Origin of the sequence: Kitasatospora sp. NPDC085895, from assembly GCF_040702125.1 — a bacterium.
GTDB classification, from domain to species: domain Bacteria; phylum Actinomycetota; class Actinomycetes; order Streptomycetales; family Streptomycetaceae; genus Kitasatospora; species Kitasatospora arboriphila.
In genome coordinates this window covers 1-56,678 of record NZ_JBFBJY010000055.1, presented here as the reverse complement: position 1 = coordinate 56,678, position 56,678 = coordinate 1, and the positions used below count along the sequence as shown (strand labels likewise).

The window sequence follows — 56,678 nt, the reverse complement described above, 5'->3', positions numbered from 1 at the left end:
CGCGGTTGGTCCCGCCCCCCCCCCCGCCCCCGGGGGGGGGGGGGGGGGGCCCCCCCCCCCCCCCCCCCCCGGGGGGGGGGGGGGGGCCCCCCCCCCCCCCCCCGCTCGTTGCGGCAGACGTGACCGACGCCCGTGCCCGTCCCGACGAGCGGCCCGCCGACGACGGGTCCCGTGGGCCGTGCCGGGTCCGGGCCCTCGCGGAGCTGGCCCGTGCCGAGGTGCGCCGCGACCTCGCGGCGTTCCTCGCCGTGCTGGCGCGGGGCGGACCGGACGGGGAGGACCTGGAGCAGGAGGTCTGGCTGCAGGCGGCCGAGCGGGCGGCCGGGCCCGGGCTGCCCCGGGACCTGCGCGGCTGGCTGCGGGCCCGCGCCGTCCGGGCCGTGCTGACGGCCCGCCGGACGGCCGCCCCGGAGGTCCCGGTGCCGCGGCCGCCGGTGGCCCGCCGCGGGCCGCACGAGGAGCTGCTGGCCGCGGAGCTCGGCCGGGCCGTCCGCCGGGCGCTGGGCCGGCTCTCCGGCCGCTGCCCCGAACTGCTGCTCTCGCTCGCCGAGTCGCCGGAGCTCAGCTACACCGAACTGGCCGCCCGGACGGGCATCCCGCGGGGCTCGATCGGCCCGACCCGGTCGCGCTGCCTGGCCTGCCTGCGGTCGCTGCTGGCGGCGCGCCGCGCGGACCTGACGGGGGAGTGACCGCGTACGGTGGAGGACGTGACGCTCGCCACGTCCGGCGGCCGGAAGGTTGAGACCCGGCGAAGCCGGGGTAGAGCGCTGGCGAACGTCCCTCCCGGCGTCGGGTCCGGCCCGCGTGTGCGCGGACCGGCCGCAGCGCCGTGCCGTCGCCCGGGAGCCGTTCGACCCTCTTCCCGGCCGGGCCGATCCCCGTCCGGGACCTCAGGCCGGGCACCGGTGCACACCCTCGGCAGCGCACCGGGCACTAACGATGGGGAGACCCCGCACATGGGCATGAGTGTGATCATCTCGCCGGCGACGCAGGACGACGCGGAGCAGATCCTCAAACTGCAGTACCTCGGCTACCAGGACGAGGCCGCGCTCTACGGGGACTGGGCCATCGAGCCCCTCACCCAGACCCTGGAGAGCCTGCGTGCCGAGCTGGGCGAGCAGGAGTTCTTCGTCGCCCGCCTCGGCGACGAGGTGGTCGGCACCGTCCGCGGCCGGCTGGACGCCGACGGCACCGCCCGGATCGGCCGCCTGGTGGTCCACCCGCGGATGCAGCGCCACGGCCTCGGCGGGCGCCTGCTGGACGCCGTCGAGCAGCGCCTGCAGGCCGTCGGCACGGTCTACGCCTTCGAGCTCTTCACCGGCCACCGCAGCCTCGGCAACCTGCGGCTGTACGCCCGGCACGGCTACCGGCAGACCGGCGTCCGCGAGGTGTCCGGCCGGCTGTCGCTGGTGACGCTCAGCAAGACCGTGCCGGTGCCGCTGGCGGCCTCCGCCTGACGCCCCCACCCGACGCCCCGTTCTGCCCGACGGCGCCCTCCCCACTCGGGGACGGGCGCCGTCGGGCTTGCGGCACAAGGGTCGTGTCCGCATTCCGGACCGGATCTCCTGTTTATTGGGATCGTGTCCGAAGGTCTGCTTAACTGTCTTCATGACTGCGGCCACAACATGCACCCCCACCGGCACCGCGCCGGGCGGCGCGCGCCGCATGTGCTGTCGCATGTGTCACCGCTGAGGGCCCTCGTCCCCCTCCTCGCGCCCCGAAGCGAGTACCCGCGCCGCCCGTCCGGCGCCCGCTGAGCCAACCGCGTCGCCGATGCCCCGCCAGGGCCCTGCCCGCGCGCACGCACCCGGCCCGGCGGCCACGGCCGACGTACGGCCCCACCCCACACCCCCCTCCCTCCGGCGTGCCCCCGTACGCCTGCGAACGCCCGGTGCGCCGGCCCACGAGGCCGCGCCCCCGACCAACGGAAAGCAGCCGTGATCACCACCCAGGGCCTCACCAAGGTCTACCGCTCGCGCGGCCGAGAGGTCACCGCCCTCGACGGCGTCGACCTGCACGTCCGCGAGGGCGAGGTCTACGGAGTCGTCGGCACCAGCGGCGCCGGCAAGTCCACCCTCATCCGCTGCGTGAACATGCTGGAGCGGCCCACCGCCGGCACCGTCACGGTGGACGGCGTCGACCTGACCGCGCTGCCCGGCGGCGAGAACCGCGCCGGCCGTGAACTGCGCGAGGCCCGGCGCCGGATCGGCATGGTCTTCCAGCACTTCAACCTGCTCTCCTCGCGGACCGTCCAGCAGAACGTCGAACTGCCGCTGGAGATCATCGGACTCGACCGCACCGCCCGCCGCCGCAAGGCCGCCGAGCTGCTCGACCTGGTCGGCCTCGCCGACAAGGCCCGCAGCTACCCCGCCCAGCTCTCCGGCGGCCAGAAGCAGCGCGTCGGCATCGCCCGGGCGCTGGCCGGCGACCCCAAGGTGCTGCTCTCCGACGAGGCCACCAGCGCCCTCGACCCGGAGACCACCCGGTCGATCCTCGCCCTGCTGCGCGACCTCAACCGGCAGCTCGGCCTGACCGTCCTGCTCATCACGCACGAGATGGACGTCATCAAGTCCGTCTGCGACTCGGCCGCCCTGATGCGCGGCGGACGGATCGTCGAGTCCGGCGCGCTGACCGACCTGCTCGCCGACGGCGACTCCCGGATCGCCCGCGACCTCTTCCCGCTCGGCGAGTTCGCCTCCGGCCACAGCGGCCGCACCGTCGTCGAGATCACCTTCCAGGGCGACACCCCGGCGCAGCCGTTCGTCTCCCAGCTCGCCCGCACCTACCAGATCGACATCAACATCCTCGGCGCCGCGGTGGAGACCATCGGCGGCCGGATGGTCGGCCGGATGCGGGTCGAACTGCCCGGCGGCCACCAGGACAACGTCGTCCCGATCGGGTTCCTGCGCGAGCAGGGCCTGCAGGTCGACCTGCTGACCCCCGAGGGGGTGGCGGCATGACCTGGGACCAGATGCAGGAACTCCTGTGGCCCGCCACCTGGGAGACGCTCCAGATGGTCGGCGTCTCCTCGGTCGCCACCGTGCTGCTCGGACTGCCGCTCGGCGTCCTGCTGGTGCTCACCGACAAGGGCGGCCTGCTGCAGCACCCCGGCTTCAACCGGGTGCTCGGCGCGATCGTCAACATCGGCCGCTCGCTGCCGTTCATCATCCTCATGGTGGCGCTGCAGGGCGTCACCAAGGCGATCGCCGGCACCACCATCGGCTGGCAGGCGGCCACCGTGCCGCTCACCATCGGCGCCGTCCCGTTCTTCGCCCGGCTCGTCGAGACGGCCGTCCGCGAGGTGGACGGCGGCCTGGTCGAGGCCGTCCAGTCGATGGGCGGCTCCACCGCCACCATCGTCCGCAAGACCCTGCTGCCCGAGTCGCTGCCCGCCCTGGTGGCCTCCGCCACCACCACGGTCATCGCACTGATCGGCTACTCGGCGATGGCCGGCGTGGTCGGCGGCGGCGGCCTCGGCGACCTCGCCGTCCGCTACGGCTACCTGCGCTTCGAGACCGGCTTCATGTGGGTGATCATCGCCGAGCTCGTGGTCATCGTCACCGCGCTCCAGCTGATCGGCGACTTCCTCGTCCGCCGGCTGAGCCACCGCGGCGCCACCCCGAGGCGGTTCCGCCCCGAGGCCGTCGACCTCCCCGGCGAGGCGGAGGCGGAACCCGCCTCCGCCCGCTGACCCGGACCCGCGGCCGGAGACCCCGGCCCGCACCCCGGCGGCCGTCCCCGACGGCCCGCCGACCACCGCACCACCGGAGAAAGGCACTTTTCGTGCGTAACGTCCTGAAGTTCACCAGCGTCCTCGCCACCGCCGGCGTCGCCCTCACCCTCGCCGCCTGCGGCAGCGACGGCTCCTCGTCCTCCGGGGCGAGCGCCGACCCGAACAAGACGCTGACCGTCATAGCCAGCCCCACCCCGCACGCCCAGATCCTCGACTACGTCAAGAAGAACCTCGCCGACAAGGCCGGACTCAAGCTCGACGTCAAGGTGGTCACCGACTACGTGACCCCCAACACCGCGGTCCAGGACGGCTCGGCCGACGCCAACTACTTCCAGCACGTTCCGTACCTCGACGACTTCAACAAGAAGAACGCCACCGACGTCGTCTCCGTCGAGACCGTCCACCTGGAGCCGCTCGGCCTCTACTCCAAGAAGGTCAAGTCCGTCGCGGAGCTGAAGGACGGCGCCGAGGTCGGCGTCCCCAACGACGCCACCAACGAGGGCCGCGCGCTCCAGCTGCTCGCCGCCGACAAGGTCATCACCCTGAAGTCCGGCGCCGGCACCACCGCCACCGTCCAGGACATCGCCACCAACCCCAAGAACCTCAAGTTCAAGGAGCTGGAGGCGGCCCAGCTGCCGCGCTCGCTCGGCGACCTCGACGCCGCCGTCATCAACGGCAACTACGCCCTCGACTCCGGCCTCAAGCCCGCCACCGACGCCATCCTCCTGGAGAAGGCCGACGGCAACCCCTACGCGAACATCCTCGCCGTCAAGAAGGGCCACGAGAACGACCCGCGGGTCCAGAAGCTCGCCCAGCTGCTGCACTCCGCCGAGGTCAAGAAGTACATCCAGGACACCTTCAACGGCTCGGTGGTCCCCGCCTTCTGAAGCTGACCGCCACCGCTCCGGCCGGGCCCCGCCGCACCCCGCGGCGGGGCCCGGCCGCGCGTCGTGCACCCGCCGCGGCCGTGACGGCGGCCGAACTGACGGGCCGTCGCCGGAATGCAGGTACCCTGGCACGCCCGAAGAGAGGCGGGGCGTACGGTGTGTCCACGACCCGGCGAGGAGAGACGGCATGGCAGCGAGCTTCCCCGAGACGGCCATCAGCACGGAACGGCTGTTGCTGCGCCCGCTCGACGACGGCGACACCGCGGGCCTGACCGCCCTCGCCTCCGACGACCAGGTGCACACCTGGACCTCCCTGCCCTCGCCGTTCACCGAGGCGCACGCGCAGCACCTGATCCGCGTCCTCGCCCCCGGCCGGCGCGCCGAGGGCGGCGGCATCGTCTTCGCGGTCGCCGAACACCTCACCCAGCGCCTGGTCGGCCTGGTCGACCTCCGCTGCACCGACTGGCGGCTGCGCTCCACCGAGATCGGCTTCATCACCGCCGCCTGGGCCCGCGGCGAGGGCTACGCCCCGGAGGCCGTCCTCGGCGTCGCCCAGTGGCTCTTCGAGGACCGCGGCTTCCTCCGCCTGGAGCTGCGCACCGCCGCCGGGAACATCGCCGCCCAGCAGGTCGCCCAGAAGACCGGCGCGATCAGCGAGGGCGTGCTGCGCAGCGCCGGCATAGTCCGCGGCGAGGAGCCCGACCGGCGCGGCGCTCCCGACACGCGCACCGACCTGATCCTGTGGAGCCTGCTCCCCGAGGACCTCGACGCGCCGCAGAGCGGGCCGCTCGCCGAGCAGCGCTACGTCCTCCACGACTGACCGTCACCGGCCGCCCGCCACCGGCCACCCGGCCGCGGGGCGGCGATGCCGGCCCGGCCCGCCCCACCCGGTAGCCTCTGCACGTGGACGCGCAGGTGCGCCGTCCGCGCAGGGGCGGATTTTCGGGCGAGGGAGAACAGCCGCAGATGGCTGACCGGATCACGGTCATCGGGTGGGACGGCACACCGCTCACGGAGGCGGCGGCCACCGCGCTCGCCGGGGCCACCCTGGTCGCGGGAGCTCCGTACCAGCTCGCCGCGCTGCCGGTGCCGGCCGGCGCCGAGCGCATCGCACTCGGCAGCGTGCAGTCCGCCGCCCGCCGGATCGCCGAACACCGCGGCACCGCGGTCGTGGTCGCCGAGGGCGACCCCGGCTTCTTCGGCGTCGTCCGCACCCTCCGCCGGCCCGAGTACGGCCTCGAACTCGAAGTCCTGCCGGCCGTCTCCTCGGTCGCCGCGGCCTTCGCCCGCGCCGGCATGCCCTGGGAGGACGCCCAGGTCGTCTCCGCGCACGGCGGACGGCTGCGCCGGGCCGCCAACGTCTGCCGGGCGCACCCCAAGGTCGCCGTCCTCACCACCGCCGACGCCGGCCCCAGCGAACTCGCCCTGATGCTCCGCGGCGTGCACCGGACCTTCGTGGTCTGCGAGGCGCTCGGCACCCCGGAGGAGGACGTCACCGTCCTCACCTCCGACCGGGTGCCCGACCACGACTGGCGCGACCCCAGCGTCGTCCTGGTGATCGGCGGCTCGCCGCAGAGCAGCGACGAGGCCGCCGGCTGGCTGGCCGGCCGCCCGGTGGGCTTCCCCGGCGGCGACCGCGGCTGGGCGCTGCCCACCGAGGCGTACACCGGTACCGACCCCGCGGGCCGGCCGCTCGACGGCGCACGGGCGCTGCCCCCGCACGTCCGCGCGCTGGCCGCCGCCCGGCTCGGGCCCGTCCCCGGCGACCTGGTCTGGACGGTCGGCGCCGGCTGCGGTGCGCTCGCCGTCGAGATCGCCCGCTTCGGCGCCGCCGTGGTCGCCGTCGAGGAGGACGGCGCCGCCTGCGCCCGGATCGGCGTCAACGCCCGCCGGTACGGGGTCGAGGTCGACGTGGTGCACGGCGCCGGACCCGACGTGCTCGGGGGCCTGCCGGAGCCCGACGCGGTCGCAGTGGAGCGCGGCGGCGCACAGGTGGTGCGCGCGGTGCTCGCGCGCCGCCCCGAGCGCCTGGCCGCCGTCGCGCACACCCTGGCCGAGGCCGAGGAGATCCGGGAGGCGGCCGCGGCCGCCGGCTACCGCGTCGAGGGCACCCTGCTGCAGGCGGCCCCGCTCGAACCCCGCCCCGGCGGCCCGGCCGGACTCGCCCTCGGCCCCGCCGAGCAGACCGTCGTGCTCTGGGGCGGACTGGCCCCCTGACTGTCCGTATGCCGGACAACCACCGGACCGCACCGGGTGATCCCCGTCGCATCCGGACACCGATTCGAGAGCCCGTCGGCCCCGACCGATAGGGTGGCGTCCTGGTTGCGCACGGCGATCGGTGCACCGTGTCCATCCGGTACGGACGGTGCCCGGGGACGTGCCGCAATCGCCAGGGGCGAAGTCCACGGGCATTCGACGCGGCACCCGCCGGGCCGGGAGAATGCGTCGGGGCCCGACGCGGACGTGCCGGATGCCCCGGCTAGTCGTTAATTCTGATGGCGCGCCACCCGGGACGGGTGGCGGGCAGGGGTGGCAGCGGTCGGCGATCGCGTCGCCGAGGACGCGAAAGCGGCCTGGAAGGAGCTTTGGACATGACCGATGGCGGCCACCTCCCGAGTGATGGCTCCCTCGTGCCCCCGGGCGGGCACGGCGCGGTTGCACCGGACCACCTGGCCGGCGTCGACCCGCTGACCGCGCCCATCGAGGCCGTCGCGCCCGGCAGCGCCCCTCTCGGCACCGACACCTGGCAGGGCGGCCACCGGCCGTCCTTCACCTTCCTCGACCAGCCGGACCAGCTGGACGAGGACGAGGACGTCCTGCTGATGCCCGGCCCGCAGGGCGCCTGGGGCGACGCCGTCCACGGTGCCGTCGAGACCGTGCTCGTCGAGCCGACCGCCGTCGAGCCGACCGCCCCCGCACCGATCGCGGTGGAGCCGGTCACCGCCGTGCCCGTCGAGCAGTCCGTCCAGGCCGCGCCGGTGGTCGACACGATGGCGCTGCGCACCGTCGACGAGAGCGCCGTGCCGGGCGCCCAGGCGTCCGCCGAGCAGCCCGCGGGCGTGCCCGTCGAGCCCTCCTGGCCGCCGCTGAACCCGCCCGGCCTGGCCCCCGCCGACACCGAGCCGATCGGCGAGGCGCCGGCCGCACCGGCCGCCTCCGTCCAGGAGGGTGCCGCGCCGGTCGCCGTGCCGCCGGTCGCCGCGCCCGCCGAGCAGCCCGCGCAGACCGTGCGCCGCCCGCTGCACGCCGGCCCGCCGATCCCGGACCCGTCACTGATGACCGGTCAGGTGCCGGTCCGTTCGCTGGCCGACCGCGGACCCTCCGCCGTCCCCGTCCCCGGCGGCACGCCCGCCCACGGGGTGCCGATCGCCACCGTCCCCGCGCCCGCGCCCGCCCCCGCGCCCGAGCAACTCGTCCAGCCGCAGCCGCAGCCGCAGCCGGTGCCGGCCGCCGTCTTCGTCGAGCCGGTCGTCGCCGGTCCCGTCCCGGTCGAGCAGCCCGCGGGCGTTCCCGCGGAGGCCGCCGGTCCCGCCGTGGCCGTCGCCGAGCAGCCGCTCGTCGTCGAGGCCGCCACCGCTGCGCCGATCGCCGTGGAGCCGGTGGCCGAGGCGGTCGCCCCCGTCGAGCAGCCCGCGGCCGAGCAGACCGCCGAGAACGCGGCCGCCGCGCAGGCCGTGGCCGTGGTGGTCGAGCCCGCGCCCGCCGCGCAGCCCGCCGACACCGCCCAGGCCGCCATCCCGGCGCAGCCCGGCGCCGCGCCGCGCCGCATCGCCGCCTTCCTCGCCGACCCGGCCCCGCAGCACGGCCTGCCCGAGCCGCAGCCCGTCGCGCCGGAGGCCGTCCAGCAGCCGGCCGCGCCCGAGCAGTCCGCACAGGAGCAGCCCGCGCCCGAGCAGGCCGTGCAGGAGCAGCAGTCGCCGGAGCAGGCCACCGAGCCGTCGACAGCGGTGGCGGAGGAGTCGGCACCCGCCGAGCAGGCCGCCCCGGTGGGGGCTGCCCCGGTGGAGGCTGCCGCGCCTGCCGAGCAGGTCGTCGAGCAGGTCGAGCAGGCCGTCGAGCAGGTCGAGCAGGCCGTCGAGCAGCAGGCCGTGGTCATCGAGGCCGCGCCGGTGGAGCCCGCCACGGCCGAGGCCGTCGAGACCCAGGCCCCCGCCGAGGAGGCCCCGGCCGTCGAACCGGCCGTCGCGGAGGAGCCGCAGGCCGAGGCCGCCGCGCCGGACGCCGCACCCGAGGCCGGCTCCGAGCCGACCGCGGAGCAGCCGGCCGAGCAGCCCGTCGAGCAGCCCGCCGTCGAGGAGCCGGTGACCGCCGAGCAGCCCGCCGCGGCCGAGGCCGCGACCGAAGCCACGCCCGTGGAGGCCGTTTCCGTGGAGTCCGCCGCCGTCGAGGCCGCCACCGAGGTGTCCGAGCAGCCGGCCGGGCCGGACGCCGAGGCCGCCGTCGAGAACGCCGCCGGGACGGACTCCGACGAGCGCCCGCCGGCCGCCCCCGGCCTGGACGACGCCGCCCGCCAGGCCGTCCACCAGGTCATCCGCGAGCGCCGCGACATCCGCAACGGCTTCCGCCCCGACCCGATCCCGCACGAGGTGCTGCTGCGCGTCCTGGAGGCGGCCCACACCGCCCCCAGCGTCGGCTACTCGCAGCCCTGGGACTTCGTCGTCATCCGCTCCCGCAAGACCCGGCGCAAGATGCACGAGCTCGCCCAGCGCCAGCGCGACGCGTACGCCGACTCGCTGCCCAAGGGCCGGGCGAAGCAGTTCAAGGAAATCAAGATCGAGGCGATCCTCGAGACGCCGGTGAACATCGTGGTGACCGCCGACCGCACCCGCGGCGGCCGGCACACCCTCGGCCGGCACACCCAGCCGCAGATGGCCCCGTACTCGGCCGCGCTCGCCGTCGAGAACCTCTGGCTGGCCGCCCGCGCCGAGGGCCTCGGCGTCGGCTGGGTGAGCTTCTTCGACGAGGACGAGATGGTCCGCGAGCTCGGCCTGCCCGAGCACCTGGAGGTCGTCGCCTACCTCTGCGTCGGCTACGTCGACGCGTTCCCCGACGAGCCCGAGCTGCAGCAGCAGGGCTGGGCCAAGAAGCGCCCGCTGTCCTGGGTCGTCCACGAGGAGCAGTACGGCAACCGCGCGCTGCCCGGCGAGGAGCCGCACAGCCTGCTCGCCGACACCCTGCGCGGCATCCGCCCGCTGGACGCCAAGTCCCTCGGCGACGCCTGGGACCGCCAGAAGCGGATGACCAAGCCGGCAGGTTCGCTCGGCGTGCTGGAGATCATCGCCGCGCAGCTGAGCGGCCTCGCCCGCAAGTGCCCGCCGCCCGTTCCGGAGCCCGGCTGCGTGGCGATCTTCGCCGGCGACCACGGTGTGCACGCCCAGGGCGTCACCCCCTGGCCGCAGGAGGTCACCGGCCAGATGGTCGCGAACTTCCTCGCCGGCGGCGCGGTCGTCAACGCCTTCGCCGCCCAGGTCGGCGCCGAGGTGTGCGTGGTCGACGTCGGTGTCAGGGCCGACCTGCCGGAGGCCATCCAGCAGGGCCGCACCACCGGCCTGCTGCCGCGCAAGGTCAAGGCCGGCACGGACGACATGACCCAGGGCCCGGCGATGAGCCGGGAGGAGGCCGTCCAGGCGATCGAGGTCGGCATCGAGACCGCCCGCGACCTGGTCGCGGCCGGCAACAAGGTGCTGATCACCGGCGACATGGGCATCGCCAACACCACCGCCTCCGCCGCCCTGATCGCCGTCTTCACCGGCACCGACCCGGCCGAGGTCACCGGCCGCGGCACCGGCATCGACGACGCCACGCACGCCCGCAAGGTCGAGGTCGTCCGCGCCGCGCTCGCCCTGCACCAGCCGGACGCGGCCGACCCGATCGGCGTCCTCGCCGCGGTCGGCGGCCTGGAGCACGCGGCCATCGCCGGCTTCCTGCTCGGCGCGGCCTCGCTGCGCACCCCGGTCATCCTGGACGGCGTGATCGCGGGCTCCGCGGCCCTGGCCGCCAAGGCGATCGCCCCGGAGGCGCTGGCCGCCTGCATCGCCGGCCACCGTTCGGCCGAGCCCGGCCACCAGGCCGCGCTCGCCAAGCTCGGCCTGCGCCCGCTGATCGACCTGGACCTGCGCCTCGGCGAGGGCACCGGCGCCCTGCTGGCCCTTCCGCTGGTGCAGAGCGCCGCCCGGGCGATGCACGATGTAGCCACCTTCGACTCCGCCGGGGTCACCGAGAAGGCCTGAGCCTTCCGACCCCGCCCGCACCGGCCCGAGGGCGCGCCGGTGCGGGCGGGGTTCGCGCCGTCCCCGTACCTCCGCCACCCAGGAGCCCCGCCCATGAACGCGCCCGCACCCCACCCCAGCACCGAGGGCCTCACCCCGTACCCGGTCGGTCTGCTCCTCACCGGCCGGCGCGTGGTCGTGATCGGCGGCGGCCAGGTCGCCCAGCGCCGGCTGCCCGCCCTCATCGCCTCCGGCGCCGACATCCACCTGATATCCCCGTCCACCACGCCGGCCGTGCACGCGATGGCCGACGCGGGCGAGATCACCTGGCACGAGCGCCGTTACACCGACGGCGACCTCGCCGACACCTGGTACGCCCTGGTCGCCACCGACGACCCCGGGGTGAACACCGCGGTGTCCGCCGAGGCCGAGCGGCTGCGCGTCTTCTGCGCCCGCAGCGACGACGCCTCCGCCGCCACCGCCTGGACCCCGGCCAGCGGCCGGGACGGCGGCGCCACCGTCGCCGTCCTCACCGGCGACCCGAGGCACTCCGCCGGCCTGCGCAACGCCATCGTCGACGGCCTGCGGGACGGCTCGCTCGCCGCCCGCCAGTACCGCGAGCGCACCCCCGGCGTCGCCCTGGTCGGCGGCGGCCCCGGCGACCCGGACCTCATCACCGTCCGCGGACGCCGGCTGCTCGCCGACGCCGACGTGGTGGTCGCCGACCGCCTCGCCCCGCGCGAGCTGCTCGCCGAACTCCCGCCGCACGTCGAGGTCATCGACGCCTCCAAGATCCCCTACGGCCGCTACATGGCCCAGGAGGCGATCAACCGGACCCTGATCGACCACGCCAAGGCCGGCAAGTTCGTGGTCCGCCTCAAGGGCGGCGACCCGTACGTCTTCGGCCGCGGCGGCGAGGAACTGCTCGCCTGCGTCGAGGCCGGGCTGCCGGTCACCGTCGTCCCCGGCATCTCCAGCTCGATCAGCGTCCCGGCCGCCGCCGGCATCCCGGTCACCCACCGCGGCATGACGCACGAGTTCACCGTCATCTCCGGCCACGTCGGCCCGGACGAGCGCTCCCTCACCAACTGGGACGCCGCCGCCCGGATGACCGGCACCCTGGTGCTGCTGATGGCCGTCGACAAGATCGGCGCGATCGCCGCCAAGCTCGTCGAGTGCGGCCGACCGGCCGACACCCCCGTCGCCGTCGTCCAGGAGGGCACCACGGCCGGCCAGCGCCGCGTCGACGCCACCCTCGCCACGGTCGGCGCCACCGTCACCGCCGAGCAGATCAAGCCACCGGCCGTCATCGTCATCGGCGACGTCGTCAACGTCCTCGCCCACTGACCGCCGGACGCGCGAACCGCGGCCCCGACCCGCCCGGGGTCGGGGCCGCGGTGCTTCCCCCGACCGGTTTCGAAGAAATCTCCGCCGACCGTGTCGAGAATCCGCGACCGGCTCCGTCCCCGGGGTGAACGCGACCACAATGGGTCGCACAGCACCGAGGAGAACCACACCATGGCCAAGTACCTGCTGCTCAAGCACTACCGCGGCGCCCCGGACCCGGTGAACAACGTGCCGATGGAACAGTGGACGCCCGAGGAGATCTCGGCCCACGTGCAGTACATGCAGGACTTCGCGGCCCGCCTGGAGAAGAGCGGCGAGTTCGTCGACGGCCAGGCACTCGCCCCCGGGGGCACCTTCGTCCGCTACGACGGCGAGGGCCGCCCCCCGGTCACCGACGGCCCGTTCGCCGAGACCAAGGACCTCATCGCCGGCTGGATGGTGATCGACGTCGACAGCTACGACCGCGCCGTCGAACTCGCCGGCGAACTGTCCGCCGCCCCCGGCGCGGGCGGCCGGCCGATCCACGAGTGGCTGGAGCTGCGCCCGTTCCTGACCGAGCCGCCGACCGTCACCGAGTGACCCCACCGATGGACGAGACCCTGCTCAGGAGCCTGACTCCGGGCGTGCTCGGCGTCCTCGTCCGCCGCGGAGCCGACTTCGCGGCGGCCGAGGACGCCGTCCAGGACGCCCTGGTCGAGGCCGTCCGCGTCTGGCCCGCCGACCCGCCGCGGGACCCGAAGGGCTGGCTGGTCACCGCCGCCTGGCGCAAGTTCCTCGACGCGGCCCGGTCCGACGCGGCCCGCCGCCGCCGCGAGGACCTCGTCGACGAGGAACCGCCGCCCGGCCCCGCACCCGCGGCGGACGACACGCTCCAGCTCTACTTCCTGTGCGCCCACCCCTCGCTGAGCCCCGCGTCCGCGGTCGCCCTCACCCTGCGCGCCGTCGGCGGACTGACCACCCGCCAGATCGCCCGGGCCTACCTGGTGCCCGAGACGACCATGGCCCAACGCATCAGCCGGGCCAAACGCACCGTCTCCGGCGTCCGGCTCGACCGGCCCGGCGACGTCGCCACCGTGCTCCGCACCCTCTACCTGGTCTTCAACGAGGGCTACTCCGGGGACGTCGACCTCGCCGCCGAGGCGATCCGGCTCACCCGGCAGCTCGCCTCCGCCGTCGACCACCCCGAGGTGTCGGGCCTGCTCGCCCTCATGCTGCTCCACCACGCGCGGCGGGCCGCCCGCACCGCCGCCGACGGCAGCCTCGTCCCGCTCGCCGAACAGGACCGCGGCCGGTGGGACACCGCATCGATCGCGGAGGGCATCGGGATCCTGCAGACGGCGCTCGCCCGCGACCGGCTGGGCGAGTTCCAGGCCCAGGCCGCCATCGCGGCCCTGCACGCCGACGCGCCCACCGCCGAGGAGACCGACTGGGTGCAGATCGTCGAGTGGTACGACGAACTCACCCGCCTGACCGACAGCCCGGTCGTCCGGCTCAACCGCGCGGTCGCCGTCGGCGAGGCCGACGGCCCGCGCGCCGGACTCGCGGCACTCGCCGCCCTGGACACCTCCCTGCCCCGCCGCACCGCCGTCTCCGCCTACCTCCACGAACGCGAAGGCGACCTCCCCGCCGCCGCCCGCCTCTACGCCGAAGCCGCCCACCAGGCCCCCAACCTCGCCGAACGCGACCACCTCACCCGCCAAGCCGCCCGCCTCAACACCCACCTCCGCCCCTGAACGGGCCGTCGACAGAGGGCAGCCACGCGGGGGCGCTGGGGGCACCTCCCGGCCGAAGGCCGGGGGCTGAACCGCGCAATCCGCGAGCGGGCCTCCCCACGGCACGGGCCGGGCCCGGTCCGCCGGGAGGCACCCCGCCCCGCCGGTTTGGCCAGTCCCACCCCCACCCGGCAGGATCGACCCCGTGTCCGAACCCCGTACCGTCACCGACCCCGCCGACCCCTGCCTCGCCGACTACACCGGCCTGACCGACGTCGAACTCCGCCGCCGCCGCGAGCCCGCCGAGGGCCTCTTCATCGCCGAGGGCGAGAAGGTGATCCGCCGGGCGGTCGACGCCGGCTACCGCATGCGGTCGATGCTCCTCACCCCCAAGTGGCTGGAGGTGATGGCCGACGTCATCGCGGAGGCCGAGGCCCCCGTCCACGTCGTGGAGCCCGCCCTCGCCGAGCAGGTGACCGGCTACCACGTGCACCGCGGCGCCCTCGCCGCGATGGAGCGCCGTCCGCTGCCCGCGCTCACGGACCTCCTCGGCCCGGCCCGCCGGGTCGCCGTCTTCGAGGACATCGTCGACCACGCCAACATCGGTGCAGCCTTCCGCAACGCGGCCGCCCTCGGAGTGGACACCGTCCTGCTCACCCCGCGCTGCGCGGATCCGTACTACCGCCGGTCGGTGAAGGTGTCGATGGGCGCGGTGTTCCAGGTGCCGTGGACCCGGCTGGACTCCTGGCCGGCGGACATCGGGACGCTCCGCGAGGCCGGCTTCACGGTCGCGGCGCTCTGCCTGAGCGAGAAGGCGATCACCCTGGACGAGCTGGCCGCCCGCGACGCCGAGCGGCTCGCCCTGGTCTTCGGCACCGAGGGCGACGGGCTGGCCCGCCGGACCCTCGCCGCCGCCGACGAACACGTCCGCATCCCGATGGACGCCGGTGTGGACTCGCTCAACGTGGCGGCCGCCTCGGCCGTCGCCTTCTACGCGACCCGCCCCCGCTGACCCCGATCCGGTCCCGCCGACGCAGACGCGCCCGCACCGGCCCGGTCCCGCCCGCGCCGCCCCGTCAGCGGCTGCCGCCGGACACCCCGGCGCCCGGCCAGGCCTCTTCCAGGCCGCCGTCGGCCCGCGCGGTGTACCGGGTGGACGAGGTCGCGCCGGTCAGCGAGACCTTCTCCTCGCGCAGCAGCGCCCCGTTCTGGAGCCGCCAGGCGGCCGCGGCCTGCGGGTCCGCCGCCGAAGCGCGGGAGGAGACCAGCACCGGCGCGCCGCCGTTGAACGAGAACAGCTCGACCAGGTCGACCGGGACGGACCCTTCGGTCCGCCGCAGCACGACCAGGGCGGCGGGCGCCTCCCGGTAGCGGGCCGGCAGCACGGTGCTGAGCGCGATCTGTGCGCCGTCGCCGCCCGCCTTGCCGTCGTGCAGCCGGATCTCCGGCCCGCCCGCGGGGTCGGAGTAGGCGCGGTTGGCCCAGTCCACGGCGGGCAGCGGACCGGCCGCCGGGCCGAACCCGGCCGCCGCGCCGGCCGTCGGCGCGGCGACCGGCGCGGCACTCGATCCGGCCGGTGCGGCGCCGTCGAGGGAGAGGGAGGGTGCCGAGGCCGCGGGGGAGGGGCGGTCGGCCGGGCCGCGTCCCTGGTTGCTGCGGTTCTCGCAGCCCTGCGCGGTCGCGATGGCCAGGGCCACGCCCAGGGTCACCGTGACGAAGACCACCAGCCGCTGCCGCAGCAGCCGCCGCCGGGAGTCCGCCGAGGGCCGCCCGGGGACGGGCGTGTGCTGGCGCTCCCGCGGCCGGCCCGGCGCGGGCGTGTGCGGCCGTACAGGCGTGCGGTGCCGGTCCCTCAGGGTGTCCTGGCCGTCGGGGTGCGGCACGCCGCCGTGCGGCGGCTGTCCGGGGGCACGGCGGGGCGGTCTGCCCGTCGGGACGCGTCCGCCGACCACGGGCCGCTGCCCGTTCGGCCGGCTGTGCCCCGCCGGCTGTCCCGGTCCGTACCCCGGGGTGTGGCCCTGTCCGGCCTGCGGACCGGCACCCGGCCGCGGTGTCTGCTGCCCCGGCGCCGGTCCGGCGCCCGGCCCGTGCCCAGGACCGACGCCGTGTCCCGGAGCCGCGCCCGCGCCCGGACCGTGGGCCCGGCCGGGTGCGGCGACCTGCGCCTGCTGCTGTGCGGCGGGGCCCGGCGCGCCGCTGCGGGCCCGTCCGCCCAGCACGGTGCCCCGTGCGGCGAGTTCGGTCAGGCGCTCGTGCAGGGCCGCCGCGGCGGGCCGCTCGCCCGGCTCCTTGGCCAGGCAGGCGCCGATCAGGGGTGCCAGCACCGGCGGCACGCCGGCGAGGTCCGGCTCCTCGTGCACCACCCGGTAGAGCATCACCTCGGAGGAGGCGCCGGAGCCGAAGGGCGACTCCCCGGTGAGGGCGAAGGCGATCGTCGCGCCGAAGGCGAACACGTCGGTGGCCGGGGTCACCGCCGCCCCGCGGACCTGCTCGGGCGCGAGGAACCCGGGCGAGCCGACCGCCGTCCCGACGTGGGTGAGCGTGGAGGCGCCGCGCGACCAGGCGATGCCGAAGTCGATGATCCGTGGGCCGCGCGGCGAGAGCAGGATGTTGGAGGGCTTGAGGTCGCGGTGGACGACCCCGGCCTCGTGCACCTTCACCAGCCCGTCGGCGAGGGCGGCGCCGATCCGGGCCGCCTCCGGCCAGGGCAGCGGCCCCTCGTCCGTGACCCGCTTGTACAGCGAGGGCCCGGGCACGTAGGCCGTCGCCAGCCACGGCCGCTCGGCCTTGAGGTCGGAGTCGACCACGCGTGCGGTGCAGCCGCCGCGGATCCGGGAGGCGGCGGCGACCTCGCGGGCGAACCTGGTGCGGAACTCCGCGTCCCCGGCCAGCTCGTCGCGGATCAGCTTGAGGGCGACCCGCTGGCCCTTGCGGTCCGAGCCGAGGTAGACCACGCCCATGCCGCCGGCGCCGAGCCGTCGGTGCAGTCGGAACGGTCCGACGATGCGGGGGTCCTCACGCCTCAGCCGCATCATCGCCATACTCGTCCCCGTCAGCCTGTGGAGTGAGGCCCCGTCGAGTGGGCCGTCGTCAGATCCTGTCCGGGACAGCTTACGGACTGGCCGCAGTGCTGTGCTGACACGCAACACCCCGAGGGGCGGTCGGATTGTCCGATCTCCGCCGTAAGGCGTTCCGCGGGTACCCGGAGCACCCTTGTCCGGGGCCTGCGCGTCGCACGCGAACGGCGCTCCGGCGGGCCCGCCCGACGCCGCCGCAGGACGGGCTCCCGGCCGTCCCCGGGAGCCCCCCTCGGGGTGGGCCTCAGGGTTGCGTCGGGGATGCGATCGGTTCCGTCTCCCCCTCCGGTAGTAGGCGGCACGACCCGGCCTCATCCTCCGGGAGGCCGGTGGAACCGTGCGCGGGCATGACGCCCGGTGGGGGCCCTCCGGCCTACTGTTGATCTCGACGGCGGGCCGCTACTCGTCCCCCGAGGTCCCGGTCCGCCGTCCCGACCACCCGACCGCCCCGTGCGGGCCGCCCAGCGGCCGCGCCCGGCGACGAGCAGGAGCAGACGATCATGGCCACGCAGTTCACCGGCACCGGGCGCCGCCGCCGGCCCTTCGCCGGCCCTTCGCCCACCGGGGACAGGCACCCGGCGGTGGCCCTGGCCATCGCCGTGCCGTGCGCGGTGCTGCTGCTGGCGCTGTTCGGCGGCTGGGAGCAACTGGCGACACAGGCTCGCGCCGTCGCCGATCTGATCGGGCGCTGACCCCAGGGGAGGGGTCCGCGCCGGCCGGGTGCGACACCGCAGGACACGTGGACGGGCCGAGCGGTGGCCACCCCCGGCAGAGCAGGGGCCGGGTGCAAGGACGTCGGTGAGGGCGTCCGCACCCGGCACCTGCCTTTTTCCGCCCTCCGCAGTCCGACGCGCACGCGTCGCCGTCGGCGGACAACGACGAAGGCCGTGGTCCAACGGACCACGGCCTTCGATCTTCTGTGCGCGATACTGGGATTGAACCAGTGACCCCTACCGTGTCAAGGTAGTGCTCTCCCGCTGAGCTAATCGCGCGGGGTTGTCAAGCCCTGCCGGGCCTGCGTGCGCGATACTGGGATTGAACCAGTGACCCCTACCGTGTCAAGGTAGTGCTCTCCCGCTGAGCTAATCGCGCTGGGATGCCGATCCCCGAAGAGATCGAGTGCGCGATACTGGGATTGAACCAGTGACCCCTACCGTGTCAAGGTAGTGCTCTCCCGCTGAGCTAATCGCGCGGGGAGGGCTCCCGGCGAACCGGGGGCACCTCTTGGAGGTGGAGACGGGATTTGAACCCGTGTACACGGCTTTGCAGGCCGTTGCCTCGCCTCTCGGCCACTCCACCAGGCAACTTCGGAGAACGATCTTACCCTGTTCTCCATCGAGCGGACGACGAGATTCGAACTCGCGACCCTCACCTTGGCAAGGTGATGCTCTACCAACTGAGCCACGTCCGCCTGTCTCCCGGCTGCTTCCCCGCTTTTCTTCGGTTCCGCGTCCCGGCGACGTGTTGAACTCTAGCGGATTCCCGGGCCAGCTAAAAATCCGTTCCCGCAGCGTGGCGCGGGGGTGGCCGGAAGGTGGTGCTCCGTCAGCCGTCCGGGTGGCTCCCCGGCCGCCCGGGGCGGGGGCTGCGACGCAGGTCCGAGGGCCGCCCCCGGCCGCCCCTGCGGGCCGCCGACCTACACTTCAGGCACCGGGCAATCCCCGAACCGGCCCCGCGCCGCATCCGCGCGGAGCAGCACCCGAGTCCGCGCAGGAGAACCGTGTCCGGCCGCACCGCCCCCCTCAGCCCCGACCAGCCGATCGCCCGCTTCGGCGGCCGTCTCGCCACCGGGCTGCGCGAGGTCTCCGGCGACCCCGCGGTCCTCGACCGCGGCGGCTTCTGGGCGGTCGCGTACGACTTCGAGGGCCGCCTCACCTGCGCCCGCTTCGACGAGGTCCGCCCCGACCCGGCGCCGCCGGCCACCGCCGGCTGGCTCGGCCCGCGGACGGAGGACTGGCACAGCTCGCTCGACCGCGCCGCCTACACCGCGGGCGTCAGCCGGATCCGCGAGCACATCGCGGCCGGTGAGGTCTACCAGGCGAACCTCTGCCGGGTGCTCTCCGCGCCGCTGCCCGACCCGGAGCGCTCCGACATCGACGCGCTCACCGGCCTGCTGGCCCGCGGCAACCCCGCGCCGTACGCAGGAACGGTCCGCCTGCCCGAGCACGGGGTGGAGATCGCCACCGCCTCGCCCGAGCTCTACCTGCGCCGCCGCGGCCGCACCGTCTCCTCCGGCCCGATCAAGGGCACCGGCCGCACCGAGGCCGACCTGCTGGAGAAGGACCACGCCGAGAACGTGATGATCGTCGACCTGGTCCGCAACGACCTCGGCCGGGTCTGCGGGACCGGTACCGTCACCGTCCCCGACCTCTGCGCGGTCGAGAAGCACCCGGGCCTCGTCCACCTGGTCTCCACCGTCGAGGGCCGGCTGCGGGACGGCTCCGGCTGGCCCGAGCTGCTCGCCGCCACCTTCCCGCCCGGCTCGGTCACCGGCGCGCCGAAGTCCAGCGCGCTGCGGATCATCGACGCCCTCGAGACCGCCCCCCGCGGCCCCTACTGCGGCGCCGTCGGCTGGGTGGACGCCGACCGCGGCGAGGCCGAACTCGCCGTCGGCATCCGCACCTTCTGGATCGACCGGACGGGCGGCGCCCCCGTCCTCCGGTTCGGCACCGGCGCCGGCATCACCTGGGGCTCCGACCCCGAGCGCGAATGGGACGAGACCGAGCTCAAGGCGGCCCGCCTGGTCGCGATAGCGTCGGGCACCAGCACCCACTGAACAACCCCGGGAGCAGCACTCGATGATCTGGGTCAACGGCAACCTCGTGGACGCCGGCAGTGCCGCCGTCTCCGTCCTGGACCACGGCCTCACCGTCGGCGACGGCGTCTTCGAGACGGTCAAGGCCGTCGACGGGCAGGCCTTCGCGCTCACCCGCCACCTCGACCGGCTCACCCGCTCCGCCCGCGGCCTCGGCCTCGCCGACCCGGACCACGACGCCGTCCGCGAGGCCTGCGCCGCCGTGCTCGCCGCCAACCCGATGCCGCTCGGCCGGATGCGGATCACCTACACCGGCGGCACCTCCCCGCTCGGCTCCGAGCGGGGCGAGGACGCGCCCACCCTGGTCGTCGCCCTCGGCACCGCCAAGCCGCGCCCGGACACCACCGCGGTGGTCACCGTGCCGTGGCGCCGCAACGAGCACAGCGCCGTCGCCGGCCTCAAGACCACCTCCTACGCCGAGAACGTGGTGGCGCTCGCGACCGCGCACCGGGCCGGCGCCTCCGAGGCGCTCTTCGCCAACACCGCCGGGCGGCTCTGCGAGGGCACCGGCTCCAACGTCTTCGTCGTCCTCGGCGGCCGGCTGCTCACCCCGCCCCTCGAGTCCGGCTGCCTGGCCGGCATCACCCGCCGGCTGGTCGTCGACTGGAGCGGCGCCGAGGAGGCCGACCTGCCCTTCGAGGCGCTGTTCGAGGCCGAGGAGGTCTTCCTGACCTCCACCCTCCGCGACGTCCAGGGCGTCCACCGGATCGACGGCCACGAGCTGCCCGCCCCCGGGCCGATCACCCTCAAGGCGATGGCCCAGTTCGCCGAGCGAAGCGGCGACGACCTCGACCCCTGACCGGGCCGCGCCGCCGACGGCCGCACAGGCGTAGTGCGGCCGCCGCCGGGGCAGGGGAGCCGGTATGACCACAACGCTGCGCCCGGGGGGCGCCGAGGAGCTGCTGCCCGGCGGCGGCCGCAGCCGCCGCTGGCAGATCTGCGTCAACGGCCGCCCGGTGGGCGGGCTGCGCACCACCGCGCTGCCGCGCGGCGACCAGTGGTGGGGCGAGATCGCCGAGTTGGAGGTCGCCGAGGGGCGCCGCCGGGGCCGCGGCACGGTCGGCGTGCTCGCGGCCGAGGAGGTGCTGCGCGGCTGGGGCTGCAGCCGCGCCGACGTCACCGTTCCCGCGGAGGCGGAGGGCGCGCTCGCCCTGGCCCGGGCGCTCGGCTACACCGACCGGATGCAGAACATGGCCAAGCGGCTCGGCCGGGCACCGGCACTGCCGGACGGGCTGACCGTCCGTCCGATCGGCGCGGCGGAGTACCCGCAGTGGCTGGCCGCCGCGAGAGCCGGATACCTGCACGACCTGCGCTCCTCGGGCCTCACCGCGCAGCAGGCCGAGGCCAAGGCGGAGGCCGACCACCGCCAGGTCCTGCCGCAGGGGCCGGACACCCCGGGCGTCGTACTGCGCCGGCTTGTCGACGGCGACGGCCGCGCGCTCGGCAGCCTCTGGCTGCACCTGCGCCAGGAGGTCTCGCCGGAGGGCCGCCCGCTGGCCTGGGTGATGGTGGTGGAGGTCGACGAGGAGCACCGTGGCCGGGGCCTCGGCCGCGCCCTGATGCTGGCCGCCGAGCACGAGTGCCTCGCGGCGGGCGTGCACGACCTCGGGCTCAACGTCTTCAGCAGCAACACGGTGGCCGTCGGGCTCTACGCCTCGCTCGGCTACCGGATCACCCGGCGGGTCCTCGGCAAGCAGCTGCTCTGAGGACGCCGGCCGGCCGGGCCCGCGGCCCCGCCGGGTGCGGCGGTCAGCCCCGGTTCTCCTCGATCAGCTCCACGATCCGGGCGCGCAGCCCTTCCTGGCTCTTGCCGCCGTCCAGCCGCTGCCCGGCGATCACGTAGGTCGGGGTGCCGGTGACCCCGATCGCCCGGCCCTCGGCCTGGTCGGCGTCGACGAGCAGGGTGTGCCGCCCGTCGATCAGCGCGGTGTCGACCTCGTCCGCGTCCAGCCCCAGGTCGGCGGCGACGGCCAGCAGCGTCTTCTCGCCGTCCCGGCCGAGCTCCTCGGTCCGCTCCAGCAGGGCCTCGACGTACGCCCAGCCGTTGCCCTGGGCGAACGCCTCCTCGGCGGCCTGGGCGGCCGCGTACGCGTGCTTGTTCTTCTCCAGCGGGAAGTGCCGCAGCTCGATCCGGAACTCGTCGCCGTAGCCGGAGCGCAGCGCCCGGACGTCGTCCAGGGCGGTGCGGCAGTCGGGGCACTGCAGGTCGCACCAGAATTCGAGGCGGGGGAGGGAGGCGTCGGTCATGCCCCCAGTCTTTCATCCGCGGGGGCCGCGCCCGGCCGCCTCGCACCGCTGGGCGCCGGGCGGGCGGGCCGGTCAGCCCGCGGCCACCGCCTCGGCCTCGGCGGAGCGCTGCCGGGCGCGGTACGCGGCGACGTGCAGCCGGTTGCCGCAGGTGCGGCTGTCGCAGTAGCGGCGCGAGCGGTTGCGGGAGAGGTCGACGAAGACGCGCTCGCAGTCGGGGGCCTCGCAGCGCCGCAGCCGCTCGCGCTCACCGGCCATCACGATGAAGGCGAGCGCCATGCCGAGCTCGGCCGCGAGGTGGTCGCCGATCGCGGCGTGCGGGGCGAAGTAGTGGATGTGCCAGTCGTGGTGGTCGTGGTTGGTCAGCCGCGGCGTGGTGCCGGCCGCCGCGACCACGGCGTTCACCAGCTCCGCGGCCTCTTCGGTGGAGCGCGCGGAGAACACCTCGCGCAGCCGGCCGCGCAGCAGCTGCACCGAGGCCAGGTCTGCGCCGGTCAGCGAGTCGATCTCGCTGATCTCCTGCTTGACCACGAACGCGTCGAGCGCGGCGGTGTCCGGCAGCTGCTCCGAGCCGCACGCCTCCGGGGCGGTGTTGAGCAGCTCGACCAGAATGCTCAGCGCGCACTCGGTGTCATGGGTGATCAGCACGTGGGCTCCTCGCGCGGCGGGGGCCCACCGGCCCCTCGTCGGTCGTCACCCGCGACTCTACCGGGCCGCGCCGTCCGAGCGAAGGAAAGCGCCCGGCGGTACGGCCGGCCACCCCTGCGGATGACCGGCCGTACCGCCGGGCGCCACACCGTCGGGCCGGGCGGGCCCGTCGGTGATCCCGAGACCGCCGGTGGTGCGTGGCGGCAGGTGCGACCGTGCCCCCGAGTAGGACGGACGCAGTGGGCGTGGCCGCGCCGAGGCGGGCCCGCCGCAGCGAGGTCAGCTTTCGGCGAGGATGTGGGACAGCTCCCGATCGAGGTCGAAGTGACGGTGTTCGGTGCCGGGCGGCACGGCGGCGTCGGTGCGCTTGAGGAACGACTCGAGCGCCCGCGCCGGGGCTTCCAGCAGGGCTTCTCCTTCCGGAGAGCTCAGGGCGATGCAGACGACCCCCTGACCGTGGCTGCGCGAGGGCCACACCCGCACGTCGCCGGTCCCGGTCGGTCGGTGCAGCCCCTCCGCGAGGAGATCACGGGCGAACACCCACTCGACGGTCTCGTCGGCACCGGTGTGGAAGGTGGCGTGCACGGCATAGGGGTCCGAGGTGTCGTAGCGCAGGCCCGCGGGGACGGGCAGGGAGGACTCGCTGGACACGATGAGGCGCAGGTGCAGCTCGCAGCTGACCGTGGTGTTCATAAGCGCCAGGGCCTTTCGCTCAGTGTGCGCTCGGGGAATCGCACGTCGGCGAACGGACCATCCCACCCGAAAGCCCGGTGTAAACCCCTCTGTCCCGATTCAACGCCGTGTCGTACCCCTTCCGGCGCATTGCGGAATCGGCGGCGGCGGGGAGTCGGGCCCCGTACCGGCGGGTATCTCGGGTACTTTTCCCGCATGGCTGTACGAAACGACAATCCTGACCGGGTCGAGGACGGGGCACCCATGGCGTCCGACGGTGGCGAGGGCGGGAGCGGGGACGGCGAGGAGCGGGACGGCGGGGACCGGCCGCTCGGTTCGCGGGCCCCGGCGTTCATCCGGCGGTCGCGGCCGCTGCACCTGAGCTGGCAGGTGGTGGTCTTCCTGGTCGGCCTGGCCGTGGTCGGGCTCGGCGTCGTCCTGCTGCCGCTGCCCGGCCCCGGGTGGGTGGTCATCTTCCTGGGCATGGGCGTCTGGGCGACCGAGTTCGTCTGGGCCCAGCTGGTGCTGCGCTGGACGCGGCGGAAGGTCGCCGAGGCGGCCGAGCGGGCGCTGGACCCGAAGGTGCGCCGCCGCAACATCACGCTGACCGTGATCGGCCTGGTGATCATCGGTGCCCTCCTCGGCTGGTACCTGTGGCGGTACGGCGCGGTACTGCCCTGGGACCTGCACTGACCGGGAGGGTGTTCGGAGCACCCCCGCGGATGGGGTAATGTTTTCCCTGCACCCGGGCGATTAGCTCAGCGGGAGAGCACTTCGTTCACACCGAAGGGGTCACTGGTTCGATCCCAGTATCGCCCACCCGGAATGCAGTTCCGATGTAAGGCCCAGACCATTTACGGTCTGGGCCTTATGTTGTTTTCCGATGATTTCCGAAAGGCTCCCGCGGTCTGACGGACTTTCACCGGAGCTGTCCCGGAGGCGATCTGGGGGAGCGTCGGTCGGGCCCCGGCGGGAACGGATTGGGGCCGCGGGCGCGGAGGTGGTACTGTTCTTCTCGTTGCCCGGGCGATTAGCTCAGCGGGAGAGCACTTCGTTCACACCGAAGGGGTCACTGGTTCGATCCCAGTATCGCCCACCGAGCAGCAGGCCCCGGCCGCCAAGTGCGGCCGGGGCCTCTGTCGTTGTCTGCACCCGTCGGCACCCGTCGGCACCCGTCGGCATCTCCCGTCGCCTCCGGCTCCGGGGCCGGTCGGCCCGCGGTTCAGGCCGCGGCCTCGCAGCGGTGCTCGGTGGTGAGCGGCCGGCCGCAGCCGCAACGGGCCGGACGCAGCGGCCAGGCGGTGTCCACCCGCTCCGCGGTGCCCTCCCGGTCGAACCAGTCCTGCAGCCCGCGGGCCTGCGCCGCGTGCCAGACCGCCTGCCGGACGTGGAGTTCGGGGACCGACAGCGCACCGAGCCGCTCCGGGTGCCGGACACCGAGGGCCCGCACCAGGTCGAGGGCGGCGGTCGCGTCCGCCGCGGCCTCGTGGGCACCGGTCAGCCGCACCCCGTAGTGGGCGCACAGATCGGTGAGCGTACGGCGGCCCTTGCGGTAGCGGTCGACGTGCTTGTCCAGCACCCGCGGGTCCAGCACCAGGAGTTCGGTGCCGCCGAGCGCCTCGCCGAGCGAACCACCGCGGTGCCGCCGCAGCTCGCGGTCGAGCAGGGTGAGGTCGTACGGGGCGTTCATGACCACCAGCGGGACGCCGGCGAGGGACAGCTCGGCGAGCGCGCGGGCTATCTCGGAGACCACCGCGCGCGGCGGGCGGCCGTGGGCGCGGGCGTGCTCGTCGCTGATGCCGTGCACCGCGCGGGCACCCTCGGGGATCGGAACTCCGGGGTCGGCCAGCCAGGTTGTGGTGGCCGGGGCGCTGCCGGGGGCGGACTGCAGGACGAGTGCGGCGGAGACGATCCGGTCGTGCTCGACGTCCACGCCGGTGGTCTCGGTGTCGAAGGAGGCGATCGGCCCCTCGTACCAGGGTCGGGACTTCTGCATGACTGCCCCTCAAGTGCCGCCGGGCTGTTGCCCGGCGCGCCCCCGAGGACCAGGGGCGCACCGTGCTCTGTCCTGGTGATACCGCACTTGACAGCCGCTCAACCGCACGCCGGGGCCGCTCATCGTCCCGGGGCCCCGGGACGGGTGCGGTGCGGGGTGCGGGAGGGGCCGCGCGGGCCGGTGGGGCGGCCGTGGCGCGGGGGAGAGCGCGGTGCGCACCGGAGCCGCCGCTCTCGGTACCATCGACGTGCGCAGCAGAGTGCTGCGGACCACAGATGTCAGGAGAGACCGGTGACCGACGTCCGGATCATCATCAACCGCGAACCCGATCGGGAAGAGCGCGTGGTGACCACGGGCACCACGGCCGCCGAGCTCTTCGCCGACGACCGCTCGATCATCGCCGCCCGCGTCGGCGGCCAGCTGAAGGACCTCGCCTACGCCGTCCAGGAGGGCGACGAGGTCGAGCCGGTCGAGATCTCCAGCAAGGACGGCCTCGACATCCTGCGGCACTCCACCGCGCACGTCATGGCGCAGGCCGTGCAGCAGCTCTTCCCCGAGGCCAAGCTCGGCATCGGCCCGCCGGTCAAGGACGGCTTCTACTACGACTTCGACGTCGAGAAGCCCTTCCACCCCGATGACCTCAAGGCCATCGAGAAGAAGATGCAGGAGATCATCAAGCGCGGGCAGAAGTTCTCCCGCCGCGTGGTCTCGGACGACGCCGCCCGCGACGAGCTGTCGGCCGAGCCCTACAAGCTGGAGCTGATCGGCCTCAAGGGCTCCGCCGCGACCGCCGGCGAGGGCGCCGACGTCGAGGTCGGCGCCGGCGAGCTGACCATCTACGACAACCTGGACGCCAAGTCCGGCGAGCAGTGCTGGGGCGACCTCTGCCGCGGCCCGCACCTGCCGAGCACCCGGCACATCCCGGCCTTCAAGCTGATGCGCAACGCGGCCGCCTACTGGCGCGGCAGCGAGAAGAACCCGATGCTGCAGCGCATCTACGGCACCGCCTGGCCGAGCAAGGACGAGCTGAAGGCGCACCTCGACTTCCTGGTGGAGGCCGAGAAGCGCGACCACCGCAAGCTCGGCAACGAGCTCGACCTCTTCTCGATCCCGGAGCAGATCGGCTCCGGCCTCGCCGTCTTCCACCCCAAGGGCGGCATCATCCGCCGGGCCATGGAGGACTACTCGCGCCGTCGGCACGAGGAGGAGGGCTACGAGTTCGTCTACACCCCGCACGCCACCAAGGGGAAGCTGTTCGAGACCAGCGGCCACCTGGACTGGTACGCCGACGGCATGTACCCCCCCATGCAGCTCGACGAGGGCGTGGACTACTACCTCAAGCCCATGAACTGCCCGATGCACAACCTGATCTTCGACGCGCGCGGCCGGTCCTACCGCGAACTGCCGCTGCGCCTGTTCGAGTTCGGCACGGTGTACCGGTACGAGAAGTCCGGCGTGGTGCACGGCCTGACCCGCGCCCGCGGCTTCACCCAGGACGACGCGCACATCTACTGCACCCGTGAGCAGATGGCGGAGGAGCTCGACTCCACCCTCACCTTCGTGCTCAACCTGCTGCGCGACTACGGCCTGACCGACTTCTACCTGGAGCTGTCCACCAAGGACCCGGAGAAGTACGTCGGCTCGGACGAGACCTGGGAGGAGGCCACCGCCGTCCTCGCCAGCGTGGCCGAGAAGCAGGGCCTGCCGCTCGTCCCGGACCCGGGCGGCGCGGCCTTCTACGGCCCGAAGATCTCCGTCCAGGCCAAGGACGCCATCGGTCGCACCTGGCAGATGTCGACCATCCAGCTCGACTTCAACCTGCCGGAGCGCTTCGACCTGGAGTACACCGCGGCGGACGGCTCGCGCCAGCGCCCGGTGATGATCCACCGTGCGCTGTTCGGCTCGATCGAGCGCTTCTTCGCGGTGCTGCTGGAGCACTACGCCGGCGCCATGCCGCCGTGGCTGGCCCCCGTCACCGTGACCGGCATCCCGATCACCGACGAGCACGTGCCGTACCTGCTGGACGTCGCGGCCGAGCTCAAGAAGCACGGCATCCGGGTCGAGGTCGACACCTCCGACGACCGCATGCAGAAGAAGATCCGCAACGCCCAGAAGCAGAAGGTCCCCTTCATGCTGATCGCGGGCAACGACGACGTCGAGGCGGGCGCGGTGTCCTTCCGCTACCGCGACGGCGAGCAGAAGAACGGCGTGCCGGTCGCCGACGCGGTGGCCGAGATCGTGGACGCGGTTCAGCGCCGCATCCAGGTCTGACCTCGGACGCACGAGGCCGGGGCGGGTCCGGACGGACCCGCCCCGGCCTGTTCGTCCCGCCTGTCGGGACGCATATGCTGATCGGCATGACGAGTGAGCCCGAACTGCAGCGGGGCGTGGGGGAGCCGGACGGCTTCCGCCGCCTGTGGACCCCCCATCGGATGGCCTACATCCAGGGTGAGAACAAGCCCACCGGGCCGTCCCCGGACGACGGCTGCCCGTTCTGCGGCATCCCGGGGCTCACCGACGAGGAGGGCCTGGTCGTGGCCCGCGGCTCGTCCGTGTTCGCGGTGCTCAACCTCTACCCGTACAACGGCGGCCACCTGATGGTCGTCCCGTACCGGCACGTCGCGGACTACACCGAGCTGGACGAGGCCGAGACCGCCGAGCTCGCCCTGCTCACCAAGCACGCGATGACGGCGCTGCGCACCGCCTCGGGCGCGCACGGCTTCAACATCGGCATGAACCAGGGCGCCGCCGCCGGCGCCGGCATCGCCGCCCACCTCCACCAGCACGTGGTGCCGCGCTGGGGCGGGGACACCAACTTCATGCCGGTGGTCGGCCACACCAAGGTGCTGCCGCAGCTGCTCGCGGACACCCGCAAGATGCTGGCCGACGCCTGGCCGCAGGGCTGAGCCCACCGCACGGACGCCGCAGGGCCGGTACCCGAGGGAGTCCTCGCGGTTCCGGCCCTGCGGCGTCGGTCCGGGCGGCTCAGCCGGCGTCGTAGGCGTCGGCCTTGAAGGGGCGGACGGCCTGGTTCTCCGAGCGGCTGATGTTGGCGCGGTTGGTGAACCGCTCGACGTCCACGTCGTGGTCGGCGAGGAACTCGATGGTGGTGGTCTGCACCATGTTGAAGATCGGCTGGGCGCTGTAGAGCACCGAGTCGCTCTTCGCCCGGCTGTCCCAGGTCTTGTCCGTCCACGCCTGGCGGAGGCAGAACGGCTCCGGCAGGGTCAGCGAGCCGCCCAGCCAGTTCAGCAGCCCGGGGATCTTGTGGAACGGCGCCCGGACGGCCTGCCGGACGACCTCGTCGTCGTCGATCAGCGGGAGGACGATCGTCTTCTCCTCCCAGAACTTGCCGGTCTTCGGGACGTTCTTCTCCTTGGGCTTGGGCTTGGCCGTGAACAGCCCGTTGAGCGGCCCGAGGGCGTGCCCGTACACGGAGACCCGGAGGTTGCGGCCCAGCACGGTGATCTTGACGGTGACGGTGGCGACCACCTGGCCGTTGTGCAGCACCAACTGCGCGGCCACGTTGGTGTCGGTGTCTGTGCCGATGGTCTGCCGGTTGGCGATCTGCTGGATGCCGAAGTCGCGCATCCGGTAGCCGTCCATCTCCGGGGTGGACGGGCGGGCGATCTCGTCCGCGCCCTCCGGGATGTCCTGCACCACCCAGTGGGCGACCGAGACGTGCGGCATGTCGCCGCCCGGCACCTCGCTGGCCGCGACGGAGCCGAGCCGCTCGGCGATCTTGCGGGCGAGGTCCCAGCGGTGGAAGGTCCGGAAGTCCGCGTGCCCCGCGGCCGGCCGGAGGTCCTCGTTCATCTCCACCGCGACCCAGCGCATGCCGGCGCCCAGCAGGCCCTTGCGGCCCGCGTAGTGGTGGATGTTGGTCTCCTGCTCGGCGGTCAGCCGCTCCAGGCTGGCGCGCAGGTCGGTGGCCTTGCGGTCGAGGTCGTCGCGCGGCACCGCCTGCGGCACCGTCGCGGCCACCGCGCCGCCCTCCAGCAGCGACTGCCAGCGGGTGCGCAGGTCGATCGTGCTGCGCAGGCAGATCCGCCGGGCGACGAACCAGCCGACCACCGGGGCCAGCATCATCAGCCGGAAGTACAGCGACCAGGGGCCGTCCACCGGCGGGCGGATCGCGAACAGCAGGGCCAGGCCGCAGGCGGCGAGCAGCGCCAGCGTGCCGTAGAAGCCCTCCCGGGCCGGATGCGTCTTCTTCAGCTGGGCGCGCACCTGGAAGGCGGCCAGCCAGACCAGCGCGCCGGGCAGGAAGAGCAGCCCGCAGACCACGGTGACCAGGGCGAGCTGCCGGTCCCGGGCGTGGCGCAGGTCGTTGGCGGCCAGGCAGTGCTCGACCACCATCCGCACGTCGGTGCCGAAGGACGGCACCAGCGGGTTCCGCTTGGCGGGCAGCGTCCGGTCGATCACCGCCCGGCTGAACGCCTCGCCGGCGCTCGGCCGGAACAGCTCGAAGCGGCCGTTCTTCAGCTTGGCGCCGAGCTTCTCCTCCAACTCGCGGAAGCTGCCGTCGCGGTAGGCCGCGGAGGAGAGCGCCGAAGTGACGGCGGTCTGCGGGCCGACGTCCGTGCGGGGTACCTGCGCACCCGGGGTCATGTCGAGCTGGGTCACGGCGGCTGCCCCTCCTCCCCTGGATCCGCCCTTGTCGGCCGCAGGCTATCGCGCCTCCGGCCGGTCGCGGGCAAGATCGTCTGAACCGGCGTCAGCCGCCCGCGGCCGAGCACCGTGAGGGGATCATGCCCACTTCGCGGCCGGTTCGATCCTCCGGGGTGTCACGCCGGCCGGCGGCGGCCCGCGGTGCGGGAGGATCGGGGCATGGCCGAACTCATCGCGCACGATCCCGTGCTGGTCTTCGACGGGGACTGCGCCTTCTGCACCAGCTGCGTGACCTGGGCCGAACGCTACCCGCGGGCCTCCCTCTCCTCGGGCGGCTGGCAGGCCGTGCCGTACCAGTACGCCGACCTCGCGGCCCTGGACGCCGGGGCGGGCGGGCACGGCCTGGTCACCGAGGAACGGGCCGGCCGGGAGGTGCTGTGGATCACCCCCGGCGGACGGGTGTACGGCGGGGCGCAGGCGGTCGCCCGGCTGCTGATGCGCTCCGGCGGCGCCTGGGCGTACGCGGGCGCTGTGCTGGCGCTTCCTCCGGTGCGGCCGATCGCCGCCGCCGTCTACCGCTGGGTCTCCCGCAACCGCCACCTGCTGCCGGCGGGGACGCCGGCCTGCGCGATGCCGCGGCGGCTGCCCTAGGGGCGGGGGGCTCTCCGGGGGCTGCCCCCTGGGCGGTTCGGCCCTACGAGGCGTGTTCGTAGCGGGCGGCGAGGGTGGGGGGCATCGGGGCGTGCCGCAGGTAGTTGCGGGAGAACTGTCCGGTGCCGTGCGAGATGGAGCGCAACTCGACGGGGTAGCGGACGAGTTCGAGCTCCGGCACCTCCGCGCGGACGAGGCTCATCCCCGGCCCGCCCGGTTCGGTGCCCAGCACGTGGCCGCGGCGCGCGGAGAGGTCGCTGAGCACCGCGCCCTGGTACTCGTCCGGCAGCAGCACCTGCACCTCGTCGACCGGTTCGAGCAGCTGGATCCGTCCGTTGGCGGCGGCCTCGCGCAGCGCCAGCGCGCCCGCGGTCTGGAAGGCCGCGTCGGAGGAGTCCACCGAGTGGGCCTTGCCGTCGGTGAGGGTGACCCGGACGTCGACCATCGGGTAGCCGGCCAGCACCCCGTGGGCGAGCTGGGCACGGACGCCCTTCTCCACCGAGGGGATGAAGTTGCGCGGCACCGCGCCGCCGACCACCTTGTCGACGAACTCGAAGCCGCCGCCGGGCAGCGGTTCGACGGTGAGGTCGCAGATCGCGTACTGGCCGTGCCCGCCGGACTGCTTGACGTGCCGGCCGTGCCCGGTGGAGCTGGCGGCGAAGGTCTCGCGCAGCGCGACCTTGTAGTCGACGGTGTCCACGTGCACGCCGTAGCGGCTGCGCAGCCGGTCCAGGACGACCGCCTGGTGGGCCTCGCCGGTGCACCAGAGCACCAGTTGGTGGGTGTCCGGGTTCTGCTCGACGCGCAGCGCCGGGTCCTGGGCGGTGAGCCGGCCGAGGGTCTGGGCGAGCTTGTCCTCGTCGGCCTTGCTGTGCGCCTGCACGGCGGCCGGCAGCAGCGCCTCGGGCTGCGGCCACGGCTCCAGGGCCTCGGTGCCCTCGGTGAGGGTGTCGCCGGTGCGGGCGGCGGTGAGCTTGGCGAGGCAGACCAGGTCGCCGGGGAGCGCGTGCGGCACGGGCCGCTGCTGCTTGCCGAACGGGCAGCTCAGGCCGGCGACCTTCTCGTCGGTGCCGCCGGGCACGTGCAGCACGGTGTCCGGGCGCAGCGTCCCGGAGAACACCCGGGCGAGGCTGAGCCGGCCGACGTACGGGTCCTCGCCGGTGTGCACGATCTGGGCGGCGAGCGGGGCGTCCGGGTCACAGGCGGGCAGGTCGTCGGCCCGGTCGAGCGGGGAGGGGAAGACCGCGGCGATCAGGTCGAGGAGTTCGGCGGCGCCGGGTGCGGTGCCGGTGGGGTCGGCGGGCGGCGCGGTGGCGAGCACCGGGTGCGCGGTGCCGGCCAGGAACTCGCGGCGCAGCGCGTCGCCCAGCGAGGCGGTGTCCAGCTCCTCGCCCGCGACCCAGCGCTCCAGCAGGGCGTCGTCCTCGCCGGCGATCGCCTCGACCAGGTGGGTGCGGTCCTCGTCGACGGTGGGCAGGTCGCCGGGCTCGCCGTAGGTGCGGCCGGTGAGCAGGTCGACGGAGCCGAGCAGCCGGCCGTCCTTCAGCGCGCTGTCGTGCAGCTGCAGGACGGAGTCGGGGTGACCCTCGCCGAAGGCGTCCTGGAGGGTGGCGAGGACCTCGTCGAGGTGGACGCGGACGGCGTTGAGGTGGGTGAGGGCGATCGCGGTGGGCAGGTTGCGCAGCCGGACCTCCCCCCACAGCGCGAGGGTGTGCGCGGAGACCGGGTCGGTGGCGGAGACCACCAGGACGGCGGCCTCGGCGGCGCGCAGCGCGGCCTGCATGTCGCCGGCGAAGTCGGCGTAGCCGGGCGCGTCCAGCAGGTTGATCTTGCAGTCCTGCCAGGCCAGCGGGAGGAGCGCGAGCTGGACGGAGCGCTGCTGCTGGTGCTCGATGTCCTCGTGGTCGGCGGCGGTGGTGCCGTCCGGGACGGTGCCGGCCCGTGTGAGCGCGCCCGCGGTGAGGGCGAGGGACTCGGCGAGGGTGGTCTTGCCGGCTCCGGTGGCGCCGATGAGGACGACGTTGCGGAGCCGGTCGGATCGTTCGACGGTGGGGGCCGCGGTGTGGGTGGCTGCTCGGTCCGCCATGGCTGCTCTCCTGCTGTTCGCGGGTGGCTGCGGCGCGCTCGCGCGGGTCACAAGCGGTGCTCACGGCCGGGGGCGTCGGGCGCCGCCGTGCCGTGCGTGGTGGGCCGGTCGGGCCGGCGGGCTGCTCGGGGGCGTGGGGCGGCGAAGCCCCGCGATCAGCGTGGATACCATTGTCCAGCCGGGCGGGCCGATCCGCTCGGCCGCCCGGCGGCACAGGGGCCGCGGGCGGAGTCCGGTGAGATCGGAGCGGTCGGGAAGGCCATGCTCAACAAATACGCGCGTGCCTTCTTCACACGTGTTCTGACGCCGTTCGCCGCGATGCTGCTGCGCTGGGGCGTCAGCCCGGACGCCGTGACGCTGATCGGGACGGCCGGATCGGTGGCGGGCGCCCTGGTGTTCTTCCCCCGCGGGGAGTTCTTCTGGGGCACGATCACCGTCACCCTCTTCATCTTCTCCGACCTGGTCGACGGCAACATGGCCCGCCAGGCCGGGCGCTCCTCCAAGTGGGGCGCGTTCCTCGACTCGACGCTGGACCGGGTGGCGGACGCCGCGATCTTCGGCGGTCTGGCGCTCTGGTACGCGGGCACCGGGAACAACGACCTGCTCTGCGCCGTTTCGGTGTTCTGCCTGGCCAGCGGCCAGGTGGTCTCGTACACCAAGGCCCGCGGCGAGAGCCTGGGCTTCCCGGTGAACGTCAACGGCCTGGTCGAGCGCGCCGAGCGACTGGTGATCAGCCTGGTCGCGGCCGGCGTGGCGGGCCTGCACGCGTTCGGCCTGCCGTACGTGGAGTGGCTGCTGCCGTTCGCCCTCTGGGTGGTCGCGGCCGGCAGCCTGGTGACGGTGATGCAGCGCATCCTGACGGTGCGGCGGGAGGCCCAGGAGGCCGACCGGGAGACGGCGGGAGTCGAGGGGGCGGCGTGAAGGACCGATTGGTCTACTGGCTGTACGCGGCGGGCTGGGCGGTGGTGAAGCGGCTGCCCGAGCGGGTGGCGCGCACGCTGTTCGAGCGGATCGCCGACCGGGTGTGGCGCGGCCGCGGCAAGGGCGTGCTGCAGCTGGAGGCCAACCTGCGCCGGGTGCACCCGGAGGCGGACGAGGCGCGGCTGCGCGAGCTCTCCCGGGCCGGGATGCGCTCCTACATGCGGTACTGGATGGAGTCCTTCCGGCTGCCGGCCTGGAGCCTGCAGCGGATCGCCGACGCCATGTCGGTGAAGGGCCTGGAGCAGCTGAACGAGGCGATGTCCGCAGGCCGCGGCGCGGTGATCGCGCTGCCGCACATGGGCAACTGGGACCTCGCCGGCGCCTGGATCGCCTCGGCTGGCGGGTACCCGTTCACCACCGTCGCCGAGCGGCTCAAGCCGGAGCAGCTGTTCGACCGCTTCGTGGCGTACCGCGAGGGCCTCGGCATGGAGGTGCTGCCGCTGACCGGCTCCGACGTGTCGGTGATCGGCACGCTCGCCCGGCGGCTGCGCCAGGGCAAGCTGGTCTGCCTGCTCGGCGACCGGGACCTCTCCGCGGCCGGCCTGCAGGTGGACTTCTTCGGCGAGCCGACCCGGATGCCGGCCGGGCCGGCCGCACTCGCGCTGCGCACCGGCGCGGCGCTCTTCCCGGTGACGCTCTGGTACGACGGCCCGCTGATGCGCGCCGAGATCCACCCGGAGATCCCGCCGCCCGCCGAGGGCGACCAGCGCGAGCGGACCTCCGCCATGGTGCAGGCGCTCGCCGACGTGTGGGCCGAGGGCATCCGGGAGCACGCCGAGGACTGGCACATGCTGCAGAAGCTGTGGCTGGCCGACCTCGGCACCGATCGCGCCGCGGGCGCGGGGCAGGGGGCGCAGGAGTGAGGATCGGCATCGTCTGCCCGTACGACTGGGACGTGCCCGGCGGCGTGCAGTTCCACATCCGCGACCTCGCGGAGCACCTGATCCGGCTCGGCCACGAGGTGTCGGTGCTGGCCCCGGCCGAGGACGAGTCGGCGCTGCCGCCGTACGTCGTCTCGGCCGGCCGGGCGGTCGCCGTGCCGTACAACGGCTCGGTGGCCCGGCTCAGCTTCGGCATCCTGTCCGCCGCCCGGGTGCGGCGCTGGCTGAACGACGGGCGCTTCGACATCCTGCACGTCCACGAGCCCTCCTCGCCGAGCCTGTCGATGCTGGCCGCGTGGTCGGCGTCCGGGCCGATGGTGGGCACCTTCCACACGTCCAACCCGCGGTCGCGGGCGATGATCGCCGCCTCGCCGATCCTGCAGCCGGGCCTGGAGAAGATGTCCGCCCGGATCGCGGTCAGCGAGTACGCCCGGCGCACCCTGGTCGAGCACCTCGGCGGCGACGCGGTGGTCATCCCGAACGGCGTGGACGTCCGCTTCTTCGCCGACGCCGAGCCCGACCCGCGCTGGCGGGGCGGCGTGCTCGCCGGCACCGGCGCCCCGGCGACGATCGGCTTCATCGGCCGGATCAACGAACCGCGCAAGGGCCTGCCGACGCTGCTCGCCGCGCTGCCGCGGATCCTGGAGGAGCGGCCGGGCACCCGGCTGCTGGTCGCCGGCAAGGGCGACCGCGAGGAGGCCGTCGAGGGGCTGGCCCCCGAGGTGCGGGCGCAGGTCGAGTTCCTCGGCATGGTCAGCGACGAGGAGAAGGCCAGGCTGCTGCGCAGCGTCGACCTGTACGTCGCGCCGAACACCGGCGGCGAGAGCTTCGGCATCATCCTGGTCGAGGCGATGTCGGCCGGGGCGCCGGTGCTGGCCAGCGACCTGGACGCGTTCCGGCAGGTGCTGGACGGCGGCGCGGCCGGCGAGCTGTTCCCGGTCGAGGACGCCGACGCGCTGGCCGCGGCCGCGGTGAAGCTGCTCGGCGACCCGGAGCGGCTGCGCGACCTGCGCGAGGCGGCGTCCCGGCACGTCCGGCGGTTCGACTGGGAGACGGTCGGCGCGGACATCCTGTCGGTGTACGAGACGGTCACCGACGGCATGCCGCCGGTGGCCGAGGACGAGCGGGTGGGCTGGCGCGAGCGGTTCGGCCTGGCCGCCCGCGACTGACCGCGCACCCGGAAGCCCGACCCGTAGGCGACCGCACAGACCAGAGGGGGCCCCGTGCCGCAGATCTCCGTCGACTACTCGCCGCGCCTCGGCTTCGACCCGCGGGCCTTCGCCGCGGAGCTGCACCCGCTGGTGGCGGCCGCGATCGACACCACGGTGGAGTCGTGCAAGACCCGCTTCCGCCCGGTCGAGGACGCCTTCCTCGGCGACGGCGACCCGGAGCGGGCCATGGTGTACCTGGAGCTGAAGATCCTCTCCGGGCGCGCCCCCGCAGCCCGGACGGCGCTGAGCGAGGCGGTGCTGGACCTGCTGAAGCGGCACGTCGGCGGTGGGCGGGTGCACCTCGCCGTCAACGTGGTGGAGCTGGACCGCGACGTCTACCGGGCGGCCGCCCTGTAGCCTGACCGGCCGTGACTACCTGGATCTGGGCCGCCGTCGCGGTCGTGCTCTTCGCGATGTACCTGAGCTGGACGGCCGGCCGACTGGACCGGTTGCACGCGCGGATCGACGCGGCCCGGGCCTCGCTCGACGCCCAGCTGGTGCGCCGCGCCTCGGTGGCCCAGGAACTGGCCACCTCCTCGCTGCTCGACCCGGCCGCCTCGCTGCTGCTGTACGAGGCCTCGCACGCCGCCCGGCAGGCCGAGGACGAGCACCGGGAGGTGGCGGAGAGCGAGCTGAGCCTCGCGCTGCGCGCGGTCTTCGCCGAGCCGGAGCAGGTCGCGGCGCTGCTGGACGCGCCCGGCGGCAAGGAGGCCGTGACGGATCTCACGGCCGCGGTCCGCCGGGTGCCGATGGCGCGGCGGTTCCACAACGACGCCGTCCGGGCGGCCCGCGCGGTGCGCGAGCACCGTCTCGTCCGGTACTTCCGGCTGGCCGGGCGCGCGCCCTTCCCGATGGCGTTCGAGATGGACGACGAGCCCCCGGCGGCGCTCACCCCCGAAGGCGCCCCGGCCTGAACGGCTACTGTTTGTCGTACCCGGACGGTCCGGCTGGACTGTATGGCGCATCGGTAAGGGGCGTTCCGGGCCTACGATAAGTCGATAGCACTGGTTCATCTTCGAGTGAGGTCTTACGTGTCCACCACCCCCATCACCGCAGACCAGCCGCAGATCGGCACCGCCCGGGTCAAGCGCGGCATGGCCGAGCAGCTCAAGGGCGGTGTGATCATGGACGTGGTCAACGCCGAGCAGGCGAAGATCGCCGAGGACGCCGGTGCCGTCGCGGTCATGGCCCTGGAGCGCGTGCCCGCCGACATCCGCAAGGACGGCGGCGTGGCCCGGATGTCCGACCCGAACATGATCGAGGAGATCATCTCCGCGGTCTCCATCCCCGTCATGGCCAAGTCCCGCATCGGCCACTTCGTCGAGGCCCAGGTCCTCCAGTCGCTCGGTGTCGACTACATCGACGAGTCCGAGGTCCTCACCCCGGCCGACGAGGTCAACCACTCCGACAAGTGGGCCTTCACCACCCCCTTCGTCTGCGGCGCCACCAACCTCGGCGAGGCCCTGCGCCGCATCGCCGAGGGCGCGGCCATGATCCGCTCCAAGGGCGAGGCCGGCACCGGCAACGTCGTCGAGGCCGTCCGCCACCTGCGCCAGATCAAGAACGAGATCGCCAAGCTGCGCGGCTTCGACAACAACGAGCTGTACGCCGCCGCCAAGGAGCTGCGCGCCCCGTACGAGCTCGTCAAGGAGGTCGCCGAGCTCGGCAAGCTGCCCGTCGTGCTGTTCTCCGCCGGCGGTGTCGCCACCCCGGCCGACGCCGCGCTGATGCGCCAGCTCGGTGCCGAGGGCGTCTTCGTCGGCTCCGGCATCTTCAAGTCCGGCGACCCGGCCAAGCGCGCCGCCGCCATCGTGAAGGCCACCACCTTCTTCGACGACCCGAAGATCATCGCGGACGCGTCCCGCAACCTCGGCGAGGCCATGGTCGGCATCAACTGCGACACCCTGCCCGAGAGCGAGCGCTACGCCAACCGCGGCTGGTAACCACCCGCGCCACGCCGGCCCGCCGCCCAGCACGTCCGCGCGGCGGGCCGGCGCACGTCCCCCCGCCACGACCGAAGAGGTAACACCGTGTCCAGCAGCACCCCGACCATCGGCGTCCTGGCCCTCCAGGGCGACGTCCGCGAGCACCTCATCGCGCTGGCCGCCGCCGACGCGGTCGCCCGCCCGGTGCGCCGCGCCGAGGAGCTGGCCGAGGTGGACGCGCTGGTGATCCCCGGCGGTGAGTCCACCACCATGTCCAAGCTGGCGCTGCTGTTCGGCGTGATGGACCCGCTGCGGGCCCGGGTGGCCGACGGCATGCCGGTCTACGGCACCTGCGCCGGCATGATCATGCTGGCCGACAAGATCCTCGACGGCCGGGACGACCAGGAGACCGTCGGCGGCATCGACATGACGGTGCGCCGCAACGCCTTCGGCCGGCAGAACGAGTCCTTCGAGTCGGCGATCGACTTCCGCGGCCTGGAGGGGACGCCCGTCAACGGCGTGTTCATCCGCGCCCCGTGGGTCGAGTCGGTGGGCGCGGGCGTCGAGGTGCTGGCCGAGGTGCCGGCCGCCGACGGCCCGGACAGCCGCATCGTGGCCGTCCGGCAGGGCCACCTGCTGGCGACCTCGTTCCACCCCGAGCTCACCGGCGACCACCGCGTGCACGAGTACTTCGTGCGCATGGTCGAGGACGCCCTGCGCTGAGTCCGGCGGGCGGCGCGCTGACCGTGTGCCACCCCGCGGTGACGACACCGGTAAGATCTCCTCTGTTCATTTCCCTTTGGCGACGTAAAGGAGCTGGCGATGTCCGGCCACTCTAAGTGGGCTACCACCAAGCACAAGAAGGCCGTGATCGACGCCAAGCGCGGCAAGCTCTTCGCCAAGATGATCAAGAACATCGAGGTGGCGGCGCGCACCGGCGGTGGCGACCCGGCCGGCAACCCCACGCTGTACGACGCCATCCAGAAGGCGAAGAAGAGCTCCGTCCCGATCGACAACATCAACCGGGCCGTCAAGCGCGGCTCCGGTGCCGAGGCCGGCGGCGCGGACTACTCGACGATCATGTACGAGGGCTACGGCCCGAACGGCGTGGCCGTCCTCATCGAGTGCCTCACCGACAACCGCAACCGCGCGGCCTCCGACGTCCGCGTCGCGATGACCCGCAACGGCGGCTCGATGGCCGACCCGGGCTCGGTGTCCTACATGTTCACCCGCAAGGGCGTCGTGATCGTCCCCAAGGCCGACGGCGTGGACGAGGACAAGGTGCTCGACGTCGTCCTGGAGGCGGGCGCCGAGGAGGTCAACGACCTCGGCGAGGCCTTCGAGGTGGTCTCCGAGGCCACCGACCTGGTCGCCGTCCGCACCTCGCTGGTCGACGCGGGCATCGACTACGACTCGGCCGACGCCAACTTCGTCCCCAGCGTGCAGGTCGAGCTGGACGCCGACGGCGCCCGCAAGATCTTCAAGCTGATCGACGCGCTGGAGGACAGCGACGACGTGCAGAACGTCTTCGCCAACTTCGACGTCTCCGACGAGATCATGGCCGAGCTCGACGCCTGATCACGCCCTTCCCGCCGCCCGGCAGTCCCCGTGACCGCCGGGCGGCGGCGTGTTCGGGTGCGGTGGCGCGGGCGTTGTCGGTGCCGCCCGGTACCCTGCGGAGGGCCGAGGGAGCAGGCCGGGCGGCGACACGGAAGACGGGGTGCGGAGTGCGGGTACTGGGCGTGGACCCGGGGCTGACCAGGTGCGGTGTCGGCGTGGTCGACGGCGCCCCCGGCCGGCCGCTGCGGATGGTTGGCGTCGGCGTGGTGCGCACCCCGGTCGACGCGGAGATCGGCGTGCGCCTGCTGCGGATAGAGCAGGGCCTGGAGCAGTGGCTCGACGAGCACCGGCCCGACCTGGTCGCCGTCGAGCGGGTCTTCGCCCAGCACAACGTCCGCACCGTGATGGGCACCGCCCAGGCCAGCGCCGTCGCCATGCTCTGCGCCACCCGCCGCGGCATCCCCGTCACCCTGCACACCCCGAGCGAGGTCAAGGCCGCCGTCACCGGCTCCGGTCGGGCCGACAAGGCGCAGGTCACCGCCATGGTGCAGCGCCTGCTGCGGCTGGACGCCCCGCCGAAGCCGGCCGACGCCGCCGACGCCCTCGCCCTCGCCATCTGCCACATCTGGCGGGGCGGCGCCCAGGGCCGCATCGCCGCCGCACTCGCCAAGTCCGCACCGGCGCCCGCGGCCCGGCGCCCCGCCGCACGTCAGGAGCACCGCCGATGATCGCCTTCGTCCAGGGCCCGGTGGCCCACATCGCGGCCGGCACGGCCGTCGTCGAGGTCGGCGGGGTCGGGATGGCCGTCCAGTGCACCCCGAACACCCTGGCCGGGCTGCGGATCGGCGAGAGCGCCCGGCTCGCCACCTCGCTGGTGGTGCGCGAGGACTCGCTCACCCTGTTCGGCTTCGCCGACGACGACGAGCGCGCCCTCTTCGAGGTCCTGCAGGCCGCGCCCGGGGTCGGCCCGCGGCTGGCGCAGGCGATGCTCGCCGTGCACAGCCCGGACGCGCTGCGGGCCGCGGTCGCCGGCGGCGACGAGAAGGCGCTGATCGCGGTGCCCGGCATCGGCAAGGCGAAGGCCGCCAAGCTGCTGCTGGAGTACAAGGACAAGCTCGGCGCCCCGCACGGCGCCGTGCCCGCCCAGAAGCCGGTCGCCACCGGCCCGGCCCCCTGGCACGAGCAGCTGCACGCCGCGCTGGTCGGTCTCGGTTACGCTCCCCGCGAGGCCGAGGAGGCCGTCGCCGCGGTCACGCCGGAGGCCGAGGCGCAGCAGGTGCCGGACATCGGCGCCCTGCTGCGGGCCGCCCTGCGGGGGCTCAACCGGGCCCGCTGACCGGCCCCGGCCGCCCCCGGGCCCGCCTGACCGCCGACGCTTTGACCATCTGACGACCAGTCGTCATGTCGACTTTGGAGCCGCTCCCGATGAGCCCGTACGACACCGACCCCGCCGACCGCCCGGCGGCAGACCGGCTGGTGGGGGCGGCCGCCGACGGCGAGGACCAGGCCGTCGAGGCGGCCCTGCGCCCCAAGCTGCTGGAGGAGTTCATCGGCCAGGAGCGCGTCCGCGAGCAGCTCTCCCTGGTGCTCCAGGCCGCCCGCCAGCGCGGCACCGCCCCGGACCACGTCCTGCTCAGCGGCCCGCCCGGACTCGGCAAGACCACCCTGTCGATGATCATCGCCGCCGAGCTGGGCGCGCCGATCCGGATCACCTCCGGCCCGGCCATCCAGCACGCCGGCGACCTCGCCGCGATCCTCTCCTCGCTCACCGAGGGCGAGGTGCTCTTCCTCGACGAGATCCACCGGATGTCCCGGCCGGCCGAGGAGATGCTCTACATGGCGATGGAGGACTTCCGGGTCGACGTCATCGTCGGCAAGGGCCCCGGTGCCACCGCCATCCCGCTCGAACTGCCGCCGTTCACCCTGGTCGGCGCCACCACCCGGGCCGGCCTGCTGCCGCCCCCGCTGCGCGACCGCTTCGGCTTCACCGGCCACATGGAGTTCTACGCCCCCGCCGAGCTGCAGCAGGTGGTGCACCGCTCCGCCGCCCTGCTGGACGTCGACATCGACCCGGCCGGCGCCGCCGAGATCGCCGGCCGCTCCCGCGGCACCCCGCGCATCGCCAACCGGCTGCTGCGCCGCGTCCGCGACTACGCCCAGGTCAGGCACGACGGCCGGGTCACCCGGGAGATCTCCGCCCAGGCGCTGGACGTGTACGAGGTGGACGCCCGCGGCCTGGACCGCCTCGACCGCGCGGTGCTGGACGCGCTGCTGCGGCTGTTCGGCGGCGGCCCGGTCGGCCTGTCCACCCTCGCCGTCGCCGTGGGGGAGGAGGCCGAGACGGTCGAGGAGGTCGCCGAGCCCTTCCTCGTCCGCGAGGGGCTGCTCGCCCGGACGCCGCGCGGCCGGATCGCCACCGCGGCGGCCTGGCGCCACCTCGGGATGGCTCCGCCCGTGCAGGGCGGCGGGGCGAAGACGTCCGACCAGGCCGCTTTGTTCCCGGACGGCCGCTAGTCGGCCACGGAAAACGGGTGCATGCCAAGGGTCGCCACTTTCGGCGGCACACTGGCATGCTTGGCGTTGTCCGTACAGTGCGGGTCGCCTAGACTCCGCCGGACCGCCCCTCTCGACCGACGGGCCGACGTATACCAGGCCGCCGGCCGAGGCGGCCCGCAAAGGACCCTGGCTGTGGCTAATCTCATCATCCTCATCCTCCCGATCGTCGCGATCTTCCTGATGTTCCGCTCGCAGAAGAAGCGGCAGCAGCAGGCGGCGTCGATGCAGGCGACCCTCCAGCCGGGCGCCGGCGTGCGGACGATCGGTGGCATGTACGCCCAGGTCAAGGCGGTCAACGACGAGACCGTCGAGCTGGAGGTCGCCCCCGGCGTGGTGGTGCACTACACCAAGGGCGCCGTCGCCGCCGTGCTCGAGCCGCTCGAGTACGACGCGATCATCAACGGCCGCCCGGCGGAGGCCGACGAGGAGCCGGCCGCCGAGGCCGAGGTCGCCGAGGACGCCGAGAAGCCGCTGAGCCTCGACAAGGACGCCGAGGCCGGCGCCACCGAGAGCAAGTAGTACGGTCGGGCCCACCCAGGCCGTGCGGCAACCGGCCGCCGGCCCAGATGACCTCAGGGCCGCCCTGCGCCGCCGTCCCTCGTCCCGCCTCACGCCGGACCGGGGCGCGGCCCGCGGCGGCATGGACAGGGAGAAACGAGCAAGGTGGCAACACCCAAGTCGCGCCAGCGCGACGGTTACCCGGGGCGGGCGCTGGCCCTGATCCTGGTGGTCACCGTCGGACTGGTCGCCCTCATGTTCGGGACGGGCACCAAGACGCCCCGTCTCGGAATCGACCTCGCCGGTGGCACCAGCGTCACCCTGACCGCCAAGTCGGACGACAAGGCCGCGATCAACAAGTCCAACATGGACATCGCGACCGGCATCATCCAGAAGCGCGTCAACGGTATGGGCGTCTCCGAGGCGGAGGTCCAGACCCAGGGCGACAGCAACATCATCGTCAACATCCCCAACGGCGGTGACAAGCAGGCGGCGATCGAGCAGATCGGCACGACTGCCAAGCTCTACTTCCGTCCCGTGGTCGCGCTCGCGCCGACCGGGGTCGACCCCTCGTCGCTGAACACCGGCTCGCCGTCCCCGTCCGGCTCCGCCAGCCCGTCCGCGAGCGCCTCGGCGAACGCGTCCGGTGCCTCCGCGAGCCCCTCCGGCAAGGCGTCCACCGCCCCCAGCGCCAGCGCCAGCAAGGCCGGCCGCGCGGTGAGCGACGCGCTGAAGGCCGATCCGTCCACCTCCGCGAAGCCCTCGGCCACCGCCTCCGGCTCGGCCTCGGCGGCCCCGAGCGGCGGTGCCACCCCGTCCGCGCCGACCAGCATGAGCCCCGAGCAGCTGACCGCGGCGCTCACCCAGGGCACCGTGCCGGCCGACGTCCAGCAGCAGTTCGCCGCGCTGGACTGCTCCAAGCCGGAGCAGCGCAAGGACTACCAGACCGACCCGAAGAAGAACGCGGTCGGCTGCTCCTACGACAAGGAGCAGGGCGTCTGGTACAAGTTCGCGCTCGGCCCGGTCGCCGTGAACGGCGCCGACGTGTCCAAGGCCTCGGCCCTGTTCGACACCCAGCGGGCCGGCGGCTGGCAGGTCGACCTGTCGTTCAACGACAACGGCTCCAAGGCCTTCGCGAGCACCACCGGCACCCTGGCCACCCAGGCCTCCCCGGCCAACCAGTTCGCCATCGTCCTGGACGGCAAGGTGGTCTCCCACCCGTACGTCAGCCAGTCGATCACCGGCGGCTCGGCCACCATCTCCGGCAGCTTCAGCCAGGAGGACGCCAAGGGCCTGGCCAACGTGCTGAGCTACGGCGCGCTGCCGCTGACCTTCGACATGAGCGACGTCACCACCGTCTCCCCGCAGCTCGGCGGCGACCAGCTGCAGGCCGGCCTGATCGCCGGCGCCATCGGCCTGGTGCTGGTGGTCGTGTACTCGCTCGTCTACTACCGCGGCCTCGGCCTGGTCTCCATCGCCGGTCTGCTGGTCTCGGCGGTCCTGACCTACGCGATCATGTGCCTGCTCGGCAGGAGCATCGGCTTCGCGCTGAACCTGCCCGCGGTCTGCGGCGCGATCGTCGCCATCGGCATCACGGCGGACTCGTTCATCGTGTACTTCGAGCGCATCCGCGACGAGGTCCGCGACGGCGCCCCGCTGCGGCCCGCCGTCCAGCGCGCCTGGCCGCGCGCCCGCCGCACCATCCTGGTCTCCGACTTCGTGTCGTTCCTGTGTGCCGCGGTGCTGTACGTCGTCTCGGTCGGCAAGGTCCAGGGCTTCGCGTTCACGCTCGGCCTGACCACCCTGCTCGACATCGTGGTGATCTTCCTGTTCACCAAGCCGATGATCACCCTGCTGGCGCGGCGGAAGTTCTTCGCGAACGGCCACCCGTGGTCCGGCCTCGACCCGAAGCGGCTCGGCGCCCGCCCGCCGATCCGCGGCAGCCGTCGCCGCCCGTCCGCCAACGCCCCCAAGGAGGCCTGACGCCATGTCCCTTCGGAACATCGGCCACCGGCTCTACCAGGGCGAGGTCAGCTTCGACTTCGTCGGCAAGCGCAAGATCTGGTACTCCATCTCGGGCGTCATCGTCCTCGTCGCGGCGATCGGCCTGGCGATGGGCCTGCACCTGGGCATCGAGTTCAAGGGCGGCTCGGTCTACACCGTCCAGAAGCAGGGCCTGACGGTCTCGCAGGCGCAGGACGCCGCCAACCACATCACCGGTGACACCACCGCGCAGGTGCAGAAGACCGGCGACGGCAAGATCCGCATCCAGGTCAGCTCCGAGGAGAAGATCAGCGGTCCCGCGTTCTCCCAGGAGCTCTCCAAGGAGATCGGCGTCCCGACCAAGGACATCGACGCCCAGGTGATCGGCCCCTCCTGGGGCAAGCAGATCTCCCAGAAGGCCCTGCTCGGCCTGGTCGTCTTCATGGTGCTGGTCACCGCCTACCTGGCCATCGCCTTCGAGTGGCGGATGGCACTGGCGGCGCTGGTCGCCCTGATCCACGACCTGCTGATCACCATCGGCGTCTACGCCCTGGTCGGCTTCGAGGTCACCCCCGGTACCGTGATCGGCTTCCTGACGATCCTCGGCTACTCGCTCTACGACACGGTCGTCGTCTTCGACACCGTGAAGGAGAACACCCGGGGCATCACCAAGCAGAACCGGCGCACCTACAGCGAGGCCGCCAACCTGGGCCTCAACCAGACCCTGGTGCGCTCGATCAACACCACCGTGGTCGCCCTGCTGCCCGTCACCGCCCTGCTGTTCATCGGCGGCGGCATGCTCGGCGCCGGCACGCTGAACGACATCTCGCTCGCGCTGTTCATCGGTCTGGCCGCCGGCGCGTACTCGTCGATCTGCGTCGCCACCCCGCTGCTCGCGCAGCTCAAGGAGCAGACCCCGGAGATGCGCGCGCTCGCCAAGCGCGTCGCGCAGCGCCGGGCCGCGGACGCCAAGGCCGCCGAGGCCGCCGGCACCGCGGAGGACGCCGAGAACGCGGAGGACGGCGAGGAGGTCGGCGCCGGCGTGGTCGGCCAGCGCAACCAGCCGGTCGCCCGCACCCGCGGCAAGGGCCGCCCGTCCGGCAAGCGCTGACCGGACACCGCGCCGCACGGTCCGGCCGGCCCGAGGAGACTCGGGCCGGCCGGACCTTTTCCGTCACCGGGTGTCGCTGCGGGTAAGGTCGAACCGCAGATCGGGCCCGCCGGCCACGTCCGGCCCGCTGCACGCACCAGGCCCGCAGGGCCCCCGCCGACCCCCGAAGGACCCCACGTGACCTCCCCCGACCCCGTCCTCGCCGAGCTGCTGACCAGCCGGATCCGGGACGTCCCGGACTACCCGAAGCCCGGTGTGCTGTTCAAGGACATCGCGCCGCTGCTCGCCGACGCGGAGGCCTTCGGTGCGCTCACCCGGGCGCTCGCCGGCCGCGCCGCCGAGCTCGGGGCGACCAAGGTGGTCGGCCTGGAGGCCCGCGGCTTCGTCCTGGCCGCGCCCGCGGCCTTCGCGGCCGGCCTCGGCTTCGTGCCGATCCGCAAGAAGGGCAAGCTGCCCGGCGACGTCTTCGCCCGCTCCTACGACCTCGAGTACGGCTCCGCCACGCTGGAGGTCCAGTGCGACGCCTTCGCGCCCGGGGAGAAGGTGCTGGTCGTCGACGACGTGCTCGCCACCGGCGGCACCCTCGGCGCCTCGCTGGACCTCGTCCGCGAGGCCGGCGCCGAGCTGGCCGGCGTGGTCGTGCTGATGGAGCTCGGCTTCCTGCCGGGCCGCGAGCGGCTCACCGGCCACCTCGCCGGGGCGCCGCTGGACGCCCTGGTCACCGTCTGACCCGCGCGGACCCGGGCGCGGCGGCAGGTCCGCGGGCCGGCCGCCGCGCCCTCGGGTCCCGGTTCCGCGCCGGGCGACCGACCGGCCGGGCCGCACTCTCGGTACCATGAAGATTCATCCCCTCTCGGTTGCACGACCGACGGGTGCGACCGATGGCGCGACCGCCCGAACGAGGGGGAGGCCCTTGCGCCCCCGAGGAGTGTCCTTGCCCGACGAGGTTGTGCCCACCGCGGAGGCCGCCGCGCCCGAGAGCCGTCCCGCGCCCTCCGGCGCCGGCCCGGCGCGTCCCGCCCCGCCGCCCGGCCACCGGCCCTCCTCCGGCGGCATGCGCGCCCGCCTCGCACGGCTCGGCGGCCAGCGCAGCAGCGCGGTCAACCCCGTCCTGGAGCCGCTGTTCCGCACCATCCGGGCGAACGACCCGAAGGCCGACCCGGTCCTGCTCAAGGAGATCGAGAAGGCCTACGCCGTCGCCGAGAAGTGGCACCGCGGCCAGAAGCGCAAGAGCGGCGACCCGTACATCACCCACCCGCTCGCGGTGGCGACCATCCTCGCCGAGCTCGGCATGGACGCCCCCACCCTGATGGCGGGCCTGCTGCACGACACCGTCGAGGACACCGACTACGGCCTGGAGACGCTCCGGCAGGACTTCGGCGACTCCGTCGCACTGCTGGTCGACGGCGTCACCAAGCTGGACCGGGTCAAGTTCGGCGAGGCCGCGCAGGCCGAGACCGTGCGCAAGATGGTCGTCGCGATGGCCAAGGACCCGCGCGTCCTGGTGATCAAGCTCGCCGACCGCCTGCACAACATGCGCACCATGCGCTACCTCAAGCGGGAGAAGCAGGAGAAGAAGGCCCGCGAGACGCTGGAGATCTACGCCCCGCTGGCGCACCGGCTGGGCATGAACACCATCAAGTGGGAGCTGGAGGACCTCGCCTTCGCGATCCTCTACCCCAAGATGTACGACGAGATCGTGCGCCTGGTGGCCGAGCGCGCGCCCAAGCGGGACGAGTACCTGGCCACCGTGATCGACCAGGTGCAGGGCGACCTGCGCGGCGCCCGGATCCAGGCCCAGGTCACGGGCCGGCCGAAGCACTACTACTCGGTCTACCAGAAGATGATCGTGCGCGGCCGCGACTTCGCCGAGATCTACGACCTGGTGGGCATCCGGGTCCTGGTCGACACCGTCCGCGACTGCTACGCGGCGCTGGGCACCATCCACGCGCGGTGGAACCCGGTGCCGGGGCGGTTCAAGGACTACATCGCGATGCCCAAGTTCAACATGTACCAGTCGCTGCACACGACGGTCATCGGGCCCGGCGGCAAGCCGGTCGAGCTGCAGATCCGCACCTTCGACATGCACCGCCGCGCCGAGTACGGCATCGCCGCGCACTGGAAGTACAAGCAGCGCGCGGTGGCCGGCGCCTCCAAGGTCCGCACCGACACCCCCGCGCACGCCCGCAAGCACGACAAGGCCGACGCCGTCAACGAGATGGCCTGGCTGCGGCAGCTGCTGGACTGGCAGAAGGAGACCGAGGACCCGAGCGAGTTCCTGGAGTCGCTGCGCTTCGACCTCTCCAGCAACGAGGTCTTCGTCTTCACCCCCAAGGGCGACGTGATAGCGCTGCCCGCCAAGGCCACCCCGGTGGACTTCGCCTTCGCCGTGCACACCGAGGTCGGCTACCGCTGCATCGGCGCCCGGGTGAACGGCCGCCTGGTGCCGTTGGAGTCCGAGCTGGAGAACGGCGACACCGTCGAGGTCTTCACCTCCAAGGCGGAGAACGCCGGCCCCTCCCGCGACTGGCTCACCTTCGTCAAGTCGCCGCGCGCCCGCAACAAGATCCGTGCCTGGTTCTCCAAGGAACGCCGCGAGGAGGCCATCGAGCACGGCAAGGAGGCCATCGCCCGGGCCATGCGCAAGCAGGGCCTGCCGATCCAGCGCATCCTCACCGGCGACTCCCTGGTCACCCTGGCGCACGAGATGCGGTACCCCGACATCTCCTCGCTCTACGCCGCGATCGGCGAGGGCCACGTCGCCGCGCAGTCCATCGTGCAGAAGCTGGTGCAGGCGCTCGGCGGCGAGGAGGGCGCGACCGAGGACCTCGCCGAGACGGCCACCCCGACGCACCAGAGCCGCTCGCTGCGGCGCCGCGCCAAGGGCGACCCGGGTGTGATCGTCAAGGGCACCGAGGACGTCTGGGTCAAGCTGGCCCGCTGCTGCACCCCGGTGCCGGGCGACCCGATCGTCGGCTTCGTGACCCGCGGCAACGGCGTCTCGATCCACCGCTCGGACTGCGTGAACGTCGAGGCGCTCTCGCAGCAGCCGGAGCGGATGATCGAGGTCGAGTGGGCGGCCACCCAGTCCTCGGTCTTCCTGGTGGCCATCCAGGTCGAGGCGCTGGACCGCTCGCGACTGCTCTCGGACGTCACCCGGGTGCTCTCCGACCAGCACGTCAACATCCTGTCGGCGGCGGTGCAGACCTCCCGGGACCGGGTGGCGATGAGCCGCTTCACCTTCGAGATGGGGGACCCCAAGCACCTCGGCCACGTCCTGAAGGCCGTCCGCGGCGTGGAGGGCGTCTACGACGTGTACCGGGTCACCTCGGCCAAGAAGTAGGGCTCACCCCTCAGGGGCGTGTGGGGGCACCCCCGGCCGAAGGCCTGGGAGGTGCCCCCACGCACCCCTCGGGGTTCACCTGCTCTCGCGGAGGCGCTGGATCTGGCGGTCGGCGAGTTCGGTGGTGCGGCGCATGTGGCGGGCGAGGAAGGCGAGTTCCTCCTCGGTGTACTCGGCCAGCATCGCGTCCCAGCCCTCGCCGAGTTCACCCCAGAGTTCGCCGAGGCGGGCCGCCGCCTCGGGCACCGGTTCGACCAGCACCCGCCGGCGGTCCTCCTCGTCGCGTCGGCGGGTGACGTAGCCGGCCCGTTCCAGCCGGTCCACCAGACGGGTGGCCGAGCCGCTGGTGAGCCCGGTCAGCTCGGCGATCCGGCCGGTGGTGAGCGGTCCCTCCTCCAGGCCCAGCAGGTTGAGGCACTGCACGTCGGTGGGGTGCAGCCCGAGCCGGTCCGCCACCGCCTGGTTGAACAGCGCGTACGAGGCGAGGTAGCGGCGGGAGTCGGCTTCCAGGTCGTGCGGCCGCATGGGCATCCTCCCGATAAATTATCTGCGCTGCGCAGAGAACTCGTCCTACAGTGTCTGCATGACGCAGACATCATATGTCGCGGTGGCCGGAGCCACCGGCACCCAGGGCGCCGCCGTGGTCGACGCCCTCCTCGCGCGGGGCCTGTCCGTCCGCGCCCTCACCCGCACCCCCGACTCGGCCGCCGCCCGCGCGCTCGCGGCCGCCGGCGCCCGGGTGGTGGCCGCCGACTTCGACGACCGGGAGTCCCTGGACGCCGCCCTCGCCGGTGCCGCCGCCCTCTTCGCCATGTCGACGCCGTTCGGCACGGACCTCGCCACCGAGGTCCGCCAGGGCACCGCCCTGGTCGAGGCCGCCGCCGACGCCCGGGTCGGCCACATCGTGTTCACCTCCGCCGCGCACGCCGACCGCGACACCGGCATCCCGCACTTCGACAGCAAGTACCGGATCGAACGCCGGCTCGCCGGGCTCGGCGTGCCCTGGACGGTCCTCGGCCCCGCGGCCTTCATGGAGAACTACGCGGGGGAGTGGACCCTGCAGGGCCTGCGCGAGGGCGGCTTCGTGCTCCCCATGCCGCCCGAGCGCCCGCTCGCGCTCGTCCCCGCCCGTGACATCGGCGCCTTCGCCGCGCTCGCGCTCACCCGCCCCGACGAGTTCGCCGGCCGGCGGATCGACCTCGCCTCGGACGCCCTGACCTGCCCCGGGATCGCCGAGGTGCTCAGCTCCGCCACCGGCCGGCCGATCGGCTTCCGCCGCCTGCCGCTCGCCGAGATCGAGGCGTACTCCGCCGACCTCGCCGCGATGTTCCGCTACTTCACCGAGACCGGGCTCGACATCGACACCGCGGCGCTGCGCCGCGACCACCCCGAGGTCGGCTGGCAGGACTTCGCCGCCTGGGCGCACGGCCGCACCTGGCCGCTGTGACCGGACGGGCGGCGACCGGAACGGCGGAGGGCCCCCGCCGCGGCGGGGGCCCTCCGGTCGTGCACGGGGGAGCGGGGCGTCAGCCGCCGAACTCCTCCAGGCTCTTCTGGGCCTGGTCCAGCAGGGCCTGACGGCCCGCCAGCTCGGACTCCAGCTTGGCGACCCGGCTCGCGTTGCCGGCCGCATGGGCCTTGTCCAGGTCCGCCTGCAGCTTGTCCACGGCCTGCTGCAGCAGACCGGTCATGCCGGCCGCGCGGGCCTTGGCCTCCGGGTTGGTGCGCTGCCACTCGGCGTCCTCGGCCTCGCGGACCGCCCGCTCGACGGCGTTCAGCCGGCCGTCCAGCTGGCCGCGGGCGGCACGCGGCACGTGGCCGATCGCCTCCCAGCGCTCGTTGACCTCGCGCAGCGCCGCCTTCGCCGCCTTGAGGTCGGTGATCGGCAGGATCGCCTCCGCCTCCAGCAGCAGCGCCTCCTTGAGCTTCTGGTTCTCGCCCTGCTCGGCGTCCCGCTCGCTGAACGCGGAGGACCGGGCCTGGAAGAAGACGTCCTGGGCGCCGCGGAACCGCGCCCACAGCTCCTCCTCCGCGTCCCGCTGCGCCCGCCCGGCCGCCTTCCACTGCGCCATCAGGTCGCGGTAGCGCGCGGCGGTGTCGCCCCACTCCGTCGAGCCGGAGAGCGCCTCGGCCTCGGCGACCAGCTTCTCCTTGGTCTGCCGGGCGTGCTCGCGCTCGTTGTCGAGCGCCGCGAAGTGCGCCTTGCGGTGCTTGGAGAACACCGAGCGGGCGTGCGAGAAGCGGTGCCACAGCTCGTCGTCGCTCTTGCGGTCCAGCCGGGGCAGGCCCTTCCAGGTCTCCACCAGGGCGCGCAGCCGGTCGCCGGCCTCCCGCCACTGGGTCGACTCGGCGAGCTGCTCGGCCTCGGCGACCAGCGCCTCCTTGGCCGAACGCGCGTCCTCCTGGGCCTTCGCGCGGGCCGCTCGCCGCTCCGCCTGGCGGGACTCGATCTCGCCGCTCAGCGTCTCGAGGCGCTTGGCGAGCGAGTCCAGGTCGCCGACCGCGTGCGCCTCGGCCACCTGGGCCTTGAGGTGGTCCAGGGCGACCTGGGCCTCCTTGGCGGCCAGGTCGGTCTTCCGGACGCGGTGCTCCAGCAGGCCGATCTCGGCCTCCAGCCCCTGGTACTTGCGCTCGAAGTACGCCAGGGCCTCCTCCGGGGAGCCGGCCTGCCAGGAGCCGACGACGCGTTCGCCCTCGGCCGTCCTGACGTACACGGTCCCCTGCTCGTCGACACGGCCCCACGGGTCGCTGCTCACAGCGCCTCCTCCAATGACGTCCCGCCCGCCGCAGCGGCGTCGGCACGTCGTCCACAGTTGAATGTGCGGCGGACCGGTGGAGTCCGCCGTCCTGCCGCCGAGTGCTGCCGAGGGTGACGGCCGACGGTCAGGGCACCCTATACAACAGCAACATAGGCGACCAGCGTCGGTGCTGTCCGCATCCGGGCCGGGTGATTTCCCGGCCGATCGCGGTGACCGGACGGCCGGGAGCCGGCCGGTCACCGCCCGGAGGGATCAACCCTTCGTCGTGGTCACCGAGTTGAGGACGACGTCGGCCACCGGCGCGCCGTCGCCGCCGCCGCCCTGCACACCGCCCGCGGCGATGTTCTGCACGACGTCGAGGCCGCCCGTCACCTTGCCGAACGGCGTGTAGTTGGGCGGGAGCTGGGTGTCCTTGTAGACCAGGAAGAACTGGCTGCCGTTGGTGCCCGCGCCGGCGTTGGCCATCGCCACCGTGCCGGCCGGGTAGGTCGCGCCGGTCAGGTTCTCGTCCGCGAACTGGTAGCCGGGGCCGCCGGACCCGGTGCCCGTCGGGTCGCCGCACTGCAGCACGTAGATGCCCTCGGTGGTGAGCCGGTGGCACTTGGTGTGGTCGAAGTACTTCTCGTTCGACAGGAACGCGAAGGAGTTCACCGTGTGCGGGGCCTTCGCGGCGTCCAGCGCGACGGTGACCTTGCCGCAGCTGGTGTCCAGCGCCATCGTGTACGAGGCCTTGGTGTCCACCGTCATCGCCGGCTCGGTCTTGAACTGCTTGCCGTTCGGGGAGCCCGGGGCCGGCGTGGTGCAGCCCTTGACCGGGCTGGCCGCCGCGGTCGGCGTGGGGGCCGCGGCCGCGTCCTTCTTGTCGCCGTCCGAGCCGCCGAGCGCCCAGGCCGCACCGGCAGCCGCGACCACCGCGACGGCCACGCCCGCGCCGACCAGCACGTTGCGCTTGCGCGCCTGCTTCTGGGCCTCGGCCCGGCGCTGCATCTGGCGCTCGTACTTCTCGCGGGCGAGCTGCCGCCGCCGCTGTTCGCTGCTGACCACCGGCCGTGTCTCCTGTGAATGCTGAGGCGGGGATTGGGGGGTTCCGGTGCGGATCATCGCATCCGCAGGCGGCCAAGTGTAAGGACCCCGGGCGTAAGCACGGGATCAAACGGCTCCGCCACCGGGCTATCTGGTTCGCTCCCGGTGCCGTGCCGCCGGTAGGCTGCGGTGTGACCGGGCGGTGACACGACCGCCCGCGACCCCCCGACTCGCCGCCCGACTCGACCGAAGGACTCACGTGTTCGTCGCCGGATTTCCCGCCGGAGCCTGGGGCACCAACTGCTACCTGGTCGCACCGGCCGCCGGCGAGGAGTGCGTGATCGTCGACCCCGGCCACGAGGCCGCGCGGGGCGTCGAGGACCTCGTCCGCGAGCACCGGCTCAAGCCGGTCGCGGTGCTGCTCACCCACGGACACATCGACCACATCGCCTCCGTGGTCCCGGTCTGCGGCGCCCGCGGCGTCCCGGCGTGGATCCACCCCGAGGACCGCTACATGATGAAGGACCCGGGCCGCGGCCTGGGCCGCTCGCTCGGGCAGCAGATCATGGGCTCGATCACCGTCGGCGAGCCGGACGACGTCCGCGAACTCACCGACGGCAGCGTGCTGGAGCTCGCCGGCCTGGAGCTCACCGTCGACCACGCCCCCGGCCATACCAGGGGGTCGGTGACCTTCCGGACGCCCTCGTCGGACCAGATCCCCCCGGTCCTGTTCTCGGGCGACCTGCTGTTCGCCGGCTCCGTCGGGCGTACGGACCTCCCGGGCGGGGACAGCAAGGCGATCATGGAATCGCTGGCCCGGGTGTGCCTGCCCCTCGACGACGAGACCGTGGTCCTGTCCGGCCACGGCTCCCAGACCACCATCGGCCGCGAGCGCGCCACCAACCCGTACCTCCTGCAGGCGGCCGGTGCGCAGGACGCTCCGGCCCACCCGCGACGAGGAATGTGACGGAAGAGACGTTGAGCACCTTCTCCGCCCCCAAGGGCACCTACGACCTGCTGCCCCCGAGCTCCGCGACCTTCCTGGCGATCCGCGAGCGCCTCTCCGCGCCCGCCCGCCTGGCCGGGTACGGCTACGTCGAGACGCCGGTCTTCGAGGACGTGAAGCTCTTCTCCCGCGGCGTCGGCGAGTCCACCGACATCGTCACCAAGGAGATGTACAACCTCACCACCAAGGGCGGCGACGAGCTCGCGCTGCGCCCCGAGGGCACCGCCTCGGTGCTGCGCGCCGCCCTCCAGGCCAACCTGCACAAGCAGGGCAACCTGCCGGTCAAGCTCTGGTACTCGGGCTCGTACTACCGCTACGAGCGCGCCCAGAAGGGCCGCTACCGCCAGTTCGCCCAGGTCGGCGCCGAGGCGATCGGCGCGGAGGACGCGGCGCTCGACGCCGAGCTGATCGTCCTCGCCGACGACGCCTTCCGCTCGCTCGGCCTGAGCGACTACACGCTGCTGCTCAACAGCCTCGGCGACAAGCAGTGCCGCCCGGTCTACCGCGCCGCCCTGGTCGAGTTCCTCGCCGGCCTCGACCTCGACGAGGACACCCGCCGCCGCGCGGAGATCAACCCGCTGCGCGTCCTCGACGACAAGCGCGAGTCGGTGCAGGCCCAGCTCGGCGGCGCCCCGATGCTGCGCGACTACCTCTGCGAGGACTGCAAGGCCTACGACGAGAAGGTCCGCGAGCTGCTCACCGCCAACGGCGTGGCCTTCACCGACGACCCCAAGCTCGTCCGCGGCCTGGACTACTACACCCGCACCACCTTCGAGTTCGTGCACAACGGCCTCGGCGCCCAGTCCGCGATCGGCGGCGGCGGCCGCTACGACGGGCTCTCCGAGATGATCGGCGGCCCCGCGCTGCCGTCCGTCGGCTGGGCCCTCGGGGTGGACCGCACCTACCTGGCCCTGGAGGCCGAGGGCGTCGTCCTCGACCTGCCCGCGCCGACCGCCGTCTACGCCGTCGCGCTCGGCGAGGAGGCCAAGAACGTCCTCTTCGCCAAGGTGGTCGAGCTGCGCCGCGCAGGGGTGGCCACCGACCTCGCCTTCGGCGTCAAGAGCATCAAGAACGCCATGAAGTCCGCCGACCGTTCCGGCGCCCGCTTCGCCCTGGTCGCCGGGGACCGAGATCTCGCCGCCGGGGTCGTCCAGCTCAAGGACATGACCACCGGCGAGCAGGTCCCCGTCGCCCTCGAAGCACTCGTATCCACCCTGAAGGAGAAGCAGCTGTGATCCGCACGCACGACGCGGGCACGCTCCGCGCGGAGCACGCCGGAACGACCGTCACCCTGGCCGGCTGGGTCGCCCGCCGCCGCGACCACGGCGGCGTGGCCTTCATCGACCTGCGCGACGCCTCCGGCACCGTGCAGATCGTCGTCCGCGATCTGGACTCGGTGCACGGCCTGCGCGCCGAGTACTGCGTCAAGGTCGTCGGCGAGGTCCGCGTGCGCCCGGAGGGCAACGAGAACCCCGACATCGCCACCGGCGCCGTCGAGGTCGTCGTCAGCGCGATCGAGGTGCTCTCCGAGGCCGCCCCCGTCCCGTTCCCGGTCGCCGAGTACGAGCCCGGCACGGTCAACGAGGAGGTGCGCCTGCGCTACCGCTACCTGGACCTCCGTCGCGAGGGCCCGGCCCGCGCGCTGCGCCTGCGCTCCAAGGTCAACAACATCATCCGCCGGGTGATGGAGGAGAACGACTACCTCGACATCGAGACGCCGTACCTCACCCGCTCCACCCCCGAGGGCGCCCGCGACTTCCTCGTCCCCGTCCGCCTGCAGCCCGGCCACTGGTACGCCCTGCCGCAGTCGCCCCAGCTGTTCAAGCAGCTGCTGATGGTGGCCGGCATGGAGCGCTACTACCAGATCGCCCGCTGCTTCCGCGACGAGGACTTCCGCGCCGACCGCCAGCCGGAGTTCACCCAGCTCGACATCGAGGCCTCGTTCGTCGACCAGGAGGACGTCCTGGCCCTCGGCGAGAAGATCATCGGCGCGATCTGGCGCGACGTCCACGGCTACGAGGTCCCCAACCCGCTGCCGCGGATGACCTACGCCGACGCGATGGCCCGCTACGGCTCCGACAAGCCGGACGTCCGCTTCGGCCAGGAGCTGACCGACCTCACCGAGTACTTCGCCGGCACCGAGTTCCGCGTGTTCCAGGCCCCGTACGTCGGCGCGGTCGTCATGCCCGGCGGCGCCTCGCAGCCCCGCAAGCAGCTCGACGCCTGGCAGGACTGGGCCAAGGCCCGCGGCGCCCGCGGCCTCGCCTACGTCCTCGTCGACGCCGAGACCGGCGAGCTCCGCGGCCCGGTCGCCAAGAACCTCTCCGAGGAGCACCTGGCCGGCCTCGCCGCCGCCGCCGGTGCCAAGCCCGGCGACGCGGTGTTCTTCGCCGCCGGCAAGAAGGCCCCCTCGCAGGAGCTGCTCGGCGCCGCCCGCCTGGAGATCGGCCGCCGCTGCAACCTGATCGACGAGTCCCAGTGGGCCTTCCTCTGGGTCGTCGACTTCCCGATGTTCGAGCCCATCGAGGACGACAAGGGCGAGTTCCAGGGCTGGCACGCGGTGCACCACCCCTTCACCGCGCCCACCGCCGAGTCGCTCGCCACCTTCGACACCGACCCGGGCAACGCGCTCTCCAACGCCTACGACCTGGTGCTCAACGGCTCCGAGCTGGGCGGCGGTTCGATCCGTATCCACCAGCGGGACGTCCAGAAGCGCGCGTTCGACGCGATCGGCCTCTCCGAGGAGGAGGCGACCTCGCAGTTCGGCTTCCTGCTGGACGCCTTCAACTACGGCCCGCCGCCGCACGGCGGTGTCGCCTTCGGCCTGGACCGCATCGTCACCCTCCTCGGCGGGTACGACACCATCCGTGACGTCATCGCCTTCCCGAAGACGTCCACCGGTGGCGACCCGCTGACCGGTGCCCCGACCCCCATCACCCCCGCGCAGCGCCGCGAGGCCGGGGTCGACGCCAAGCCCAAGTCGGAGACCGAGCCCAAGGCCTGACCGAGGTCGGCTACCCTGTCACGGCCCCGGTCGGTGCATCGCACCCACCGGGGGCGGGGCACAACGGCGGGGGACCGCAGAGGGGTGCAACACAATGCCCTACCGACCCGGGGGGAGAGATAGGGAGAGCGGAGTGGTGGGGAAGA

49 protein-coding genes, 7 tRNA genes and 1 pseudogene are annotated in these 56,678 nt (G+C 73.7%); 42 read left to right on the top strand and 15 right to left on the bottom strand.

Annotated elements, in window-relative coordinates; translation table 11 throughout:
- Window positions 1–119 precede the first annotated feature (119 nt).
- The 12 genes from AB0442_RS28440 (at window position 120) to AB0442_RS28385 (ending at window position 14,900) form a co-directional block, all read left to right on the top strand.
- Window positions 120–689, top strand: a complete 570-nt coding sequence (locus AB0442_RS28440; protein WP_366166329.1) for a sigma-70 family RNA polymerase sigma factor — start codon at window positions 120–122, stop codon at window positions 687–689.
- 267 nt (window positions 690–956) lie between these two features.
- Complete coding sequence (locus AB0442_RS28435) at window positions 957–1,457, top strand: GNAT family N-acetyltransferase (RefSeq protein ID WP_366166327.1); 501 nt, start codon at window positions 957–959, stop codon at window positions 1,455–1,457.
- A gap of 480 nt (window positions 1,458–1,937) precedes the next feature.
- Complete coding sequence (locus AB0442_RS28430) at window positions 1,938–2,960, top strand: ATP-binding cassette domain-containing protein (protein ID WP_363543627.1); 1,023 nt, start codon at window positions 1,938–1,940, stop codon at window positions 2,958–2,960.
- Entirely contained in the window at window positions 2,957–3,691 is a 735-nt protein-coding gene (locus AB0442_RS28425; protein ID WP_366166324.1) for a methionine ABC transporter permease, read from the top strand. The genes AB0442_RS28430 and AB0442_RS28425 overlap by 4 nt, the downstream gene beginning before the upstream one ends.
- Before the next feature lie 92 nt (window positions 3,692–3,783).
- Window positions 3,784–4,620 (top strand): MetQ/NlpA family ABC transporter substrate-binding protein, encoded by an 837-nt coding sequence (locus tag AB0442_RS28420; RefSeq protein WP_366166322.1) that lies wholly within the window; start codon window positions 3,784–3,786, stop codon window positions 4,618–4,620.
- A gap of 187 nt (window positions 4,621–4,807) precedes the next feature.
- Entirely contained in the window at window positions 4,808–5,440 is a 633-nt protein-coding gene (locus tag AB0442_RS28415) for a GNAT family N-acetyltransferase (RefSeq protein ID WP_366166320.1), read from the top strand.
- A gap of 146 nt (window positions 5,441–5,586) precedes the next feature.
- A complete protein-coding gene (cbiE, locus tag AB0442_RS28410; protein ID WP_363543632.1) occupies window positions 5,587–6,837 on the top strand; it encodes a precorrin-6y C5,15-methyltransferase (decarboxylating) subunit CbiE in 1,251 nt (416 codons plus the stop codon).
- 374 nt (window positions 6,838–7,211) lie between these two features.
- Window positions 7,212–10,850 carry a nicotinate-nucleotide--dimethylbenzimidazole phosphoribosyltransferase gene (gene cobT, locus AB0442_RS28405; protein ID WP_366166318.1) on the top strand — a complete coding sequence of 1,213 codons (3,639 nt, stop codon included), beginning with the start codon at window positions 7,212–7,214 and terminating at the stop codon, window positions 10,848–10,850.
- Window positions 10,851–10,943: 93 nt separating this feature from the next.
- Entirely contained in the window at window positions 10,944–12,176 is a 1,233-nt protein-coding gene (gene cobA / locus AB0442_RS28400; RefSeq protein ID WP_366166316.1) for a uroporphyrinogen-III C-methyltransferase, read from the top strand.
- A 171-nt stretch (window positions 12,177–12,347) separates the two neighbouring features.
- Window positions 12,348–12,755: a YciI family protein gene (locus AB0442_RS28395; protein WP_344621678.1), complete on the top strand. Its 408-nt coding sequence runs from the start codon at window positions 12,348–12,350 to the stop codon at window positions 12,753–12,755.
- An 8-nt stretch (window positions 12,756–12,763) separates the two neighbouring features.
- Window positions 12,764–13,909: a DUF6596 domain-containing protein gene (locus tag AB0442_RS28390; protein WP_366166335.1), complete on the top strand. Its 1,146-nt coding sequence runs from the start codon at window positions 12,764–12,766 to the stop codon at window positions 13,907–13,909.
- Between the two features lie 184 nt (window positions 13,910–14,093).
- The gene (locus tag AB0442_RS28385; RefSeq protein ID WP_344621680.1) at window positions 14,094–14,900 is read left to right on the top strand and encodes an RNA methyltransferase; all 807 of its coding nucleotides are present in this window, start codon (window positions 14,094–14,096) and stop codon (window positions 14,898–14,900) included.
- A gap of 649 nt (window positions 14,901–15,549) precedes the next feature.
- On the opposite strand, the pseudogene AB0442_RS28380 reads toward AB0442_RS28385, so the two are convergent.
- Window positions 15,550–16,929, bottom strand: a pseudogene (locus AB0442_RS28380) (protein kinase); the annotation flags it as partial.
- 536 nt (window positions 16,930–17,465) lie between these two features.
- On the opposite strand from AB0442_RS28380, the gene AB0442_RS28375 reads away from it, so the two are divergent.
- Complete coding sequence (locus AB0442_RS28375; RefSeq protein WP_366166313.1) at window positions 17,466–17,657, top strand: hypothetical protein; 192 nt, start codon at window positions 17,466–17,468, stop codon at window positions 17,655–17,657.
- Window positions 17,658–17,885: 228 nt separating this feature from the next.
- Here AB0442_RS28375 and AB0442_RS28370 read toward each other — a convergent pair.
- From AB0442_RS28370 to AB0442_RS28350, 5 genes are all read right to left on the bottom strand, one after another.
- Window positions 17,886–17,957, bottom strand: a tRNA-Val gene (locus tag AB0442_RS28370).
- Window positions 17,958–17,985: 28 nt separating this feature from the next.
- Window positions 17,986–18,057, bottom strand: a tRNA-Val gene (locus AB0442_RS28365).
- A gap of 28 nt (window positions 18,058–18,085) precedes the next feature.
- Window positions 18,086–18,157 (bottom strand) — tRNA-Val (locus AB0442_RS28360).
- A 33-nt stretch (window positions 18,158–18,190) separates the two neighbouring features.
- Window positions 18,191–18,264 (bottom strand) — tRNA-Cys (locus AB0442_RS28355).
- A gap of 39 nt (window positions 18,265–18,303) precedes the next feature.
- Window positions 18,304–18,376: transfer RNA gene (locus AB0442_RS28350), tRNA-Gly, on the bottom strand.
- A 348-nt stretch (window positions 18,377–18,724) separates the two neighbouring features.
- On the opposite strand from AB0442_RS28350, the gene AB0442_RS28345 reads away from it, so the two are divergent.
- The 3 genes from AB0442_RS28345 to AB0442_RS28335 all read left to right on the top strand — a co-directional run bounded on the left by AB0442_RS28345 (window position 18,725) and on the right by AB0442_RS28335 (window position 21,486).
- Window positions 18,725–19,741, top strand: coding sequence for a chorismate-binding protein (locus tag AB0442_RS28345; RefSeq protein WP_366166333.1), 1,017 nt, complete (start codon window positions 18,725–18,727; stop codon window positions 19,739–19,741).
- Window positions 19,742–19,763: 22 nt separating this feature from the next.
- Window positions 19,764–20,579, top strand: a complete 816-nt coding sequence (locus tag AB0442_RS28340; protein WP_344621683.1) for an aminodeoxychorismate lyase — start codon at window positions 19,764–19,766, stop codon at window positions 20,577–20,579.
- A gap of 64 nt (window positions 20,580–20,643) precedes the next feature.
- The gene (locus tag AB0442_RS28335; RefSeq protein ID WP_366166311.1) at window positions 20,644–21,486 is read left to right on the top strand and encodes a GNAT family N-acetyltransferase; all 843 of its coding nucleotides are present in this window, start codon (window positions 20,644–20,646) and stop codon (window positions 21,484–21,486) included.
- A gap of 43 nt (window positions 21,487–21,529) precedes the next feature.
- On the opposite strand, the gene AB0442_RS28330 is transcribed toward AB0442_RS28335, so the two are convergent.
- From AB0442_RS28330 to AB0442_RS28320, 3 genes are all read right to left on the bottom strand, one after another.
- Complete coding sequence (locus tag AB0442_RS28330; protein WP_366166309.1) at window positions 21,530–22,027, bottom strand: DsbA family protein; 498 nt, start codon at window positions 22,025–22,027, stop codon at window positions 21,530–21,532.
- A gap of 72 nt (window positions 22,028–22,099) precedes the next feature.
- Window positions 22,100–22,675, bottom strand: coding sequence for a CGNR zinc finger domain-containing protein (locus AB0442_RS28325; protein ID WP_363543643.1), 576 nt, complete (start codon window positions 22,673–22,675; stop codon window positions 22,100–22,102).
- A 279-nt stretch (window positions 22,676–22,954) separates the two neighbouring features.
- On the bottom strand, window positions 22,955–23,368 hold the full coding sequence (locus tag AB0442_RS28320; RefSeq protein WP_030268554.1) for an SsgA family sporulation/cell division regulator: 414 nt from the start codon (window positions 23,366–23,368) through the stop codon (window positions 22,955–22,957).
- Between the two features lie 243 nt (window positions 23,369–23,611).
- Here AB0442_RS28320 and AB0442_RS28315 point away from each other — a divergent pair, with 243 nt between their 5' ends.
- The 3 genes from AB0442_RS28315 (at window position 23,612) to AB0442_RS28305 (ending at window position 24,443) form a co-directional block, all read left to right on the top strand.
- Window positions 23,612–24,040, top strand: a complete 429-nt coding sequence (locus tag AB0442_RS28315; protein ID WP_366166307.1) for a TIGR02611 family protein — start codon at window positions 23,612–23,614, stop codon at window positions 24,038–24,040.
- Between the two features lie 54 nt (window positions 24,041–24,094).
- Window positions 24,095–24,166 (top strand) — tRNA-Val (locus tag AB0442_RS28310).
- A 205-nt stretch (window positions 24,167–24,371) separates the two neighbouring features.
- A tRNA-Val gene (locus AB0442_RS28305) sits at window positions 24,372–24,443 on the top strand.
- A gap of 126 nt (window positions 24,444–24,569) precedes the next feature.
- On the opposite strand, the gene AB0442_RS28300 is transcribed toward AB0442_RS28305, so the two are convergent.
- Window positions 24,570–25,343 carry a 3'-5' exonuclease gene (locus AB0442_RS28300; RefSeq protein ID WP_366166305.1) on the bottom strand — a complete coding sequence of 258 codons (774 nt, stop codon included), beginning with the start codon at window positions 25,341–25,343 and terminating at the stop codon, window positions 24,570–24,572.
- Between the two features lie 291 nt (window positions 25,344–25,634).
- On the opposite strand from AB0442_RS28300, the gene thrS reads away from it, so the two are divergent.
- Window positions 25,635–27,614, top strand: coding sequence for a threonine--tRNA ligase (thrS, locus tag AB0442_RS28295; RefSeq protein WP_366166303.1), 1,980 nt, complete (start codon window positions 25,635–25,637; stop codon window positions 27,612–27,614).
- A gap of 74 nt (window positions 27,615–27,688) precedes the next feature.
- A complete protein-coding gene (locus tag AB0442_RS28290) occupies window positions 27,689–28,249 on the top strand; it encodes an HIT domain-containing protein (protein WP_366166301.1) in 561 nt (186 codons plus the stop codon).
- A gap of 79 nt (window positions 28,250–28,328) precedes the next feature.
- Here AB0442_RS28290 and AB0442_RS28285 read toward each other — a convergent pair whose 3' ends face one another.
- Complete coding sequence (locus AB0442_RS28285; protein ID WP_366166300.1) at window positions 28,329–29,969, bottom strand: hypothetical protein; 1,641 nt, start codon at window positions 29,967–29,969, stop codon at window positions 28,329–28,331.
- Window positions 29,970–30,173: 204 nt separating this feature from the next.
- Between AB0442_RS28285 and AB0442_RS28280 the strand changes: the two genes are divergently transcribed.
- Window positions 30,174–30,605: a DCC1-like thiol-disulfide oxidoreductase family protein gene (locus AB0442_RS28280; protein ID WP_366166298.1), complete on the top strand. Its 432-nt coding sequence runs from the start codon at window positions 30,174–30,176 to the stop codon at window positions 30,603–30,605.
- A gap of 43 nt (window positions 30,606–30,648) precedes the next feature.
- Here AB0442_RS28280 and AB0442_RS28275 read toward each other — a convergent pair whose 3' ends face one another.
- Window positions 30,649–32,691 (bottom strand): elongation factor G, encoded by a 2,043-nt coding sequence (locus tag AB0442_RS28275; protein ID WP_366166296.1) that lies wholly within the window; start codon window positions 32,689–32,691, stop codon window positions 30,649–30,651.
- A 261-nt stretch (window positions 32,692–32,952) separates the two neighbouring features.
- On the opposite strand from AB0442_RS28275, the gene pgsA reads away from it, so the two are divergent.
- The 16 genes from pgsA (at window position 32,953) to AB0442_RS28195 (ending at window position 48,740) form a co-directional block, all read left to right on the top strand.
- Window positions 32,953–33,612 (top strand): phosphatidylinositol phosphate synthase, encoded by a 660-nt coding sequence (pgsA, locus tag AB0442_RS28270; RefSeq protein ID WP_363541776.1) that lies wholly within the window; start codon window positions 32,953–32,955, stop codon window positions 33,610–33,612.
- Window positions 33,609–34,535, top strand: coding sequence for a phosphatidylinositol mannoside acyltransferase (locus AB0442_RS28265; RefSeq protein WP_366166295.1), 927 nt, complete (start codon window positions 33,609–33,611; stop codon window positions 34,533–34,535). The genes pgsA and AB0442_RS28265 overlap by 4 nt, the downstream gene beginning before the upstream one ends.
- On the top strand, window positions 34,532–35,722 hold the full coding sequence (locus AB0442_RS28260; protein ID WP_366166293.1) for a glycosyltransferase family 4 protein: 1,191 nt from the start codon (window positions 34,532–34,534) through the stop codon (window positions 35,720–35,722). The genes AB0442_RS28265 and AB0442_RS28260 overlap by 4 nt, the downstream gene beginning before the upstream one ends.
- A gap of 54 nt (window positions 35,723–35,776) precedes the next feature.
- Window positions 35,777–36,121, top strand: a complete 345-nt coding sequence (locus AB0442_RS28255; protein ID WP_366166291.1) for an isomerase — start codon at window positions 35,777–35,779, stop codon at window positions 36,119–36,121.
- Between the two features lie 11 nt (window positions 36,122–36,132).
- A complete protein-coding gene (locus AB0442_RS28250; RefSeq protein WP_030268533.1) occupies window positions 36,133–36,678 on the top strand; it encodes a membrane protein in 546 nt (181 codons plus the stop codon).
- Window positions 36,679–36,795: 117 nt separating this feature from the next.
- Window positions 36,796–37,707 carry a pyridoxal 5'-phosphate synthase lyase subunit PdxS gene (gene pdxS, locus AB0442_RS28245; protein ID WP_263102457.1) on the top strand — a complete coding sequence of 304 codons (912 nt, stop codon included), beginning with the start codon at window positions 36,796–36,798 and terminating at the stop codon, window positions 37,705–37,707.
- 87 nt (window positions 37,708–37,794) lie between these two features.
- Window positions 37,795–38,412, top strand: a complete 618-nt coding sequence (pdxT, locus tag AB0442_RS28240) for a pyridoxal 5'-phosphate synthase glutaminase subunit PdxT (protein ID WP_344621698.1) — start codon at window positions 37,795–37,797, stop codon at window positions 38,410–38,412.
- Between the two features lie 99 nt (window positions 38,413–38,511).
- Window positions 38,512–39,267 carry a YebC/PmpR family DNA-binding transcriptional regulator gene (locus AB0442_RS28235; protein WP_363541773.1) on the top strand — a complete coding sequence of 252 codons (756 nt, stop codon included), beginning with the start codon at window positions 38,512–38,514 and terminating at the stop codon, window positions 39,265–39,267.
- A 149-nt stretch (window positions 39,268–39,416) separates the two neighbouring features.
- Entirely contained in the window at window positions 39,417–39,977 is a 561-nt protein-coding gene (gene ruvC / locus AB0442_RS28230) for a crossover junction endodeoxyribonuclease RuvC (protein WP_366166288.1), read from the top strand.
- Entirely contained in the window at window positions 39,974–40,585 is a 612-nt protein-coding gene (gene ruvA, locus AB0442_RS28225) for a Holliday junction branch migration protein RuvA (protein ID WP_366166287.1), read from the top strand. The genes ruvC and ruvA overlap by 4 nt, the downstream gene beginning before the upstream one ends.
- 89 nt (window positions 40,586–40,674) lie before the next feature.
- On the top strand, window positions 40,675–41,763 hold the full coding sequence (ruvB, locus tag AB0442_RS28220) for a Holliday junction branch migration DNA helicase RuvB (protein WP_366166286.1): 1,089 nt from the start codon (window positions 40,675–40,677) through the stop codon (window positions 41,761–41,763).
- Between the two features lie 174 nt (window positions 41,764–41,937).
- Window positions 41,938–42,324 (top strand): preprotein translocase subunit YajC, encoded by a 387-nt coding sequence (yajC, locus tag AB0442_RS28215; RefSeq protein WP_366166284.1) that lies wholly within the window; start codon window positions 41,938–41,940, stop codon window positions 42,322–42,324.
- A 234-nt stretch (window positions 42,325–42,558) separates the two neighbouring features.
- Entirely contained in the window at window positions 42,559–44,286 is a 1,728-nt protein-coding gene (secD, locus tag AB0442_RS28210; protein ID WP_366166331.1) for a protein translocase subunit SecD, read from the top strand.
- Window positions 44,287–44,290: 4 nt separating this feature from the next.
- The gene (gene secF, locus AB0442_RS28205; RefSeq protein WP_363541768.1) at window positions 44,291–45,397 is read left to right on the top strand and encodes a protein translocase subunit SecF; all 1,107 of its coding nucleotides are present in this window, start codon (window positions 44,291–44,293) and stop codon (window positions 45,395–45,397) included.
- Window positions 45,398–45,574: 177 nt separating this feature from the next.
- Entirely contained in the window at window positions 45,575–46,126 is a 552-nt protein-coding gene (locus tag AB0442_RS28200; protein WP_263102449.1) for an adenine phosphoribosyltransferase, read from the top strand.
- 106 nt (window positions 46,127–46,232) lie between these two features.
- Entirely contained in the window at window positions 46,233–48,740 is a 2,508-nt protein-coding gene (locus tag AB0442_RS28195; RefSeq protein ID WP_366166282.1) for a bifunctional (p)ppGpp synthetase/guanosine-3',5'-bis(diphosphate) 3'-pyrophosphohydrolase, read from the top strand.
- A gap of 75 nt (window positions 48,741–48,815) precedes the next feature.
- Here the strand turns inward: AB0442_RS28195 and AB0442_RS28190 are convergent, their stop codons facing one another.
- Window positions 48,816–49,265, bottom strand: coding sequence for a MarR family transcriptional regulator (locus AB0442_RS28190; RefSeq protein ID WP_363541765.1), 450 nt, complete (start codon window positions 49,263–49,265; stop codon window positions 48,816–48,818).
- Between the two features lie 58 nt (window positions 49,266–49,323).
- Here AB0442_RS28190 and AB0442_RS28185 point away from each other — a divergent pair, with 58 nt between their 5' ends.
- Window positions 49,324–50,187 (top strand): NmrA/HSCARG family protein, encoded by an 864-nt coding sequence (locus AB0442_RS28185; RefSeq protein ID WP_366166280.1) that lies wholly within the window; start codon window positions 49,324–49,326, stop codon window positions 50,185–50,187.
- Between the two features lie 79 nt (window positions 50,188–50,266).
- Here the strand turns inward: AB0442_RS28185 and AB0442_RS28180 are convergent, their stop codons facing one another.
- Window positions 50,267–51,496, bottom strand: coding sequence for a DUF349 domain-containing protein (locus tag AB0442_RS28180; RefSeq protein ID WP_366166278.1), 1,230 nt, complete (start codon window positions 51,494–51,496; stop codon window positions 50,267–50,269).
- A 255-nt stretch (window positions 51,497–51,751) separates the two neighbouring features.
- Window positions 51,752–52,543, bottom strand: coding sequence for a peptidylprolyl isomerase (locus AB0442_RS28175; protein ID WP_366166276.1), 792 nt, complete (start codon window positions 52,541–52,543; stop codon window positions 51,752–51,754).
- Window positions 52,544–52,781: 238 nt separating this feature from the next.
- On the opposite strand from AB0442_RS28175, the gene AB0442_RS28170 reads away from it, so the two are divergent.
- From AB0442_RS28170 to aspS, 3 genes are read left to right on the top strand one after another with little or no spacing between them, the layout of a single operon-like run.
- Window positions 52,782–53,489, top strand: a complete 708-nt coding sequence (locus tag AB0442_RS28170) for an MBL fold metallo-hydrolase (RefSeq protein WP_344624185.1) — start codon at window positions 52,782–52,784, stop codon at window positions 53,487–53,489.
- Window positions 53,490–53,500: 11 nt separating this feature from the next.
- Complete coding sequence (hisS, locus tag AB0442_RS28165) at window positions 53,501–54,763, top strand: histidine--tRNA ligase (protein ID WP_344624186.1); 1,263 nt, start codon at window positions 53,501–53,503, stop codon at window positions 54,761–54,763.
- The gene (aspS, locus tag AB0442_RS28160; RefSeq protein WP_344624187.1) at window positions 54,760–56,532 is read left to right on the top strand and encodes an aspartate--tRNA ligase; all 1,773 of its coding nucleotides are present in this window, start codon (window positions 54,760–54,762) and stop codon (window positions 56,530–56,532) included. The genes hisS and aspS overlap by 4 nt, the downstream gene beginning before the upstream one ends.
- Window positions 56,533–56,678: the final 146 nt, after the last annotated feature.

Bases quoted from the DNA above. Each gene is read 5' to 3' on its own strand.
- AB0442_RS28415 (WP_366166320.1), top strand. From the start codon at position 4,808: ATGGCAGCGAGCTTCCCCGAGACGGCCATCAGCACGGAACGGCTGTTG.
- AB0442_RS28300 (WP_366166305.1), bottom strand. From the start codon at position 25,343: ATGCAGAAGTCCCGACCCTGGTACGAGGGGCCGATCGCCTCCTTCGAC.
- AB0442_RS28390 (WP_366166335.1), top strand. From the start codon at position 12,764: ATGGACGAGACCCTGCTCAGGAGCCTGACTCCGGGCGTGCTCGGCGTC.
- secF (WP_363541768.1), top strand. From the start codon at position 44,291: ATGTCCCTTCGGAACATCGGCCACCGGCTCTACCAGGGCGAGGTCAGC.
- AB0442_RS28275 (WP_366166296.1), bottom strand. From the start codon at position 32,691: ATGGCGGACCGAGCAGCCACCCACACCGCGGCCCCCACCGTCGAACGA.
- AB0442_RS28335 (WP_366166311.1), top strand. From the start codon at position 20,644: ATGACCACAACGCTGCGCCCGGGGGGCGCCGAGGAGCTGCTGCCCGGC.
- secD (WP_366166331.1), top strand. From the start codon at position 42,559: ATGTTCGGGACGGGCACCAAGACGCCCCGTCTCGGAATCGACCTCGCC.
- AB0442_RS28375 (WP_366166313.1), top strand. From the start codon at position 17,466: ATGGCCACGCAGTTCACCGGCACCGGGCGCCGCCGCCGGCCCTTCGCC.
- AB0442_RS28395 (WP_344621678.1), top strand. From the start codon at position 12,348: ATGGCCAAGTACCTGCTGCTCAAGCACTACCGCGGCGCCCCGGACCCG.
- cbiE (WP_363543632.1), top strand. From the start codon at position 5,587: ATGGCTGACCGGATCACGGTCATCGGGTGGGACGGCACACCGCTCACG.
- AB0442_RS28315 (WP_366166307.1), top strand. From the start codon at position 23,612: ATGGCGTCCGACGGTGGCGAGGGCGGGAGCGGGGACGGCGAGGAGCGG.
- pgsA (WP_363541776.1), top strand. From the start codon at position 32,953: ATGCTCAACAAATACGCGCGTGCCTTCTTCACACGTGTTCTGACGCCG.
- AB0442_RS28425 (WP_366166324.1), top strand. From the start codon at position 2,957: ATGACCTGGGACCAGATGCAGGAACTCCTGTGGCCCGCCACCTGGGAG.
- AB0442_RS28280 (WP_366166298.1), top strand. From the start codon at position 30,174: ATGGCCGAACTCATCGCGCACGATCCCGTGCTGGTCTTCGACGGGGAC.
- AB0442_RS28330 (WP_366166309.1), bottom strand. From the start codon at position 22,027: ATGACCGACGCCTCCCTCCCCCGCCTCGAATTCTGGTGCGACCTGCAG.
- AB0442_RS28290 (WP_366166301.1), top strand. From the start codon at position 27,689: ATGCTGATCGGCATGACGAGTGAGCCCGAACTGCAGCGGGGCGTGGGG.
- cobT (WP_366166318.1), top strand. From the start codon at position 7,212: ATGACCGATGGCGGCCACCTCCCGAGTGATGGCTCCCTCGTGCCCCCG.
- AB0442_RS28235 (WP_363541773.1), top strand. From the start codon at position 38,512: ATGTCCGGCCACTCTAAGTGGGCTACCACCAAGCACAAGAAGGCCGTG.
- AB0442_RS28195 (WP_366166282.1), top strand. From the start codon at position 46,233: ATGAAGATTCATCCCCTCTCGGTTGCACGACCGACGGGTGCGACCGAT.
- AB0442_RS28190 (WP_363541765.1), bottom strand. From the start codon at position 49,265: ATGCGGCCGCACGACCTGGAAGCCGACTCCCGCCGCTACCTCGCCTCG.
- ruvA (WP_366166287.1), top strand. From the start codon at position 39,974: ATGATCGCCTTCGTCCAGGGCCCGGTGGCCCACATCGCGGCCGGCACG.
- AB0442_RS28320 (WP_030268554.1), bottom strand. From the start codon at position 23,368: ATGAACACCACGGTCAGCTGCGAGCTGCACCTGCGCCTCATCGTGTCC.
- AB0442_RS28435 (WP_366166327.1), top strand. From the start codon at position 957: ATGGGCATGAGTGTGATCATCTCGCCGGCGACGCAGGACGACGCGGAG.
- AB0442_RS28340 (WP_344621683.1), top strand. From the start codon at position 19,764: ATGATCTGGGTCAACGGCAACCTCGTGGACGCCGGCAGTGCCGCCGTC.
- AB0442_RS28185 (WP_366166280.1), top strand. From the start codon at position 49,324: ATGACGCAGACATCATATGTCGCGGTGGCCGGAGCCACCGGCACCCAG.
- ruvB (WP_366166286.1), top strand. From the start codon at position 40,675: ATGAGCCCGTACGACACCGACCCCGCCGACCGCCCGGCGGCAGACCGG.
- cobA (WP_366166316.1), top strand. From the start codon at position 10,944: ATGAACGCGCCCGCACCCCACCCCAGCACCGAGGGCCTCACCCCGTAC.